The sequence below is a fragment of the Saccharopolyspora sp. NPDC002578 genome, assembly GCF_053592695.1.
Map to the genome: position 1 here is coordinate 6,711 of NZ_JBSFWJ010000003.1, position 57,671 is coordinate 64,381.

Here is a 57,671-nt window from a genome sequence, read left to right on the forward strand (position 1 = left end):
GTGACAGGAAGGTTCCCTTGCTCGCACCGGTGACAGGAAGGTTCCCTTGCTCGCACCGGTGACAGGAAGGTTCCCTTGCTCGCACCGGTGACAGGAGGGTTCCCTTGCTCGCGGAGTCGGTGGGTCAGTCGTAGAGGGCTTCGAGGGTGTGGGCGTACTTGTCGTGGATGACGCGGCGGCGCAACTTCAGCGCCGGGCTGAGCTCGCCGCCCTCGGCGCCCCACTGCCGGTCGAGCAGGCGGTGGGCGAGCACCTGGCCGGACTGGCCCAGCGCGGCGTTGGCCGATTCCACCGCGCGGTCCACTTCGGCCACGACGTCGGGATGCCGGGCCAGCTCTGCCAGGCCGGTCTCGGAGATCCCGTGCGCGCGGGCCCACTCGGGCGCGGCGTCCTCGTCGAGCACGAGCAGCGCGACGACGTGCGGTCGCCCTTCGCCGAAGGCCAGCGCGTGGCCGATCAGCGGATGCGCGCGCAAGGCGTGCTCCACGACGCTGGGCGCGACGCTCTCCCCGTGGGAGCTGACGATGAGCTCGCTCTTGCGGTCGGTGACGGTGAGGTAGCCGTCCTCGACGCTGCCGACGTCCCCGGTGCGCAGCCAGCCGTCGGCGTCGGTGGCCACCCGGATCAGGCCGTCCTCCTGCAGGTGCCCTGCGCAGACGAGGGGGCCGCGGACCAGCACTTCGCCGTCCTCGTCGGTGCGGATCTCGACGTCGGGCAGCGACTTGCCGACGGTGCCGAAGCGGACGGCGCCGGGCCGGTTGGTGGCTGCCCAGCCGCTCGTCTCCGTCGATCCCCAGGTCTCGAAGATGTGGAAGCCGAGCCCGGCGAACAGGTCGAGGACGTCGCGGCCGATCGGGGCGGCCCCGCTGGCGCCCCACGCGGTGCCGTCCAGCCCGAGTCCGCTGAGGACGTCCTGCTTCTCCGCAGCGTTGTGCGCGGCGGGGAGCGCGCGAGCGATCGCGGCGAGCTTCTCCCACATCCTCGGCACCCCGAAGAAGGTGTGCGGGCGCACCGCGGGCAGTTGCCGGATGGCCTGCGTGATGCCGTTGCAGAAGTGGACGTGGGTGACGTCGTGGATCGCGCTGTAGAGGTTGCCCGCGCGTTCGGAGATGTGCGCCATCGGCAGGTAGCAGAGGGTGCTGGTGTGCGGCGGAACGCAGGTGACCCGCTGCCGGGCGGAGGCGGCGGCGAGCACGTTGCGGTGGGTGAGCACGACGGCGCGCTGCACGCCGATCGCGTCGGGGGAGTAGAGCACCGTGGCCGCGGCGTCGGGGGTGACGTTCGCGGCGTGCCGGTCCACGATCGACGGATCGCGGCGCAGGTGGTGCGCGCCGCGGTCGCGCAAGGTCCGCCAGGTGAGGAAGCGGTCGTCCTCCTCGGGGATCGCGTCGTGGTCGACGACGATGACGTGGCTGAGCGAGTCCGGTTCGCGCAGCGCCGCCGACCAGCGCCGCACGTGGTGGGCGTTGCTCAGCACGGCGATGTGCGCGCGGCTGTGCTTGGTGACGTCGCGCACTTCCCCGGAGTTCAGCGCGGGGTGCACCGCGATCGGCACCGCTCCGAGGTGGGTGACGGCCACGTCGGCCAGCCACTGCTCGGCGCTGTTGGACATCATCAGCACCACGGTCTGGCCGGCTTGCAGGCCGAGGTCGGCGAACCCGGCTGCGAGGTCGTGCACGGCTTCGGCGGCTTCGTGCCAGGTCCAGGTGCGACCGTCGGCGGTCAGCGCCGGGTGGTCGCGGTGCTCGACGGCGTTGCGGCGGAACAGGTGCGGAATGGTCGCGGTCGGTGCCTGCACCGCAGTCTCCGCGGGTGTGCTCATGTGGCTCCTCCACTCACGAGGCGGCCACCTTCGTGACATGAGTCACGGTGACCTCGCCGATGAAACCGCACGAAGGGCCGACTTGGCCAGTAGGCGGACGGGTGCGGTGCGCTCGTCCCCGGTTCGCCCTGGGTTCGTGATCCGGCGGCCGCGTTCGGCTGTCAGGGGAGCCGCTTCGCTCGTTCGGGTCCTGCCGCACTCGCTTCGGGTGACGACGGCGTCGCGACGTCCGGAGATGCCGCGCGCCGCGCGCCCGTCACGTCCGGATGGATCTCACGACCGTGACAGGAAGGTTCCCTTCCTCGCACTGGTGACAGAAAGGTTCCCTTTCGCTTCGGCGCGTGAGCCGCCGCGGTCGACCGTGGCAGAAAGGGTTCCCGTGCTCACGCCGGTGACAGAAAGGTTCCCTTCCTCGCGGACGGAGGGGTCAGACGTGGTCGCGGATGACGTCGTTGACGGCGTTCTGGAATCCGTTGACGAGCACTTGGATGGTCAGCGGCCGGAGCTGGTCGGTGGCGACGCGGACGTGTTCCCGCTCGTCGTCGGGGCGGCCGCGTTCGACGTAGGGGCGCAGCACGTTGGCGGCGAACAGTTCGCGCAGCTCGACAGCGATCTGCGTGGTGTGCTGCTCGACGATCCCCTTGGCCTGCAACAGCATTTCGAGGGGCAGTCCCAGGTCGAGTATCTGCAGGCCGACGCCGAGCATCGCGGTGTTGGGCAGCCGCACCCTGGTGAGTTCGTCGTCGAGGCCGTGCAGGATGCCGAGGGCGACGAGCTGCTGGACCAGTTCGTCGTCGAGCTGGCGGCCGGCGCGCTGGCTGAGCTCGTGCCGGGTGAGGTCCTCGCTCTGGTCGCTGGTCCACGGCGCGAGCAGGGCGCGTTGCAGGGCGAGGTCTTCGGGGGTGGCGTCGTCGGGGATTCGCTCGAGGTGGCGCTCGATGGCGGAGAGGGTGAACCCGAGCGCTTGCAGTTCCCGGATGAGGTCGAGCCGCGCGAGGTGGTCGCCGCCGTAGAGGCCGAGCCGGCCGCGCAGCCGCGGCGGGGGGAGCAGGCCTCGGGACGCGTAGAAGCGAACGGTGCGCACGGTGACGCCGGCGCGGGCGGCCAATTCGTCGATGGTGAGCTCTTCGTCCGCGGTTCGGAGCATGGTCGAGGAGCTTACTCCTTGACCGCTGTGACACCAACGATGTAACACTAATTGCGTCGCGACACGGTGTCGTGCGTGGCGGGCAGCCGCCGGCGGAGAGGTGCAGGCGTGACGGCAGAAGGCAACGGCGGTCCGTTGGCGGGCGTGCGAGTGGTGGAGCTGGCGGGCATCGGGCCTGCTCCGTTCTGCGGCATGCTGCTGGCCGACCTGGGCGCGGACGTGGTGCGCGTGGGGCGGCCCGGTGGCGGGCCGAACCAGCACGACCTGCTGGACCGCGGCAAGCGCGCGGTGTCGGTGAACCTCAAGCACGAGCAGGGCCCGGCGGCGGTGCTGGCGCTGGTGGAGCAGGCCGACGTGCTGATCGAGGGTTTCCGCCCGGGCGTCGCCGAACGGCTCGGAGTGGGCCCGGAGCAGTGCTGGGAGGTCAACCCGAAGCTCGTGTTCGGCCGGATGACCGGCTGGGGCCAGGACGGGCCGCTGGCGTTGACCGCGGGACACGACGTCGGCTACATCGCGCTGAGCGGCATGCTGCACGCCATCGGCCGCAAGGGCGGACCCCCGCAGGTCCCGGCGAACCTGCTCGGCGACTTCGGCGGCGGTGCGATGTACCTGGCGGTCGGCGTGCTGGCGGCGGTGCTGCAGGCGCGCACCAGCGGGCAGGGCCAGGTCGTCGACGCGTCCATCGTGGACGGTGCGGCGCACCTGGGGTCGATGCTGTTCGGCTTCCACGCTGCGGGCGTGTGGAACACCGAGCGCGGCACGAACATGCTCGACACCGGCGCCCCGTACTACGACGTGTACGAGACCTCCGACGGCGAGTACATGGCGGTCGGCGCGCTGGAACCGCAGTTCTACGCGGAACTGCTCGCCCGCCTCGACCTGACCGAGCAGGCCCCGGACCGCGACGACCCGGCGAACTGGCCCGAGCTGCGCGAGCGGCTCGCGGAGGTCTTCGCCCGGCGCACCCGCGCGGAGTGGACGGAGGTGTTCGACGGATCGGACGCCTGCGTCGCACCGGTGCTGTCGATGACCGAAGCCCAGAACCACCCGCACATCCGCGCCCGCGGCACGTTGCCGAGCCCCGACGGCGTGCTGCAACCCGCTCCCGCGCCGCGCTTCTCCCACACCCCGAGTTCACCGCCGCGCCCGGTCGCCGTGCCGGACACCGCGGTGCTGGCGGACTGGCAGGTGTCCGGCGCCGCCGACCTGCTGGCCTCCGGAGCGATCCACGAGGCGTGAGCGAGTTCGGGCTCCGCCGCTGCCAAGACCACGACGACACGTTCTGCACGGGCTGTTGAAAGGAAGCGTGAACCTCAGATGCGCAGGGATCTGTTCGAGGCGGAGCACGAAGCGTTCCGCGAGGCCGCCAAGGCGTTCATCGCCAAGGAACTGCTGCCCCACCAGGAGGAGTGGGAAGCGGCGGGCGTGGTCAGTCGCGAAGCGTGGCTGGCCGCAGGCAAGCAGGGCCTGCTGGGCATGGCCGTCGACGAGGAGTACGGCGGTGGCGGCGTCGACGACTTCCGGTTCAACGTCGTGCTCGACGAAGAGCTGGTCAACGCCGGGATCAACGGATTCGGCTCGCCGGTGCACACCGACATCAACCTCCCGTACCTGACGCGGCTGGGCACCGAGGAGCAGAAGCAGCGGTGGCTGCCCGGTTTCTGCTCCGGCGAGACGATCACCGCGATCGCCATGACCGAGCCGGGCGCGGGCAGCGACCTGCAGGGCATGCGCACCACGGCGGTCCGCGACGGCGACCACTACGTCCTCAACGGGCAGAAGACGTTCATCTCCAACGGCATCAACGCCGACCTGGTGATCGTCGCGGCCCGCACCGACCCGGACGCGGGCGCCCAGGGCATCAGCCTACTGGTGGTGGAACGCGGCATGGAGGGCTTCGAGCGCGGCCGGAACCTGGACAAGATCGGCCAGAAGTCGCAGGACACCGCGGAGTTGTACTTCAACGACGTGCGGGTGCCCGCGACGAACCTGCTCGGCGAAGAGGGCCAGGGCTTCATCTACCTGATGCAGAACCTGCCGCAGGAGCGGCTGTCCATCGCCGTCGCCGCGATCGCCAGCGCCGAGAAGGTCCTGGAGATCACCAAGCAGTACTGCCGGGACCGCACCGCGTTCGGCCGCCCCATCGGCAAGTTCCAGAACACCCGCTTCGAGCTGGCGGAGATGGCCACCGAAGTGCAGATCGGCCGCGTGTTCACCGACCGTTGCGTCGCCGACCACGTTCGCGGTGAACTGAGCGTGGAGCACGCCGCCATGGCCAAGTGGTGGCTCACCGAGATGAACAAGCGCGTCGTGGACCGCTGCCTGCAGCTGCACGGCGGGTACGGCTACATGATGGAGTACCCGGTCGCGAAGGCCTTCCTGGACTCGCGGGTGCAGACGATCTACGGCGGCACCACCGAGATCATGAAGGAGATCGTGGGGCGCTCGCTGGGAATCTGAGAACCTGTCCGGGCGGGCATTGTTCGTCCGCGTCCTGCCAGCGGCGGAGCCGCTGAGCAGTGACCGGCTTGAGCAGGTCGACCACCGGAGAGGTGCGGCATGGACTGGATGGTCACTCCCGGCGCGGATCGTGCGCTGTCCGACGTGCTGCCCTCGACGCTCGCCGCCCTCGGCGTCGCGGGATTCACCGACACCCTCGGGATTCCGCGATGCCGGGCGGCGGCGGTGCTGCTCGTCGACGGGCTCGGCTGGTCCCTGCTGCACGAGCACGCCGCCGACGCCCCGTTCCTGGCCGCGCTGGCGACCCGCGAGCCGCTGCTGGCCGGGTTCCCCACCACGACGGCCACCAGCATCACCTCGCTCGGCACCGGCTTGGCAGCCGGGGCGCACGGCATCGTCGGCTACACCTTCGCCGAACCGTCCGGCGGCCTGCTGCACCCGCTGGCCTGGGCCACCCACGGCACCGCCCGCGACGCGCGCGGGAAGCGGCGCAGCCTGCTCGACGCGTGGCCGCCGGAGACCGCGCAGCCCGAGCCGACGATGCTGCAACGCGCCGCCGACGCGGGCGTCCAGGTGCGCTCGGTGGCTCCCGCCGAGTTCGGCGGCACCGGGCTGACCAGGGCCGCGCTGCGCGGCGGCGACTTCCGCGGGGTGCACGCGCTCGGCGACCTCGGCGCGGAAGTGCTCGCCGCGCTCGCCGAACCCGGCCCCGCGCTGTGCTACGCCTACCACGGCCACCTCGACCTCGTCGGGCACGGGCACGGGCCCGGCTCGCTGCCCTGGCGGATCCAGCTCGCGCAGGTCGACACGCTGGTGTCCTCGATCGCGCAGCGACTGCCCGGCGGCTCCCAGCTGCTCGTCGTCGCCGACCACGGCATGGTCGCCATCGACCCGGCGGGCACGGTCGACGCCGACACCGATCCCGCGTTGAGCGCCGGTGTCCGGCTGCTCGGCGGCGACGCCCGAGCCCGCCACGTCTACTCCGAACCCGGTGCGCGCGACGACGTGCTGCATGCGTGGCGCGGGGTGCTGGGGGAGCGCGGCGCGGTGGTGACCGGTGAGCAGGCCGTCGACGAAGGCTGGTTCGGCCCCGTCGTGGCCGACTCGGTGCGCCCGCGCATCGGCGACGTGCTGGCGGTGCTGCGCGATACGGCGGTGATCCGCTCCGCGGTGGAACCGGGGGAGTCCTCGCTGCGCGGGCACCACGGTTCGCTCACCGCGGCCGAGCAGTTCGTCCCCTTGCTCGTGGCGCAAGGGTGATCGCGGTGGCGTGACGGCGACGGAGGTCGACGATGACCGGCGAGGACGCGTTCGACACCCCGGACCGGGGCTACTTCGGCCCGGATGCGGTGAGCTGGCACCTGCACGGCGACCCGGCCATGTGGGCGGCCGGGATCTGCAGCCTGTACCTGCAGGCGCTGCACCCGCGCGCGGTCGCGGGCGTCGTGCAGAACTCCGATTTCCAGCGCGACCCGCTCGGCAGGCTGCGGCGCACCAGCGCGTTCGTCGGACTCGCCACCTACGGTGGCCGCGCCGAAGTGGACCGCGCCGCGGCGCGGGTGCGGCACGTGCATTCGATCCTCACCGCCACCGACCCCCGCGACGGCTCACCGATCCGGCTCGACGAGCCGGAACTGCTGCGGTGGGTGCACTGCGCCGAGGTCGCCTCGTTCGCGTCGGTGGTGCGGCGCGGCGGATTCCCGCTCACCGGTGCGCTGCTCGACCGGTACTTCGACGAGCAGCGCCGCGGCGCGGGGCTCGTCGGCCTCGACCCGGCGACCGTGCCCGGTTCCCGGTGGGAGATGGCGGCCTACTTCGCCCGGATGCGGCCGCTGCTCGCGCGGACCGAGGACGCCGAGCTGATCTACCGCTTCCTGCACCGGCCGTTCCCCGAGTGGTGGCGGTCCGGGGTGAACCTGGCCTACCGGCCTGTAGGGCACCTCGCCTACTCGCTGCTGCCCGGGTGGGCGCGGCGGATCTACGGCCGGCCCGCGTTCCCGCGCGCCGCGGTGACGGCGGGGCTGCGGGCCGCCAGAGCGACGGGTCTCGCGGTGCCGGGGGCGATCCGCTGGCGCTTCCCCGCCGATCACGTGCTGCGCGCCGTGGAACGCCTCGGCGAACCCGCGTACCCGTCGGCCCGCGCCGTCGCGGCGCTGGGAGCGGCGTAGGCGGGTTCAGCGCAGGAACGAGTCCCGGGAGAAGTCCTCGTCGTCCCAGTCCTGGCCGCGGCGGGTCGGCGGGGTGCTCGGCGCGTTCGGGGCGGGGCGGTTCGGCGCGGCGGGCGGGGTTTCCGCGCGCGGCGGTGCGGCGGGCGGTTCCGGGCGGGCCGCGGGCTGGTCGTCGAGACCGGCCGGGGGCTGGGCGCCGTGGGCGTTGTAGGCCTCGCGGAACTGCTCGGCGCGGTCGCCCAGCACCGGTTCCACGGTGGCGTTCATCGTCTCCGCGGCCTGCTGGGTGGCCTGCCGGATGGTCTGCATGATCGCTTGCTGCAGGGCGGTGTGGGACTGGCGCATCGCCTGCTGGCTCAGGCGCAGGTCGAGGACGGCTCCGGAGGGGGCGACGGCGACCGTGACCGCGCCGTCCTGGCTGCGCGCCTCACCGCGGATCGCGCCCATCTTGTCCTTGAGCTGTGCCGCGGCGGTCGCCTGCTCCTCGAAGCGGGCCAGCATCTCCTGGATGCGCTGCTGAGCACTGGACATGAAAAATCTCCCCAGATCCGAACGTTTTCAGGGAGCGTAGCCAGTGCGGTCCGATCACCGGGTGGGTTCCACCGATTCGGCCGTCGCGCGCGGTGTCGATCACAGTGGTGCGAGGCACAATAGGGGGAGCGGGAGGCCTTGTCGACCTCTTGTATCTATGCGCAGATCCGCCTAAAGTTCCCGATGTTCGGAATGGCAATTCCGCATAGCGAAATCCTCGATGCTGAGGAGGCGTGCCCATGTCCTCGACCGGCATCACCGCGGTCCCCGGCGCCGACCTCGACCGGTTGGTGCGGCGCATCCGCGACGTGCTCCCGGAGAACGCGGTGATCACCGACCCGCAACGGCGCCGCATTTACGAATGCGACGGCCTGGCCAGCTACCGGGTGGTGCCCGCCCTGGTCGTCCTGCCGGAGAACACCGAGCAGGTCCAGCACGTCGTCGCGGCCTGCGCCGAACAGCAGGTGCCCTTCGTCGCGCGCGGCTCCGGCACCGGCCTGTCCGGCGGGGCGCTGCCGCACTCCGAAGGCGTGCTCATCGTGACCTCGAAGATGCGCCGCATCCTGGAGGTCGACGTCGCCAACCAGCGCGCCGTCGTCGAACCCGGCGTGATCAACCTCGACGTCACCGGCGCCGCCGCCCCGCACGGCTACTACTTCGCGCCCGACCCGTCGAGCCAGCAGGTGTGCTCCGTCGGCGGCAACGTCGCCGAGAACTCCGGTGGCGCGCACTGCCTCAAGTACGGGTTCACCACCCACCACATCCTCGGACTGCAGGTCGTGACACCCGACGGCGAACTCGTCGAACTCGGCGGCACCGCGCGGGAAGCACCCGGCTACGACCTGCTCGGCGCGTTCATCGGCAGCGAAGGCACGCTCGGCGTCGTCACCCGGATCACCGTGCGGTTGCTGCGAAAACCGGAAGTCGTGCAGACCCTGCTCGCCGGATTCGCCTCCACCGACGACGCGGGCGCCGCCGTCTCCGCCATCATCAGCGCCGGCGTCACGCCCGCCGCCATCGAAATGATGGACGCGCTCGCCATCGAAGCCGCCGAACAAGCCGTCCACTGCGGATACCCCGACGGCGCGGGCGCCGTCCTCGTCGTCGAACTCGACGGCCCCGCCGCCGAAGTCGAGCACACCTTCGCCGAAGTGCGGCGGCACTGCGACGAGCACGGCGCCTTCGAGATCCGCGTCGCCGCCGACGACCACGAACGCGCCATGATCTGGAAGGGCCGCAAATCCGCGTTCGCCGCCGTCGGCCGCATCAGCCCCGACTACATCGTGCAGGACGGGGTGATCCCGCGGACCGCGCTGCCCGAAGTCCTCGGCCGCATCGCCCGGCTCTCCGCCGACTCCGGGGTCCGCGTCGCCAACGTCTTCCACGCCGGAGACGGCAACCTGCACCCCCTGGTGCTGTTCGACGACGCCGAGCGGGGCGCGGCGGAACGCGCCGAAGCGGTCTCGGGAGCGATCCTCGACCTGTGCATCGAACACGGCGGCTCCATCACCGGAGAACACGGCGTCGGCACCGACAAGGTCAAGTACATGGGCCGGATGTTCACCGACGACGACCTCGACACCATGCAACTCGTGCGGTGCGCGTTCGACCCCGCCGGGATCTGCAACCCCGGCAAGGTGTTCCCGACACCGCGGCTGTGCGGCGAAGTGCCCGGCCCGCGCCGCGGAGTGCACCCGCTCACCGAAGCAGGATTGGCGGACCAGTTCTGATGCCCGCGAACACCACCACCCCCGCCGCCCGCGCCGCGCTGGAATCCGCAGCGGGCACCGGCAAGATCCGCGACGCGACGGCCGCCGACGAGGTCGCCGGCGTCCGGCCCACGTGGGTCGCCGCGGCCGCGGGCACCGAAGACGTCTCGGCGATCCTGCGCGCCGCCGCCGAACACGAACTCACCGTCGTGCCGCGCGGATCCGGCAGCAAGCTCGACTGGGGCGCCGCGCCGCGCTCCGCGGACCTGCTGCTGGACCTGTCCACCGACAGCGGGATCGTCGAACACGCCGCCGGTGACCTGGTGCTCAGCGCCCGAGCCGGCACCCCGCTGGCCACCCTGCACGCCACCGCCGCCGAAGCCGGCCAGCAACTGCCCATCGACCCGCCGGCCCGCACCGCCACCGCGGGCGGCGTCGTGGCCACCGCGACCTCCGGCCCCGGCCGGTACTTCTTCGGCGGCGTGCGCGACCTGCTCATCGGCATCACCGTGGTGCGCGCCGACGGCACCGTCACGACCTCCGGCGGCAAAGTCGTCAAGAACGTCGCGGGCTACGACCTCGGCAAGCTCTACACCGGATCGTTCGGCACCCTCGGAGTGATCACCGAAGTGGTGTTCCGGCTGCACCCCCTCGCCGCCGAACACCGCTGGATCAGCAGCACCGTCGAAGGCGCCGCCGACGCGGCCGCCATCGTCGACACCTACCGGCACTGCCAGGCGATGCCCACCGCCATCGAACTCGACCGCCCGGAACCCGGCGGCGCCATCACCGTGAGCGCGCAGCTCGAAGGACGCCCCGACGCCACCCACGACCGCGCCGAAGCGCTCGCCCGCGACGTCGGCGGCACCGTCCACGACCGCACGCCCGACTGGTGGGGGCAGCACCCGTTCGGGCCCGCGGACAACGCGCTGCGGCTCGGCGCCGAACCCGCCGCGCTGACCGCGCTGCTCACCGCCACCGACCGCGCCGCCGCCGACACCGGCCTGTCGCCCGCGCTGCGCGGAGCCGCCGGGCTCGGCGTGCTCCACGCCGGACTGCCCGCCGACGCCGACCCCCGCGCCGTCGCCGACCTCGTCGCCGCACTGCGCGACCGGCTCGACTACGCCGTGCTGGAACGCGGAACCGCCGCCGTGCGCGACGCCCTCGACCCGTGGGGACCGCAACCCGCCGGGATCCGCAGCCTGACGAGGCGGATCAAAGACCACTTCGACCCCGGACACCGACTCGCCCCCGGCCGTTTCGCGGGAGGAATCTGATGAGCGACACCCCACCGCACGACCTGCTGCGCAGCGGCGCGTTCGACGCGCAGCACCCGCCGCAGCGCGAACTCATCGATGACTGCGTCCACTGCGGATTCTGCCTGCCCAGCTGCCCCACCTACGACCTGTGGGGCGAGGAGATGGACTCGCCGCGCGGGCGGATCTACCTCATGAAGGAAGGGCTCGAAGGCGAACCCATGACCGACACCATGGTCGGTCACATGGACGCCTGCCTCGGCTGCATGGCCTGCGTCAGCGCCTGCCCCTCCGGGGTGCGCTACGGCACCCTCATCAACGAGACCCGCGCCCAGATCGAACGCAACCACACCCGGAGCCGGTGGGAGAAGCTGCTGCGCACCGCGATCTTCACGGTGTTCCCCTACCCGCGCAGGCTCCGCGCGATGCGCGGCCCCCTCGCCCTCTACCAACGCCTCCGCCTCGGCGCACTGCTGCGGCGCACCGGCATCACCGCCGCGCTGCCGCCGCACCTGCGCACCATGGAATCGCTCGCGCCGCCGATCAACCGGGCCCCCCGGCTCGGCCACCGGGTGCCCGCGCGAGGAGCCCGCCGCGCCACCGTCGGCATGATCACCGGCTGCGTGCAGAGCGCCTTCTTTCCCGACGTCAACGCCGCCACCGCCCGCGTGCTCGCCGCCGAAGGCTGCGACGTCGTCATCCCGCCTGCGCAAGGATGCTGCGGAGCGCTCAGCGAACATTCCGGCCGCGAAGAGGAGGCCGTGGCGTTCGCACGGGCCCTGCTCGACACCTTCGACGAGTCCCGCGTGGACCACATCGTGATCAACTCGGCGGGCTGCGGATCCACCCTCAAGGAATACCCGCAGCTGCTGCGCGACGACCCGCACTACGCCGCCAAAGCCGAACGGTTCGCCGCCAAGGTGCGCGACATCGCCGAACTGCTCACCGAACTCGGCCCCACCGCCACCCGCCACCCCCTGCCCGCCGCCATCGCCTACCACGACGCCTGCCACCTCAGCCACGGCCAAGGCATCCGCTCCCAGCCGCGCGACCTGCTCCGCGGCATCCCCGGCCTCGAACTCCGCGAGATCAACCGCGGCGAACTGTGCTGCGGCTCGGCCGGGATCTACAACCTGCTGCAGCCCGAAGCCGCCCAGGAACTCGGCGACCGCAAAGCCGCCCACGTCCAGGACACCCGCGCCGACCTGCTCGTCACCGCCAACCCCGGCTGCTCCATGCAGATCCGCGCCGCGCTCGAACGACGCGGCGAAGCGCTCCCGATGGCCCACACCGTGCAAGTGCTCGACGCCTCGATCCGCGGCGAAGCAGTCGACACCCTCCTGCACACCTGACCGCGTGACAGGAAGGTTCCCTTCCTCGCCGAGTCCGATGAGCCCCGGCCGAGCGAGGGTCCCTCTTGCGCATCGGTGACAGAAAGGTTCCCTTGCTCGCACTGGTGACAGGAAGGTTCCCTTCCTCGCACCAGTGGGCGAACGCGTGGGCCCGCTCGACGGGCTTCTCCAAGCGGGCCGGCAGCGGTCGCGAGTCCAGTGGGGACGAAGCCGGTCAAGGCGCCGGGTGAACCCCTCCGCGGCGTCTGGTCAGCACTACCGGACGTGCCCACGCGCGGTTATCGTCGCCGTCTCGACACGTCGGGTCTCCGCCACAAAGGAGTGGTCGTGTACCAACAGATCCTGGCCCCGTTGTTCGGTTCGCTCGGCTGGAGCGCGGTAGCGGCGGCACTGCCGTTGCTCGTGCTGTTCGCCCTGCTGGGCCTCGTGCGCATGACGGCGTGGAAGGCCTCGCTCATCGCGCTGGCCGTCGCGCTCGCGATCGCGATGTTCGTCTACCCGATGCCCGTGGACCAGGCGCTGCTGTCGGCGACGCTCGGGGCGGCGTTCGGCTTCTTCCCGATCCTGTGGATCGTCATCAACGCCATCTGGATCTACCAGATGACCGTTACGACCGGGCATTTCGACGTGCTGCAACGCAGCTTCTCCAGGATCAGCGGCGACCGCCGGATCCAAGCCATGATCATCGCGTTCTGCTTCGGCGCGCTGCTCGAAGCCCTCGCCGGCTTCGGCACACCGGTCGCGATCACCACGGTGATGCTGCTGGCGCTCGGCATCAGCCCGATGACGTCGGCCGTCGTCGCGTTGGTCGCCAACACCGCGCCCGTCGCCTACGGAGCTCTCGCTTCGCCGCTGGTGACGCTGGCGAGCGTCACCGAGCTGCCGCTGGCCGACCTCGGCGCCATGACCGGGAGGCAGACCCCGCTGCTCGCGCTGTTCGTGCCGATGGTCCTCGTCGGCATCATCGACGGCGTGCGCGGCGTCCGGGAGACCCTGCCGGCGACCCTCACCTGTGGGATCACCTTCGCCGTCGCCCAGTTCGCGGCGTCCAACTACGTCTCCGTCCCGCTGACCGACATCATCGCCGCGCTCCTGGCGGCGGGAGCGACGGTGCTGCTGATGCGGGTGTGGACCCCGCGCGGCGCCGAACCGCCCACCTCCGAACCCGCGGGCAGCCGAGCGGAGGTGCTGCGCGCCTACGCGCCCTACCTGATCATCATCGCGGTGTTCGTCGTCGCCCAGCTGGGACCGATCGCCGACCTGCTCGACGCCGTCACGCTCAAGTTCAACTGGCCCGGACTCGACATCCGCGATGCCGGCGGCGAAGCGCTCTCGCTCACCGAGTTCAAGTTCAACTGGCTGTCCGGAGCGGGCTCGCTGCTGCTGATCGCGGGACTGCTCACCATCCCCGTGATCGGCATCAGCGCGCGCGCCGCCCTCGGCCGCTACGCCGCGACCTACCGGCAGCTCGCCTGGGCGATCGTGACGGTGATGACCGTGCTCGCCATCGCCTACGTCATGAACACCTCCGGACAGACCGCGACGCTCGGCACCTGGATGGCGGCCACCGGTGGGTTGTTCGCCTTCCTCTCGCCGATCCTCGGGTGGCTGGGCGTCGCCGTCACCGGCTCGGACACCTCGTCCAACTCGCTGTTCGGCGCGCTGCAGGTCACCGCGGCCGAACAGGCGGGGATCGATCCGATGCTGGCCGCCGCCGCCAACGGCTCGGGCGGGGTGCTCGGCAAGATGATCTCGCCGCAGAACCTGGCGATCGCCGCCGGAGCCGTCGGCATGGCCGGGCGCGAGGGCGACCTCTTCCGTCGAGTCCTCCCGTTCAGCCTCGGCTTCCTCCTGCTGATGTGCGCCCTCATCGCCCTGCAAGCGACCCCGGTCCTGTCCTGGATGACCGTGATGTGAGCAAGGGAACCTTTCTGTCACCGAGGAGAGGAAGGGAACCTTCCGGTCAAGGAGGCGCACGTTGCACGCCCTTCCGGCTGCGAGGAAGGGAACCTTTCTGCCACCGGTGGCAGGAAAGTTCCCTTCCTCGCACCGACGGGCATTGACTGTGACAGTGTTGGTGTCACACTCTGGGTGGAGTACTAGGCCGCAACGAGGAGGCACGTCGCCCATGTCCGAGGCGCTCGTCTACGACGCGATCCGCACCCCGCGCGGTCGCGGCAAGAAAACCGGATCGCTGCACGGGACCAAACCGATCAGCCTGGTCGTCGGGCTGGTCGACGAACTCCGCAGGCGCCATCCGGGGCTCGACCCCGACCTGATCGACGACCTCGTGCTCGGCGTCGTATCGCCGATGGGCGACCAGGGCGGCGACATCGCCAAGACCGCCGCGCTGGCATCCGGCCTGCCCGACACCGTCAGCGGCGTCCAGCTCAACCGGTTCTGCGCGTCCGGCCTCGAAGCCGTGAACGTCGCCGCGCAGAAGGTCCGCTCCGGCTGGGAGGACGCCGTCCTCGCCGGCGGTGTCGAATCCATGTCCCGCGTGCCGATGGGATCCGACGGCGGCGCCTGGGCGATGGACCCGGAGACGAACTTCGAGACGTCCTTCGTGCCGCAGGGCATCGGGGCCGACCTGATCGCCACCCTCGAAGGCTTCGACCGCGCCACCGTCGACACCTACGCCGCCGAGTCCCAGACCCGAGCCGCCAAGGCGTGGGCCGACGGACGCTTCTCCCGCAGCGTGGTGCCCGTCGTCGACCGAAACGGCCGCACCATCCTGGATCGCGACGAGCACATCCGCGCCAACACCACCGCGGACAGCCTCGGTGGGCTCAACCCGTCCTTCGCCGCCATCGGTGACATGGGCGGATTCGACTCCGTGGCGCTGCAGAAGTACCACTGGGTCGAGCAGATCGACCACGTGCACACCCCCGGCAACTCCTCCGGGATCGTCGACGGCGCCGCGCTCACCCTCATCGGCAGCGAGAGCCTCGGCGAACGCACCGGCCTGCGCCCGCGCGCCCGCATCGTGTCCACTGCGCTGAGCGGAGCCGACCCGACGATCATGCTGACGGGCCCCGGCCCGGCCGTGCGCAAGGCGCTGGCCAAGGCGGAGATGACCATCGATCAGATGGACCTGATCGAGATCAACGAGGCGTTCGCCGCCGTGCCGCTGCGGTTCATGAAGGAATTCGGCGTGCCGCACGACAAGGTCAACGTCAACGGCGGCGCCATCGCGATGGGGCATCCGCTCGGCGCGACGGGCGCCATGATCCTCGGCACCCTCATCGATGAGCTCGAACGCCGTGAGCAGCGCTACGGCGTCGCCACCCTCTGCGTCGGCGGCGGCATGGGCATCGCCACCGTCATCGAACGGCTCAGCTGACCCCACCCCGGATCGAAGCCGCACCGGCCGCTGCGCCGCGAGGAAGGGAACCATCCTGTCACCGGTGACAGAAAGGTTTCCTTGCTCGCACCACCGCCGCAGCTCGTGCCGGGCGCTCGTGAACCACGAAGGACATTTCCGCGATGAGCGATCAGAGCACCATTCGCTGGGACCAGGACGCCGACGGCATCGTCGTGCTGACCCTCGACGACCCCCAGCAGCAGGCGAACACGATGAACGACCGCTACGTGCGGTCGATGGAAGAGACGCTGCAGCGCCTCCAGGACGAACGCGACAAGATCACCGGCGTGGTGCTCACCTCGGCGAAGAGCACCTTCTTCGCCGGCGGCGACCTGCGTGACCTGGTGCGGGTGCGCCCGGAGAACGTCGAAGAGTTCGCCGAGGTCAGCGCCACGACCAAGCGGCAACTGCGCGCCTTGGAGACGCTCGGCGTGCCGGTCGTCGCCGCGCTCAACGGCACCGCGCTCGGCGGCGGGCTCGAAATCGCGCTGGCCTGCCACCACCGCATCGCGCTCAACGGCGCGAAGACCCGCTTCGGCCTGCCCGAAGTGACCCTGGGGCTGCTGCCCGGCGCGGGCGGCGTCGTCCGCACCGTCCGCATGCTCGGCATCGCCGACGCACTGCTCAAGGTCCTCACCCAGGGCCAGCGGCTGCGCCCGGAGAAGGCACGCGAGCTCGGCCTGATCGACGAGGTCGTGGAGGACGCCGACGCGCTGCTGAACCGCGCGAAGGAGTGGATCAAGGCCAACCCGGAGGCCGTGCAGCCCTGGGACCAGAAGGGCTACAAGATCCCCGGCGGCACCCCGTCGAACCCGAAGTTCGCCGCGAACCTGCCGGCGTTCCCGGCGAACCTGCGCAAGCAGCTCAAGGGCGCGCCGATGCCCGCGCCGAAGAACATCCTCGCCGCGGCGGTCGAAGGCGCCCAGGTCGACTTCGACACCGCGCTCGAGATCGAAGGCCGCTACTTCGTGGACCTGGCCAGCGGCCAGACGGCGAAGAACATGAGCAAGGCCTTCTTCTTCGACCTCCAGCACATCAACTCCGGCGGCAGCCGACCCGACGGCATCGAGCGGTGGAAGGCGAGCAAGGTCGCCGTGCTCGGTGGCGGCATGATGGGCGCGGGCATCGCCTACGTCTGCGCGAAGGCCGGCATGCAGGTGGTGCTCAAGGACATCTCCCTCGCCGCCGCCGAGAAGGGCAAGGCCTACTCGGAGAAGATCCTCGGCAAGGCCGTGGACAAGGGCCGCAGCACCGCGGCCGAGCGGGACGAGGTGCTCGCCCGCATCACCGCGACCGACCAGAACGACCAGCTCAGCGGCTGCGACCTGGTCATCGAAGCCGTCTTCGAGGACACCAGGCTCAAGCACCAGGTGTACAGCGAGATCGAGGACGTCATCGACGGCGACGCGCTGATCGCCTCGAACACCTCGACGCTGCCGATCACCTCGCTCGCCGAGGGCGTGCGGCGCCGCGAGGACTTCATCGGGCTGCACTTCTTCTCCCCGGTCGACAAGATGCCGCTCGTGGAGATCATCTGCGGCGAGCAGACCAACGAGCGCGCGCTGGCCAGGGCGTTCGACGTGGTGCAACAGATCAAGAAGACGCCGATCGTCGTCAACGACAGCCGCGGGTTCTTCACCAGCCGCGTCATCGGGACCTTCCTGCACGAGGGCGTGTCGATGCTCGGCGAGGGCATCCACCCCGCGACGATCGAGCAGGCGTCGAACCAGGCCGGGTTCCCCGCGCCGGTCCTGCAGCTGTTCGACGAGCTCACCCTGACCCTCCCGCGCAAGATCCGGGAGGAGACGAAGCGGGCCATCGAGGAAGCCGGTGGGACCTGGACCCCGCATCCCGCCGACGAGATCCTCGACCGCATGGTCGAGGAGTTCGAGCGGCCCGGACGCTCGGGCGGTGCCGGGTTCTACGAGTACACCGACGGTGTGCGCGGCGGGCTGTGGTCCGGACTGGTCGATCGGCTGGGAGCGGGCAGCGTCGACCCGACGAAGGTCGCGCTCGTCGACCTCACCGAGCGGTTGCTGTTCATCCAGGCCATCGAGACCGTGCGGTGCTTGGACGAAGGCGTGCTGCGGTCCGTTCCGGACGCCAACATCGGGTCGATCTTCGGCATCGGCTTCCCGGCGTGGAGCGGGGGAGTGGTGCAGTACATGAACGGCTACGCCGGTGGCCTCGCCGGTTTCGTCGAGCGGGCGAAGGAGCTCGCCGACAACTACGGGCAGCGCTTCACCCCGCCGGAATCCCTGGTGCGCCGCGCCGAGGCCGGCGAGCCGTTCGCACTCGGCGAGCCCGACGACGAAATCGTCAACTCCACCGCGGCATGACAGGAAGGTCGCTTTCCTGTCACCGGTGACAGAAAGGTTCCCTTCCTCGCACCGACCCGGGCATGAAGAAGGGGCGCTGGACCACGTGGTCCGGCGCCCCTTCTGGGCGGTGCGCTTATCGAGCCTCCGCTGGAGGGATCACCGCTGCGCGGGGATCTGCGGCAGCCCGGTGGCGACGTTGTGCACGATCTGACCGGGTACGGCGGTGAGCTCGTCCGCCTTGGTCATGTCGGCCACCTTGCCGGCGGCGGGCACGACATCGCCGACCTTCGGCAGGTTCCCGCCGCGCAGGTCGTGTTGGAGCACCGCTTCGGGCCGGGCGACGGGGCCCACGGTGTAGCCGTGCGCGGCGTCGAGGGCGAAGGAGGTGTCTCCGGCGGAGACGCCTTGGTGGTCGGGCTGGCGCGGCCCGATCTCGGCGTCGAGGAACTTGCCGTCGGGGGCGTGCCTGTCGACGATGCCGGTGTGCTGCGGGTTCGCCGCGACGCCGATGGTCGGCCGGGTCTTGGTGAGGTCTTCGACGTCCAGCCGCGCCTGGCCGATGTGCCTGGTGATGCGGGCGGGCTTGCCTTCGCTCAGCAGCGGTTCGCCGTCGCGCAGCTCGCCGGCGATGCCGTGCGTGGTGGTGACGATGTTCGCGCCGACCTGCTTGACCACGTTCGGAACGCCCGCGCGCAGCTGTGCGTCCAGGCAGGGGGCTTTGGTGCTGTTGAAACCAGGAGCGTCCTGCATGCGGCAGGCGTCCACCGGCACGGTGACGCCGATGTCGTCGGGCACCGAGGAAAGGTCAGGCTTGACGAGTTCGGGTCCTGGCGCTGCCGAGGCGGTGCCGGCCCCGACTGCGGCGAATCCCGCGGCCACGACGGCTGCTTGCAACGTGCGCGTGGTCCAGGGGCGCAAGATCAGTTCTCCTTGGTGTCGCGAGTGGGGCTCGGTTCCCGGCCCGGCGCCGGGGTGCGGTGCCGGGACGGGAACCTGGTGAGGCCGTCCGGTGCGGGTGTCGACGACCCGACGGGGTCGCGCGGAGCCACGTGCCACGCCAGACGATCAACGCGCTCCACATCGGCACTCCGAAGACCGCTCTTGATCCCTTGGGTGGAGATGCCCCTCGATCGAGTGGTATTCGGCCGCTCGTGCTGCGGGCGGCGGAGGAGGCGGGGCCTGTTCAGGCCTGCGGCATGAGGCTCGGGCTGATCAGGGCCATGAGGTGCTGGGTCGCGTGCTCGGCGGTGATCTCGGGCCGCTTCTCGCGCCACATCGCCAGCCGCTCGCACGCCCCGATGATCGATTCGGCGAACGCCTCCAGGCGGACCTGGTCCAGTTCGGGACGGCTGGCCTCGAGCAGCCGGGCGGTGAGCTCCGTCTGCTGCTCCCGGGTCGCTTCGAGTTCGGTGTTCACGGTCGCGACGGGGATGGCTGCCTCGTTGCGCAGCAGCGCCCAGGACTGGGCGTGGTCATCGCTGAAGCGGAAGAACGCGAGCAGGCAGTCGTGCAGCAGCTGGGCGGAGTCCCCGGCCGCGCCGGCCGCCGCCTCGGTGGTGGCGTCGAGCAGTTCCCGCCGTGCGCGTTCGACGCAGGCGACCAGGAGGCCTTCCTTCGAACCGAAGTACTCGTAGAGCATCGGCTTGGACAGGCCGACGCGGTGGGCGATGTCGTCCATCGAGGTGGCCTGGTAGCTGTTGGTTGCGAACACCTGCTCGGCGACGGCCAGTATCTGCTGTTCCCGCTCTGCCCTGGGGAGACGCTTGCGTCGCCCGTTCGTCGCGGAGTTCCCGGCGGCCTGCTCAACATTCACGATCCAACCCTACCGAGAATGGCCGCGACGAACCCTACCGGAGGTAACTTACTCATAGTAGGCTACTTTGAGGTAGGAAGGTGTGGTCCATCAGGGAGGGCTCGAATGGCACAGGCGCCACCGCAGCGGCACGACACGTCCGTCGTCATTGTGGGCACCGGATTCGCCGGACTCGGCACGGCGATCAAGCTCAAGGAAGCGGGCATCCACGATTTCGTCGTGCTGGAGAAGAGCGACGACCTCGGCGGCACCTGGCGCGACAACACCTATCCCGGATGCGCGTGCGACGTGCCGTCGCTGATGTACTCCTTCTCGTTCGAGCAGAACCCGGACTGGTCCCGGTTGTTCGCCGAGCAGCAGGAGATCTCCGACTACCTCCAGCGCTGCGCCGACAAGTACGGCATCCGCGAGCACATCCGCTACGGTGTCGAGTTCACCGGCGCGGACTACGACGAGGACACCCACACCTGGCGCGTGTCCACGGCCTCCGGCGACTCCTACGTCGGTCGCGCACTGGTCTCCGGCGTCGGTGCGCTGCACATTCCCAGCTACCCGGAGCTGAACGGGCTGGAGCGCTTCCAAGGCGAGGTCTTCCACTCGGCGAAGTGGAACCACGACTACGACCTGGAGGGCAAGCGGGTCGCCGTCGTCGGAACGGGCGCCAGCGCCATCCAGTTCGTGCCGAAGGTGGCGGCGCAGGCGTCCAGGCTGCACCTGTTCCAGCGGACGCCCCCATGGGTGCAGCCCAAGCCCGACCGGGAGATCCCGGAGAAGGTGCGGAAGTGGTTCCGCCGGGTCCCGTTCCTGCAGCGCGTCGCGCGCACCGCGGTCTACTGGACCCTCGAGTTCCGCTCGGTCGCGGTGCTGCGCAGCAAGGTGCTCGGCAAGATCTCCGAGCACCTCGCCAAGCGCTACATCCGCCGGGTCGTGCAGGACCCCGACACGCGCGAGGCCGTCGTGCCCAAGTACTCCATGGGGTGCAAGCGGATTCTGCTCTCCAGCGACTACTACCCGGCGCTCAACAGGCCGAACGTCGACCTCCGCACGAGCGGTGTCGCAGAGATCAAGGAGAATTCGGTCGTCACCGGCGACGGCGAGGAGTACCCGGTCGACGCCATCATCTTCGGCACCGGGTTCCACGTGACCGACGCCTTCGACCACCTCGACATCATCGGGCGGAACGGGCGGAAGTTGCGGGACACCTGGAAGGACGGGATGCACGCCCACCTGGGCATGACCGTGTCCGGTTTCCCCAATCTGTTCTTCCTGCTCGGCCCGAACACCGGCCTCGGGCACAACTCCGTCGTGTTCATGATCGAGTCGCAGATCAACTACGTGCTGAGCTGCCTGCGGCCGATTCACCGCGGTGAGGTCGATCAGATCGATGTGCGGCAATCCGTGCAGGACGAGTTCAACGGCAAGATCCAGCACCAGCTCTCCGACGCGGTGTGGTCCTCGGGCGGATGCCAGAGCTGGTACCTGGACGTCAACGGCGTCAACCGCACGGTCTGGCCCGGTTTCACCTGGAACTACTGGCTTCGGACGCGCAAGGCCGACCCGGCGGACTTCGAGATCAAAGCGGCGACCGGGCGCCATTGATGCTTCGCACGGGCGTTCGATATAGTTCCGGGCGTCGTTGTTGGAACAGCCCCGGCTGAGTTCACCGGTGTTGGGCCGGAGGGCGGGGCGCATCTTGAGCTAGGGGCTCCGATGCCACAGGCCCGCACGTTGTCGTCCGACGAGATCCGGGGACTCCGCGAAGAACTGTCCTCCGGCGGTACACCGACGCTGTGGTTCACCTCAGCAGCGGTCGGTGTGCCGGAGGGGCGGTCCGGCAAGGTCATCGCGCTGGACGAACCGGCCGAGGGCGACTTCATCCAGATCCGCCCGGCCGGATCCAAGGACGTCCTGTCCTTCTCGGCGGCGGAGGTCACGACGGTCAAGCCGCCGCGCAAGCGCAAGGAGCCGGAGCCGGTCGCCCCCGTCGCCGAAGCCCCCCAGGCGGCGGCGAAGGCACCGGAGCCGAAGCCTGCTGCCGCCCCCGCTCGCCCTCCGGAGCCCGCGCGTTCCGCGCCGAACGCCGGCGCCGAATCCGCTCCGAAACCGGCCGCGGCGGCGAACCGGCGCAAGCCGAAGCCGCCGGCGGGCGCCACCGTGATCTTGACGGCCGACCAGGCGGGCCAGTGGAACGTCGAGGTCAGCACCGGGAAGAAGCGGGTCCTGCGCCCCACGCCCGTGTCGACCTCGGCCGTGGCCCAGGCGGCCAAGTCGTTGCACGAAGAGGTCGCCGCCGCCGTCGAACCGCTGCTGGAGGCCGCGCGGGAACAGCAGCGCGAACGCGTCGAGCAGCTCGAGCAGCAGCTCGCCGACGCCCAGCGCATGCTCCACGAACTCACCGAGTGACCCCACTGGCACCGAGCGCACGCGAGACGTGACAGGAAGGTTCCCTTGCTCTCATCCGTGACAGAAAGGTTCCCTTCTTCGCAGTGGTGACAGAAAGGTTCCCTCCCTCGCGTCGGTGACAGGAAGGTTCCCTTGCTCGCAGTCATCGGCTCGTGCTGCGGCGGCGCCTCGAGTTCCGGGGCCGGGCCTGGTGGTGGCCGGACGTGCCGTCGATGGCGGTGCTGTGCGCTCACCAGCTCAAGGTCGCCGGGAGCAACGCCTAGAATCGAGGGCGTGACTCGGATGCTGACTCCACGCTGGTTGCTGCTGCACGCGGTGTTCATCGCCGCGGTGATCGCAACGGCCTTCCTGGCGTGGTGGCAGTGGGATCGTGCGCACGAAGCGGGCGGCAGCTTCCAGAACCTGGGTTACGCGCTGCAGTGGCCGCTGTTCGGGGTGTTCACGCTCTGCATGTGGGTGTGGTTGATCCGCATGGAGCTGCAGCAGCACGACCCGCCGCAGGCCGCGTCGGACACTTCGGAACCCGCGGAGCCGGCGGAACCGGAGGACGACGGCGCCGCGCGCCGCAGGCGTCCGCTCGTGCCGCCGCCCGCACCTCCCGTGGAGGTGGGCGAGGACCCGCAGCTGGCCGAGTACAACCGCTACCTCGCGGAACTCAACGACGCCGACCAGCGGGCGGGCTGACCGGGCCGGATCCGGCGTCAGTTGAAGGTGATGTCGCCGTTGATCTGCTCGCCTTGGATCAAGGTGCGCACGGTGCCGGAGTTCTGGTTGACCACCCGGTTCTGCGTCGCGGACAGCTCGTGGTGCACTTCCGCGCCCGCCTCGCGCAGCTCCGCGCCGAACTCCGGATCGTCCTGAGCGACCTGGTCCAGCCGTTCGGCCAACGCCTCGATCTGCGGTCGTCCCGCACCGCTCTCCGCGGCCTCGAGCGCGGCCAGCGTCGTCGGGTCGTCCCGGCGGCGCAGCAGGCCGCGCACCTTGTCCAGCGCGCCCTGCGCGGCGCTGCCCAGTGCGACGGCGATCTGACCGCCGAGCGCGGTGGCGAGGGAATCGAAGAACGGGTCGATCATTGGTTCCTCCGCACGGTTCGTTGTGACCAAGTGTAGGCGCTCGATCACGGAGTTCGCCGTGACTTCGGTCTATCCGCCGCGACCGTCGCCCGGGTGGCCGCGCGTCGCGGCGGAAGAATGCGACGGTTGCGCCGCACGGTCGATTTTCTGCGCGGTGCCAGGGCGAATGCCGTTTTCGGAAGGTCGGCCGGAGGTCGGCCTTGACAGGCCGGTGTGATATCAACGGAGGGACCGACGGAGCAGGTTCGGCGACCTCACGGCAGAGTTGCCGCGCCTTCCCGGAACGCTCGGAACCGCCGCCTTGGCGCATGCGCCGGGCCCGCGGCTAGCGGTCGAGACCAGGTCGTCAAAGACATGCGGTGATTGGGGCAGGCGTGCGCAGCGGCGTGCTGTTGAAGATGTTCGGGCTGTGCGTACTGGCCGGTGTGCTGGTGGCGTTCCTGATGATGCCGATGGCGACCGGCGCCGGGGCGGTGGTGAACCAGGCCACCGACGCGATGTCGAGCATGTCCAGTTCACTGGCCAAGCGGGACATGCCTCAGGTGTCGGTGGTGACCGACAAGGACGGCGAGCCGATCGCGCACTTCTTCGAGGACTACCGGGTCGAGACGAAGCCCGAGCAGATCTCCGGCTACATGAAGGCCGCGATCACCGCGGTGGAGGACAAGCGCTTCTGGAACCACGACGGCGTCGACTGGCAGGGCACGATGCGTGCGCTCGCGAAGAACGTCAGCACCGGTGGCACGGCGCAGGGCGCGTCGACGATCACGCAGCAGTACGTGAAGAACTACCTGGTGCACGTCGTCGCCCAGAACGAGGTCGACGCGGAGAAGGCCAAGGAGACGACGATCGCGCGGAAGCTGCGCGAAGCGAAGATCGCCGTTGAGCTCGAACGCACCATGACCAAGGAGGAGATCCTCACCGGCTACCTGAACGTGGTGCCGGTCGGGAACCAGACCTTCGGCGTGGGCGCCGGCGCGCAGACCTACTTCGGCACCACCCCGGACAAGCTGACGGTCTCCCAATCGGCGCTGCTCGCCGCGGTCGTCAACCAGCCCGGTTCGCTGAACCCGCGGTCCAACCCGGATGAGGCGCTGGAACGCCGCAACCTGGTGATCGACCTGATGACGGATCCGCACAACAGCCTCCGGATCAGCGAGGAAGACGCTCAGATCGCGAAGAACGAGCCGCTCGGGTTGACGCCGCAGCTGGGCCGCCCGCCGAACGGTTGCGTCGGCATCGGCGACGGCACCACCGACGGGTTCTTCTGCGAGTACGTGCGCCACTACCTGGAACGTTCCGGCATCGACGACGAGAAGCTGGAAACCGGCGGCTACACGATCCGCACCACGCTGGACCGCAAGTCCAGCGACGCGGCGAAGGAAGCCGCGAAGAAGCAGGTCCCCACGCAGACCGACGGCATCGCCAACGCCATGTCCGTCGTCGAACCGGGAACGGACAAGCACAAGGTTCGCGCGCTGGTCGCCAACCGCGACTTCGGCAACGACCCCAACGCGGGGCAGACGGCCTACGACATCGTCAGCCGGGTGCAGCCCTTCGGTGCGGGGTCGATCTACAAGGTCTTCACCGCCGCCGCCGCGCTCGAGCAGGGCATGACGATCCACGACAACGTCCCCGTGCCCGCGACCTACACCTCCAGCGTGTACAAGAACGGGACGAACCCGTACACGGTCGGCAACGCCGAGGGCGTCCAGCCAGGGGACCGCACCCTGCAGATGGCGCTCGCGACCTCGCCCAACACCGGCTTCGTCGCACTGCAGGAGAAGGTCGGCCTCAACGCCACCGTCGACATGGCCTCCAAGCTCGGTCTGCGCCAAGGCATGAACGGCGTGAACAGCAGCGGCTCCACCCTCGACGACGACGGTTCCAACGGGCCGTCCCAGGCCGAGGCGGTCAAGAAGAACAAGCGCGGTGCCTTCACCCTCGGCTACACGCCCACCAGCGTGCTGGAGCTGTCGAACGTGGCCGCCACCATCATGAGCGGCGGCACCTACTGCCCGCCGACTCCGCTGGAAGAGATCCGCGACCGCAACGGCAACGAGGTCCCGATCAAGGAAGCTCCGTGCGAGCAGGTCATCTCGCCGGAGGTCGCCGGTCAGCTCGCGCAAGGCATGAGCAAGGACGACACCGAAGGCACCTCCAAGGTCGCGGCGAGCGCGGCGGGCTGGACCCGGCCCATGATCGGCAAGACCGGAACCACGCAGGAGAGCAAGTCCGCGGCCTTCCTGGCGGCGACCCCGCAGATGGCCGGTGCGGTGCTGACCTACGCCGACGGCTCGCGTCCCCGCGGGATCTGCGACGGCGGTGGCGAGTCGCCGCCGTTCCTCTGCGGTGAAGGCAACATCTTCGGTGGCAAGGTGCCTGCCCGGACCTGGTTCGACGCCATGACGAGAATCCACGAAGGCCTTCCGGCCGCGCCGCTGCCGGGTGGCCCGCCCGCCCCGTAAGCGAGCTCGAACGCGAAGAAGGGCCGTCCGCTGAGCTGCGGACGGCCCCTCTTCGCGTTCAGCGGCGGCTGAGCCGGCGAACTCCGCGCGTCAATCCCGACGCCTCCCGAACCAGCACCACCGGGAGCTTGCCGAGCAGCACCAGCAGCAGAATCGCCAGCGCCAGCACGATCCATCCGGACCAGCCGAGCAGGCCCGACGTGACGTTGTCCACCGGGTGCCCCGCGGCGCTGAACAGAATGCCGAAACCGGCCGCGGCATTGACGAAACCGTGCCCGATCGCGGCGGGCCACACGCTGCCGGTCGCCAACCTCAACCACCCGAGCAGCGCGCTCAGCAGAGCGCAGAAGCACACCATCATGATGAACGCGACGACGATCGGGGCATTCGGGTAGTTGTATCCCAGGATGAGCAGCGGAGCGTGCCACAGGCCCCACAGGACGCCCGTCACCAGGAACGCGGCCGGCTGCCCCAACGGCAGCAAAGCGGTGGTCAGGTAACCGCGCCAGCCGACTTCCTCCCCGAACGCAGGGATGACGTTCAACCAGCCGAGCAGCATCACCTGCACGAGCTGCATCAGCGCCAACGACGACAGCGACGGCGCGCCCACCCCGCCCGCCTCAAGACCGAACTGCTCCGAAAGGCCGGAGAAACCGGTCCAGTCCGCGTGATAAACCCCGAGCAGCGCGCCGAGACCCAGCGCGACCAGCATCAGAACCGGTGGGCCGAACCACGCGATCAACGCCCGGCCCCACCACTTCCGGACGCCACCGGCATTGGTGACGCCGAGGTCGCGCACCGGCGCGTCCCGCGGGCTGATCCACTTCGTGACCGCGAACGCGGACGCCGCGGGCACGAACATCATCACCACCAGCAGCAGTGGCGCCCACGTCCACGTCAAACCGGCGCCCGTCAGCCACAACGGAATGCTCAGCACCCACGTACCCAGGTAGCTCAGCCCGACGAAGCTCACCACACCCCGAACATCAACTCGATCACCCACACCCCCATCCTGCCAACGCCCCCGCCCCTCCCGCCCACCCGGCGAGGAAGGGAACCTTCCTGTCACTGGTGACAGGAAGGTTCCCTTCCTCGCGGAAAAGGCGTGACAGCATGAGCCCATGACGACCTTGCTGCCTTCCACTGATCGCGCGCTGCTCAGACGGCTGGCCGTTGAGCAGAGCCAGAACCGCGTCCCCTCGCTGATAGCCGGGCTGGTCCGCGACGGGGAAACGCTCTGGACCGGCAGCAGAGGACTCGTGTCAGGTGAAGCCCCGACCTCGAACACCCAGTACCGAATCGGCTCGATCACCAAATCGTTCATCGCGGTCCTGGTGCTGCGGCTGCGCGACGAAGGCCTTCTCAACCTCGAAGACAGGTTGGACCAGCACGTCCCAGGTACCGCCATCGGAGACCGCAGCATCACCCGCCTGCTGACGCACACCAGCGGGATGAGCGCGGAACCGGCGGGCCAGTGGTGGGAACGCACCGAAGGCGGCCCGGTCGAAGAACTGATCGCCGGTGTCGACGAAGACGCCGTCCGCCCGAGCCCCCGGCACGGCTTCCACTACTCCAACACCGGATTCGGGGTTCTGGGGGAGCTCGTCGCCCGGCTGCGGGGACGCTCTTGGTACGAGTCGGTGCGGGAGGAGATCCTCCTGCCGCTGGGCATGAACCGGACCACCTTCGGCCCGGAAAGTCCTCACGCGCAAGGCTGGGCGGTCCACCCGTGGGCCGACGTGTTGTTGCCGGAGCCGGCGGAAGACGGCGGGGCCATGGCCCCTGCGGGACAGCTGTGGTCGACCTTGGACGACATGCTGCGGTGGGCGCGGTTCATCGCCGGTGAGACGGCCGAGGTGCTGCATCCGGACACGGTCGCGGAGATGCGGGCTGCCGGTGCGGTGGACGACGGAGACGTCTGGCGTGCCGGGTACGGACTCGGATTTCAGCTGATCAGGAACCAGGGGCGGCGGCTCGCCGGGCACACCGGCTCGATGCCCGGCTTCCTGGCGACCGTGATGGCCGATCCCGCGGATCGGACCGGTGTCATCTTCATGGCCAACACGACTGCGGGAGTGTCGTCGGCGCTCATCACGGACTTGCTCGGCCTGCTCGACGAGCACGAACCGCGGATTCCGGAGGCGTGGGCTCCGAGCACGCGGGTCGAGCCTGATCTGCTCGAACTCACCGGTCAGTGGTACTGGGGGCCGTCTCCTTACGTGCTGCGGATTCTTCCGGACGGCCTGCTGGATCTGGTGCCGTGGCAGGGGCGCGGCCGAGCATCTCGTTTCCGCCGGAACGAGGACGGCACCTGGACCGGCCTGGACGGCTACTACTCGGGCGAGCGACTCCACGTGGGCCGTTCCTCCGACGGAACCGCGACCCACCTGAACCTGAACACCTTCATCTTCACCCGAACCCCGTACGACCCGAACGCCCCCATCCCCGGCGGCGCAACCCCCTGGACCCCCACCCCCTGACCCCGTTGTTCGATGCGAGGAAGGGAACCTTTCTGCCACTGGTGACAGAAAGGTTCCCTTCCTCGCACCCAGTGGGCGATGGTTAGGTTAGGCTGCCCTCTGTTGGGTGGGTTGATCGCGCAGCCGTCGATCGGAGTCGTGCCTGTGAGTGGGAAGTCCGTCGTCGAGGTCACCTCGCCTGCCCGGCTGTTGGCGGAGTTCCCCGCCGGCGACGAGGTCGCAACCAGAGTCGCGGCATGGCGCCGGTCGATCGAAGGCGTCCTCGCCGGCCGAGACGACCGCGTCCTCGTGGTCGCGGGGCCGTGCTCGGTGCACGACGTGGCGGCGACGAGGCACTACGCGAACCACCTGCGCGAACTGGCCGCTGAACTCGATGACGAGCTCCTCATCGTCATGCGCGCCTATTTCGAGAAGCCGCGCACCACCGTCGGTTGGACGGGTCTGCTCGCCGACCCGGCGCTGGACGACACCTCGGACATCGAAACCGGGCTCCGTCTGTCTCGCCGGTTGCTGCTCGACCTGGTCGAACTCGATCTCCCTGTCGCCACGGAATGGGTCAGTCCCTTCGCGGCGGACTACCTCGGAGACCTCGTCAGCTACGGCGCCATCGGTGCTCGAACAGTGGAGAGCCAGGTCCACCGCCAGCTCGCCAGCGCACTGCCGATGCCGATCGGCATGAAGAACGGCACCAGCGGATCGCTCCAGGCCGCGGTCGACGCGGTGATCACCGCGAGGCACCCGCACCGCTTCCTCGCGTCCGGCCCCGACGGGGCGGTGAACTGGGTGCGCAGCTCGGGGAACGGAGCCGCGCACGTGATCCTGCGAGGCGGGAAGAGCGGACCCAACTACGGGATCACCTCGGTGCGGCGTGCGGCTGCCATGTTGCGGGCCGCTGGCTTACCGCCCGCGGTGGTCATCGACGCGAGCCACGGGAACAGCGGAAAGGACCACACCAAGCAGCCGAAGGTGGTCTCGGCAGTCGGAGCCCAGCTCGCCAGCGGGGTCGACGCCATCCGCGGCGTCATGATGGAAAGCTTCCTCGTCGGGGGACGCCAGGACATCGACGCGGCGGCTCCCGTCCACGGGCAGAGCATCACCGATGCCTGCCTGGGCTGGGAAGACACCGCCACCGTGCTGCGGGACCTGGCCGCATCGGTGCGGGCGTCCAGGCGTACGTGTGATTCAGCGAACTGGTTGCAGCTGGCATGAGGAGCAGCGTCGAAGGCGCGTGACGCTCATGCTGGGAGGCGTGCCCGAAGACCTGCGCATCACCTCCAAGCTGACCGTCCCGGCAGCTGAATTATTCGAACGGTTTTCGCGTTCCTCGGGGCCTGGCGGGCAGCACGTCAACACAACGGACTCCCGGGTGGAGCTCGTCTTCGACCTGGCGAACTCGAAGATCCCCGAACCGACGCGGGACCGTGCGCTCAGCCGCTTGGAGTCTCGCCTGGTCAACGGCGTCCTCACCGTCGTCGCCTCTGAACACCGCAGCCAGCTGCTCAACCGGACCGCGGCACGGGAACGGTTGGCGGCGTTGCTGGCCGAAGCGATCGCCCCTGAACCGCCACCTCGGCGCCGGACGAAACCGACCGCCGGTTCGCGGCGGCGCCGCCTGGACGGTAAGAAACGCCGTGGCCAGGTGAAACAGTGGCGACGGCGCGGAGATCCGGGCGACGGCTGAGGCGAACGTGTCGCCCGTCCGGTTAGCCTCGATCGCGGGAACGACCAGAGAGGACCGGACTCATGCGGACGGCTTGGGTGATGCCTGGTGGATCAACGTTCGGGGCCGTCCAGGCCGGACTCGCCACCGCGCTGTTCGAAGCTGGTGTCGAACCTGATCTGCTGATCGGCACGTCAGCGGGTTCGTTGAACGCCGCTTGGCTCGCTCGCGACCCGTCCCGCCGAGGGGCGAGCGAGCTGCGGGAACTGTGGCGCACGATGCGTCGTTCCGACATCTTCCCCATCCAGCCGAGCCGCATCATCGCCGGGAAGCTCGGAATCACGAACCACCTGATGGCGAGCAGCGGGCTCGCGCGCTGGGTGCACCGCACGCTTCCGTACCGGACGTTCGAGCAAGCGGAGATTCCGCTCACCGTGACCGCTACGGACGTCGATACGGGCGCGGCGGTGTACTTCGATCAGGGGCCGCTGCTTCCGGCGCTCGTCGCGTCCTGCTCCATCCCTGGCCTGTTCCCGCCACTCAAGGTGAACGATCGTTGGCTCGTGGACGGGGGAGCCGCAGCGTTCATGCCGATCAGCAAAGCCGTGGAGCTCGGGGCGGAGCGGGTTTTCGTACTGCCATGCGGAGGCGATGAGCCGTTCAGCTGGCAGCAACCCCGCAGGCGCGGCGTCGGCTCCGTTGCGACGGTGCCGGCGCCGCTCACGCCTCCTCGAACGGTCAGCGGGGTCAACGGCGCGGCACTCGGTGCTGCGATGCTCGCGTCGGCACGGCTCGATTTGCAGCTGAACTCGACCCGTTGCGATCTTTACGTTCTCCCGGCGCCGTCCACGGCTGGACTGTCCCAGTACTCGTTCTCGCACTCTGCCGCGCTCATCGACGCCTCGTGGCGCATCGCCGAAGCCTGGTACCCCCGAGCCCGCCCGCTCGCCGCAGGTCCAGTCGACAGCAGCGGCAACCCAGAACAAACCCAACCACCCCTCGCCACCTACAGCTGAAGGCGCGAAGCAAGGGAACCTTCCTGTCACCTGTGACAGAAAGGTTCCCTTGCTCGAGAGCCCAGTGGAGATGGGTGACGGCTGAATCTGGACATGCGAATGCCCGGAGGTCGGCGATGGCCGTTCCTCCGGTGCCGTGCGGGCGTGCTAGTTGAGCAGGTGGGCCTTCACTTCATCGGTCGGTGGGGATGGTTCGAGTCTCAACTTCGGGGCGCGTTCTGAGGGCCGCTGCTTGGTATGCCCGGCGAATGTTCTCGACGACTTCCTCGGGGTTGTTCGTCAAATCGGTGGGGAGGATTTGAACCACCGCGATGCCATGAGTCGCGTAGCGGGTGTTGCGTTTTGTGGTCGCCGCATAGTCGGATTTGGAGAAGTGGTAGGCGAAGGAATCGATTTCGACGGCTAGCGCTACATCGTCGAACCATGCGTCCGGAATCCCGATGTAGTGGCCGTGGGCGCTGAACAGGGAGACGTTCCATGACGGTTGGGGGAGGTCGGATGATTTGATCAGCTTGAATGCGTGTAGCTCGGCAGGTGAGCGGAGGTCGGCTGTCATGGCGTGCAAGATGTCCCTGGGAAGTCCGGTCCCGCGCCTGCTTCCTCGGTCCATCTCCTGCTTCAGCGCGCGAGGTGAGCATTGGGGAGCTCGCTGGATCGCTTCGATCAGCAGTGACTCCGTCGATTCCCGAGGTTGCCATGTGCGTGCCGCGTCCATCACGGCTCGTGTCGCCGGTGCCAACGGGATCTCGTTCTTGACGACCGGGTGCGGCAGTCGGGTAGTGCGTTCGAACTTGATCTGATCGCTTCCTTGAATCTTCTTGCCGTGCGGGATCAGGACGTGAACTGGGGCGTTTTCATCGGGGGCCGTCAAGCCGTGGATTCGCGCCCCGTGCATTCCGGTGATCATGGCTGTGGGGCCGGCCCGCAACAGTGCGGCCGTGATCAGATCATGAGTGGTGGGCGGTCCTGGGGCGACTAGAACGATGCCTGGCAGCAGTCGGGTCCACGGTCCATCTGCTCGAGCGCGGCGGTAGCTGGTCGACTGTGAGACGCCGAGTTTCTCCAGTTCGCGGACGTGGAACACGCGACGCGGGGAGTTCTGGACGATGCTTCGATTGATTACGGTCGATGACATGCAATCACTATCGGTCACAGCTGGTTTTCGCCAGTGCACAACATTCGTCGGTGTGTCGGCCGCGCCGTGGCGCACGTGTGGCGAAGCGAGCAAGGGAACCTTTCTGTCACTGATGACAGGAAGGTTCCCTTGCTCTCAAGGCCGCGGGAGGTCGGTGCAGTGGGTGTTGGGGGGTGGGAGGGATTTGGTTAGGAGGTAGTGGGCTGCTGCGGTGTCGAGGCAGGTGCTGCGTTGGCTGGCGAAGGCTCCGTGGGAGCGGCTGCCGTCGAGGGTGATCAGCCGGGAGCGGGGGAGTCGGGCCTGCATCCGGCGGGCGCCGTCGAGGGGGGTGGTGGGGTCGTGTTCGGCCTGGGTGAGCAGGACGGGCGGCATGCGGGGATGTCCGAGCCGGGTGGTTTCGCGCGGCTCGGGCCAGAAGGCGCAGGTGTCGGCTTCCACGCCGGTGAGCACGGGCTGCGGGTCGGCGGCGCGCAGGGCGCGGACCGCGCTTAGGACGTCGTGGACGGCCGGGCGCGGGCTGTCGGCGCATTTGACGGTGCGCAGCGCCGCTTCGTAGTTGTGGTCGTCGGGCTCGGTGGGGCGCAGCGCGGTGTTGTCGCCGGTGTGCACGTATCGGCTGAGGGCGTGGGCGAACGGTTCCCACCGCTCGGTGCGCGACAGGGCGCGGTAGACGACCCGGTCGAATTCGTCCGGCCCGAATTTACCGGTGGGGAGCTTGCTGCGCGCGTCCAGGTAGTGCTCGCGAACGGTGTTCCGGTCGTTGCCGAGTCCGATTACGGGGCGTGCGGCGATCCAGTCGAACAGGGCGTCGCGCTGGTCGAGCATGGCGAAGCCTTGGCGGACGTCGAAGTCGTGCCAGGCGTCGGGGCTGACGACGCTGTCGAGCACCATGCGTCCGGTGCGCTGGGGAAATTCGGCGGCGTAGGCGGCGCCGAGGTAGGTGCCGTAGGACACGCCCACGTAGTTCAACCGCGGCTCGCCGAGCGCTTGCCTGATCCGGTCCATGTCGCGTGCGGTGTTCGTGGTGTTGATGTGCGGTAGTGCCGGTCCGATGGCGCGGGCGCAGTCGTCGGCGAGCCGGTGCAGCCCGTCCAGGTAGGCGCTTTCCTGTTCGGCTCCGGTGGGGACGGGGTCGGGGCGGGGGTGGTCGAACAGCCCGCCTGCGGGACCGCAGTCGACGGGTGCGCTGCGGCCGACGCCGCGCGGGTCGAATCCGATGATGTCGTAGCTCTGCCGCACTTCGGCGGGCATTTTGGCCCGTTTGCTCTCGGCGTAGTCGAGTCCGGTGCCGCCGGGTCCGCCGGGATTGACCAGGAGCGCTCCGCGATGTTGGGCGGCCGTCCCGGAAGCGCGGATGCGGGACACGGCGACATCGATCGCCGGGCCGTTTTCCTGCGCGTAGTCCAGCGGAACCCGTAAATGTCCACATTGGACTTCAGGGTTGTCGGTCACGTCGGTCGGGCACGGTCCGAAGTGGATTTCTCCGGTCGGTTCGGCGGTGGCGGCGGGAAGGGGCAGGAGGGTCGCGAGCAGAGGTGCGAGCAGGGTGGCGCGACTTCGTCGCAAAGTGAACACGCTGAGTTACTCCAGTGTTACCTGAATGGGGTTTGCCAACTGTATTGAACATGATTATCGTTACCGTCCGCTAGTGGGCAACGGTGCGGAGGAGTCGGAGTGGGTCACCTGCTGATGGTGGAAAGCTGGGTCGGGGCGATGAGCACGTTGCTGCCCCGAGGAATCCGGGACGGGGGCCACCGGTTCAGCTTCCTCACCCGGGACGTGCAGCACTACTTGCGCGCGTGGAACCGTCCTGGCTCCCATCCCCTGCTCGGCGCGGAGAACGTGCTCCACGCCGAGACCAACGACGTGGCCTCGCTGGTCGAACACGTGGCGAAGCTCCAGCCGGCGCTGGGATTCGACGGCGTGCTCACCTCGTGCGACTACTACCTCGGCGCCACCGCGCATCTCGCTCAGCGCCTCGGCCTGCCCGGATCTCCGCCGGAAGCGGTGGCGCGCGCCTGCAACAAGGACCAAACCCGATTAGCCCTGCGCGAGGCGGGGGTGCCGGGGCCGGCGTTCGCGCTCGCCGACGGCGCCTCCGGGCTGCGCGAAGCGGCCCTTGCCCTCGGATTCCCGTTGGTGATCAAGCCGGTCGACCTGTGCGCGGGAATGTTCGTGCGCAAGGTGTCGAACGAGGCGGAACTCAGCGAAGCGGTGCGCGAGCTGGAGGGCTTCCCCGTCAACGCCCGCGGGCAGCGGCGCAGCGGCACCGTGCTGCTCGAAGAGCTGCTGACCGGACCCGAAGTGAGCGTGGAAGCCGTGACCGCGCACGGTCGAACGACCGTCGTCGGTGTGACGGACAAGAGCGTCGCGGGCGAATCGTGCTTCGTCGAAACGGGGCACATGTTCCCCGCCGCTCTCGACGCGGACACGGAGCGGGCCGTCACCTCGGTCGCTGTCGCCGCCATCGCGGCGCTCGGCCTGGACAACACCGTCACGCACACCGAGCTCAAGTTGACCCCGACTGGCCCCCGCATCGTCGAGGTCAACCCGCGCCCGGCGGGCAACCAGATCACCGAGCTCATCCGCAGGGTGACCGGGATCGACCTGCCCGCGGTGCACGCGCAGCTCGCGCTGGGCGAATCCCCGCGGTTGGCGGCCGAACCGACCGGTGCGGGCAGCGCGGCGATCTCCTTCCTGCTCCCGCCGCGGACCGGGCCGATCGATCGGATCGACGGCGCGGAGGGGATTCACGGGATCGACGGTGTCGTCGACAGCGCTTTCAAAGCGGCAGGGCACGTGGCGGGCCCGGCGAACAGCAACAACAACTACCTCGGCCACGTCATGACGACCGATCCGGCGCCCGGCGCGGCGCGAGCTCGTGCCGAAGCGGCGATCGGCTCCGTGGAGGTCGTCTACGCGGCGGGCCTGGTCGGCGCATGAAGGACGCCTTCCTGTCATGGGACAGGTTCACCGCGGCCGTCGGAGCGGGGATGGCGGGCGACGAGGTCGACGAAGCGGAGGTGAGCGTCGGCTTCCTCACCCAGCAGGGCGTGCGGCACTCCGGCCGCGGGAGTTCCTACCGCAACCACGTGCTGAGCCTGCGGGTAGAGGACGCCGTCGGATCGTGCGCCGTGGAGCCGGGAGCGCTCACCGACGAGCTGGTCGTCGACTGCGTCGGCGCTCCGGTCGGCCGGTTGCTGCGGCACCCGGAGCCCGCGGTGCGCATCGCGGCCGCGGACGCGTACTTGATGTGGCGGCGCCCGCACCACGAGCACGCGGAGGAGGTCCGGCTCCACCGCGGCAGTTCTCTGCAGAAGTCGTTGCAGCGGGCCGAAGCCGTGGTCGAACTGGTGCCGGACGGCGCTCGCCGGGTCCTGGTGATCGGGGTGGTGAACTCGCTGCTGCACCAGCTCCGCCGCCGCGATATCGACTACGTCGCCTGCGATTTCAAAGGCGGCGTGACCGAGTGGGGCGAACCGATCGTGCGGGACGCCATGGCCGAGGTCGGCGGCTGCGATGCCGTGCTGGCCTCCGGGATGGTCGCGGGCGGAGAGACCTTCGAACCGCTGCTGGCGCACGTGCGCGCCACCGGAACACCGCTGGTCATGTTCGCGCAGACCGCGAGCGCGGCGCTGCCGTGGTTCCTCGGCTCCGGTGTCACCGCGATCTCCGCCGAGCCCTACCCGTTCTTCTGGCTCGACGGCGGCGCCAGCTCGATCTACCGCTACTCCGCTCCGCGGAATCCGGAGCCAGGGAAGGACATTCGTTGATCGACCTCAGCACCAGCCCGGCCCGAGCGGCCAACCCGGACCTGCTGTCGCTGATGCGGGACACACCGGTCACCCGGATCAGCACGCCGCTGCCGGATCACCAGCCGGGGTTCTGGGCGAAGCTCGAATGCCTCGGCGCCGGCGGGATGAAAGCGCGCGCCGCGATCGCGATGCTGCGCGGAGCCCGCTCTCGCGGTGAACTCCGGCCCGGGGCGCCCGTCGTGGAGTCCACCAGCGGCACCCTCGGGATCGGGCTCGCCTTCGCTGGGCAAGCGCTCGGGCATCCCGTCGTCCTCGTCGTCGACCGGGAGCTGGAGCGAAGCATGCGGTCGCTGCTGCGCGCGCACGGCGTCCGGACCGAGGTCGTCGACCGCCCGCATCCCGCGGGAGGCTGGCAGCAGGCCCGGCTGGATCGGGTGCAGCAGCTGTGCGCGGAACTGCCCGACGCCTACTGGCCGGACCAGTACAACAACCCGGACAACCCGGCCGGGTACGTGAAGTTGGCGGAAGAACTCGTCGCCCAGCTCGGTTCGGCCGACACCCTGGTCTGCAGCGTCGGCTCGGGCGGGCACAGCGCGGGCATCATCCGCACGTTGCGGCGGCACTGGCCACGGCTGCGCCTGATCGGGGTCGACACCGTCGGCTCGACGATCTTCGGGCAGCCCGCGCGACGCCGCCTCATGCGGGGGCTCGGCAGCAGCATCTTCCCGCGCAACGTCGCCTACGCCGAGTTCGACGAGGTGCACTGGGTGGGTCCGGCCGAAGCCGTCGACGCCTGCCGCAGGCTCGCCGCGCACTCCTTCGTCAGCGGAGGGTGGAGCACCGGCGCGGTCGCCTTGGTGGCGGGCTGGGAAGCCCGGCGCGAATCCGGTTCGCAAGTCGTCACCGTGTTCCCCGACGGCCCGCACCGCTACCTCGACTCGATCTTCGACGACGACTTCTGCCACGAACACGGCCTGCTCGGCGGACGACCGGCGACCCGGCCGGTGGAGATCGCCGACGCCGCGGCCGTCGAAGTGCACGGCTGGGCGCGGTGCGGTGCCGTGCACGACCCCGCGCGGTCCGCGGAGGTGCCCGCGTGAAGCTCACCTGGCACACCGGCACGCTGCGGTTGCGGGAGCCGTTCCGCATCTCCCGCTCCGTCATGCACGAACGGGACGCCGTGTGGATCGACGTGTCGCACGACGGGCACATCGGACACGGCGAAGCCGTCACCAGCGTGTACTACGACCTCGACGTGCCGCGGATCGTCACTCAGCTCGAAGCGCTGCGACCGGTCATCGACAGCAGCGACGACCCCGGTGCACTCCTCGTCGAGGCGCGGCGGTGGGCCGTGCTCGACCCCGGGCTGCGGTGTGCCGTGGAAGCCGCGGTGCACGACCTGGCGGCGAAGTGCCGCGGCATCGCCGTGCGAGAACTGGTCGGCGCGCCGGAATTCGAGACCGCGCGCACGGCGTGCACCATCGGCATCGTCGACGTGGCTCAAGCGGTGCGAACCGCCACCGACCTCGTCGACAAGGGATTCGGCGTTCTCAAGGTCAAGCTCGGGGACGGTACCGACGACGCGGCCAGGGTGGCGGCGATCCGCGCGGCCGCACCCGACGCCCGGCTGCTGCTCGACCCCAACGGGGCGTGGGAGCCCGGACAGGCGCTGCGCATCCTCGAAACCCTGGAACCGCACGGGATTTCCGCCGTCGAACAACCCATTCGCCCCGGCACGCCCGCAGACCTCGGGTGGGTCGCGCAACGCAGCCCCATCCCCGTGATCGCGGACGAAGACGCGCACACGATCGACGACGTCCGCGAACTCGGCTCCTCCGTGCACGGGGTGAACGTGAAACTGGCCAAGTGCGGTGGGATCCAGGCCGCCGTCGAGATCATCGAAACGGCCCGCTCCGCCGGTGTCGACGTGATGCTCGGATGCCTCGTCGCGAGCTCGCTCGGCATCGCCCCCGCCGTGCACCTCGCAGGATTCGCCCGCTGGACCGACCTCGACGGGCACCTGCTGCTCGCCGACGACCCCTGGGACGGGATCGGAGGGATCGACGGAACACTGCGGCTCAGCGGACGTCCCGGGCTGGGAGTGCGACCGAGGTCGGCGACATGACGACGTGGCGACTCGTCCGGAGCTTCCCGGTCGCGGTGCAGGTGCTGCTGGTCAACCAGCTCGGCGTCAACATCGGCTTCTACCTGCTCATCCCGTACCTCGCCGGCTACCTGGGGCACGACCTGGGCATGTCCGCCGCCCTGGTCGGAGTGGTGCTCGGGGTGCGCAACCTGAGCCAGCAAGGCCTGTTCCTCATCGGCGGCACCGCGGCCGATCGCCTCGGTGCTCGCGGGGTGATCATCGCGGGATGCGCGCTGCGCACCGTCGGGTTCGGGCTGTTCGCGCTCGGCACCTCGCTGCCGATCCTGCTGGCCGCCTCGATCCTCAGCGGGCTCGCCGGGGCGCTGTTCAACCCCGCCGTGCGCTCCTACCTCGCGCAGGAAACCGGGGAGCGGCGAGCGGAGGCGTTCGCGTTGTTCACCGTGTTCGCGAACACCGGTGCGCTGATCGGGCCGCTGCTCGGCAGTGCGCTCGTCGTCATCGGCTTCGCCACCTCCGCGCTCGTCGCCGCGCTGATCTTCGCGCTGCTCACCGCCGCCCAGATCGCGGTGCTGCCGCCCAGAGCAGTACCGCCGGCGCGCAACACGGTCCTGCGGGACTGGCGCGGCGTGCTCGCCAACAAGAGGTTCCTCGTGTTCACGCTCGCACTGACCGGGATGTTCGCCCTGCAGAACCAGCTCTACCTGGTCCTGCCGATGGAAGCGGCCCGGCTCACCGGATCCAGCGGCACCGTCGCCGCCGTGTTCATCGTCTCCACGGTGACCGGACTGCTGCTCCAAGTCCGCATCACCAGGGGCTGCCAGCGGAAGTGGTCCCGGGGCGGTGCCATCGCGGCGGGCATGGGCCTGATGGGGCTGGCCTTCCTCGCCACGGTGCTCGGCGGGATCGCCATCCCCGATGCGCCCGCCGCGCTCGGCCTGCCCGAACAGCTGCTCCGGCTCAGCCCGGTGCTGGTGGCGACGCTCGTGCTCACCCTCGGGCTGCTGATGGCGCAGCCGTTCGTCAACGACCTCATCCCCTCCTTCGGGCCGAACGCCCTCTCCGGCACCTACTTCGGGGTCTTCTACCTGGCCGCCGGTGTCACCGCGGCAGCGGGCAACGCGGTGATCGGCCGGGTGAGCGACCTCGCCGCGCACCCGTGGGCGCCGTCGGCGCTGTGCCTCGGCCTCGGCCTCGCCTCGGCCGCCGCGGTGTTCGTGCTGCACCGCAACGGACTCGTAGGTCCGGAACCGACTTCGCAACCAGGAGCCTCCGCGTGCACAACGATGCCAACTTCCTGACCGACAACCCCGAGCTCTACGAGGAGCAATTCCCCGACCCGGAACACCTCGCCGCGCGATTCGTCCTCGACCTGATCGGCCGGTACGGCGGCGGGGAGGACATCCTCGACGTCGGCTGCGGCAGCGGTCGCGATGCCGCGCACTGGTCGCGCAACGGGTATTCCGTGACCGGAATCGACACGTCGCCGCGGATGATCGAGCACGCGCAACGGCAATGCCCCGACGGAACCTTCGCGCTCGCCGACATGCGCACCTTTCGGCTCGATACCGCATTCGATGCCGTCACGTGCCTCGACAGCGCATTCCTGTACTGCCACACGAATTCCGATCTCGACGACTTCCTCGACCGGTGTCGCGCACACCTGCGACCTGGTGGGCTGCTCATCGCCGAAATGCGCAACGGGGCTTTCTTCCTCGGCAACTCCGAGCTGCTCGACGGAATCCGGGAACGGTCCGTGCAGTGGAAAGGGGCGGCGTACCGGTCCCGGACCCGGCTGTGGATCGACCACGCCGAGCAATTGCTGCGACGGGAACGGGTATGGGACTGGCCGGGTTGCGGCCGAGAACTCACCCAAAGATCCGCCTGGCGCCTGCTCTTCCCACAAGAACTCCGCCGAATCCTCGCCCAAGCGGGTTTTGACGTGCTCGCCATGTTCGACCACCCCGGCCCGCGCACCGACCCGACCTGGCACCCCAGCGCGGACCTCAGCACCGGCCTCTCCGGCGACCGCCTCCACCTCATCGCCCAGCGCACCACCTGAGTTCGTGGTGCGAGGAAGGGAACCTTCCTGTCACCCGTGACAGGAAGGTTCCCTTCCTCGCGGTGTCGCGGCGTGAGGTAGATCCCCTTTCGGGGGTTGTTGAAAAGTATTATCGTTTTCTTTTGGTGTGGCTGGTCGGGTGGCCGGCGGTGAAGGCATCGGAACCGGAATGGAGGGCTGCGCATGGAGTCCGAGAGGTCGGCCGTGTACTCGTCTGATCGGAGCCCGGTGACGAGGCGGGGGTTCCTGGGGCTCACTGCTGCGGCCGCGCTGGCGGCGGGGGTGTCGGGATGTGCGACGGGTAACTCCGGCTCGAGTGCCGGGGCGCCGCGGCCCGGGGGCCGGTTGCGCGCGGTGTTCCCGGGCGGCGGCGCCGATGAGGTGCTGGACCCGCACACCACGGATCTGTACGCCGAGGTCGCCAGGGCGAAGGCGTTGTTCGACAAGCTCGCGGACTACGGATCCGACATGTCGCCGCAGCCGCGGCTGGCCGAACGGTGGGAATCGAGCGCGGACCTGCTGACCTGGCGGGTCCCGCTCCGGCAGGCCGCGTTCCACGATGGAAAGCCGTTGCGCGCCGACGACGTGTTATCTAGCTACGCGCGCATCCTGCGACCCGACAGCACTCGCCGCGCCAAGGCCAGCCTCTCGGTGATCGATCTCGCCAACAGCCGCGCGATCGACGATCGCACCGTCGAGTTCCGGCTGAAGCGCCCCTATGCGGAGTTCCCCAACGCGCTCGCCACCCTGGGCGCCTACATCGTTCCGGAGGGCGCGCAGCACTTCGACCGGCCCATCGGCTCAGGTCCGTTCCGGTTCACCTCGTTCGAGCCGGGTCGCAGTTTCCTCGCGGCGCGGAACCCGGACTACTGGGACGGCGCACCACACCTCGACGAGCTGGAAATCCTGGTCAGCAATGACGAATCCGCCAGGGTCAACGCGCTGCTCGGCGACCAGGCGGACTACGCGCACGACTTGACCGCCACCACCGCCCGCAGCCACGAGGAAGCCGGTCAGATCCAGATCCACCGGCTGCCGTTGAGCAACTTCCACGCGTTGGCGATGAAGGTGGACCGCCCGCCGTTCGACCGGCGCGAGGTGCGACAGGCGTTCTTCCACCTGATCGACCGCGAGGAACTCGTCCGCTCGGTGCTGCAGGGATCCGGTGAGGTCGCCAACGACCTCTTCGGCAAGAACTACCAGTACTACAACGACGCGTTGCCGCAGCGGCGGCAGGATCTGGACCAGGCCAGGGCGCTGTTGCGGCAGGCGGGCGCGGAGAACCTGACGGTCGAACTGCTCACCTCCGAAGCGTCGCCCGGTTTGCGCGAAGCCGCGCTGGCCATCGCGGACCAGGCCAAGCAGGCAGGTGTGACCGTCAAGGTGACCTTGGGGAACAAGGACACCTACTGGTCGGACATCGCCGATCGGGGGTCCGTGGTGAGCTACCGATCCGGAGCGATGCCGATCGAGTCGCACATCTCGCAGCGGTTGCTGTCCGGTTCGACGACCAACAACACCAAATGGCAGCGCCGCGAGTTCGACGAGCTCTACCACCAGGCGCAGGCCACACCGGACGAACGTGCTCGCACCGAGCTCTACATGGAGATGCAGCGCGAACTGTTCGAAGAAGGCGGCTTCCTGTGGTGGGGCGTGTCGGACTGGATCGTGGCGTCGGCGAACAGGGTGGGCGGCATCGATGACCGCGCGCCGGCGAACACCTTGGACTGGGCACGGTTCGACAAGGTGTGGATGGGGTGAACCTTCCGCGCTACGTCTTTCGACGAGCACTGCTGGGCGTCGTTCAGGTCTTCCTCGCCATGGTGCTGGTGTTCCTCCTGACCGAGGCGTTGCCGGGGGATGCGGCGGTCACCGCCGCCGGGGACAACCCGGATCCGGCGATCATCGAGCTGATGCGTGAGCAGCTCGGGCTGAACGCGCCGTGGTGGCACCGTCTCGGTGAATGGATGTTCAGGGCGGTCCAAGGCGACTTCGGCCGGTCGCTGGTGGGGCCTCGCTCCGTCGTGGACATCATCGGTTCGTCCGTCGGCCCCACGCTTCTGCTGGCGATGCTGACGTTGGCCCTGGTCGTGCCGGTGTCGCTGGGCCTCGGAATCCTCGCCGCGAACAGGGAAGGTCGCCTCGTCGATCGCGTCATCACCTCCACGACCCTCGGCCTGTACTCGGTTCCCGAGTTCGCGATGGGAATTCTGCTGGTCACGGTGTTCGCCGTGCAGCTCGGCTGGTTCCCGCCGACGGCGGTCGGAGGGAGCGCCCTGCTGAGCCGTCCGGAGGTGCTGGTGCTGCCGGTGCTGGTGCTGTTGCTCCGTCCTATCTGCTCCCTGAGCAGGCTGATCCGCGCAGGGATGATCGAAGCGCTGCACTCGGGCTTCGTGCAGCAGGCGCGGCGTTGCGGGCTGCCACCCCTGCGCGTCCAGCTCGCCCACGCCTTGCCCAACGCCGCCGTTCCCGCCGTGCAACAACTCGCGCGGACCACCGACTGGCTGATCGGCGGCGTCATCGTCGTGGAAGCGATCTTCGTGATCCCAGGGCTGGGCACGACGCTGATCGAGGCGGTCTCCGCACGTGATCTCCCGGTGGTGCAGGGCTTGTCCCTGGTGCTGGCGAGCGTGACCGTGCTGGTGAACCTCGCCGCCGACATCGTTGCTCGCCTTCTGGCGCCGGCCGCGGAGGTTGACGGATGAGGCGCTTCGTGATCCCAGCGGCGTTGATCGCCCTGCCGATCGTGCTCGCGGCGGTCGGTCCGGTCTTCGCGTCCGCCAACTCGGACAAGGACATCGCGTTCAGCAGCGGGCCCGGGCACCTGTTCGGCACCGACTTCGTCGGCCGGGACGTGTGGAACGAGGTGCTCCTGGGCGGCCGCTCGGTGGTGCTGATCGCCGTGGCTGCGACCTTGTGCACGTACCTCGTAGCGGTACCGATCGGGGTGGCGGTGGGGATGAGCCGGTCCAGGTTCCTGGGCGAAGCGGTGATGCGACCGTTGGACATCGTCCTGGCGGTGCCGTCGATGCTCCTGTTGCTGCTGCTGGCTTCCACGGCACCGAACGTCATGTGGGCGTTGGTCGTGATCGTCACGGTGATCAACCTTCCGGATGTCATCAGGATCGCGCGTGCCTCGGCGCTCGCGATCTCAGCGAGACCCGCGGTCGAGGCGATGCGACTCCAAGGGGAGAGCCACGTCCGCATCGGCCTCGGCTATGTCGTGCGGGCGATGGTGCGAACATTGGCCGCGGATTTGGGGACCAGGTTCACCGGCGCCGTCTACCTCGTCGCGTCGGCGAGCTTCCTCGGTGTCGGGGTGTCCCCGCAGACCAGCGATTGGGCGGCGATGGTGGATCGCAACCGCACCGGCTTGTTCCTCCAGCCCTGGGCGGTCGTGCTGCCCGCACTGCTGATCGTGGCATTGTCGGTGGGGGTCAACCTGGCATTCGACCAGCTGTTGCGCAGGAACCGGCGAGAGGTGCGCGCGTGAACGTCGTCGATGTCGGCGAGCTGACGGTCTCGCTGGACACCCGGCCCGTGGTCGCCGGAGTGTCGTTCGCCATGGCGGCCGGCGAGGTCACCGCGTTGGTGGGGGAGTCCGGTAGTGGCAAGACCACCACCGGACTCGCGCTGCTCGGTGAACGCCCGCCCGGTGCCGACGTCGACGGCGATGTAGTCGTGGCCGGCGATCGCGTAGCTGCGGACCGGCCACCTGCGCCCGGGCGGATCGGATACATCCCGCAGCACCCTTCGGCGGCGCTCAACCCGGTCCGCCGTGTCGGCTCGGTGCTGCGCGAGATCGCGCGCCGACACATCGGCACGGTTCCGCGCGCGCAGCGCAAGGAACTGGTGCGCACCAAGGTCTCGACAGCGCTGCGCCGAGCTCAGCTGCCGGATGGGGACACCCTGCTCAACCGCTACCCGCACCAGCTCTCCGGTGGGCAGCAGCAGCGCATCCTCCTCGCTCAAGCGCTGGTGTGCGACCCGGTCGTGGTGATCGCTGACGAGCCCACGACCGGGCAGGACGCTCTTACGCGCGGGCAGATCGTGGAGGAACTGCGGAGCCTGGCCGAGCTGGGGATCGCCGTGCTGCTGCTGACCCATGACCTCGACGTGGTGCGGCAGCTGGCGCACCACGTGTTGGTCATGCGAGCCGGGGCGGTGGTCGAATCCGGCCCCGCCACCGAGGTTCTGAGCTCGCCGACGCACGCCTACACGAGGCTGCTGGTCGAGTCGCAGCCCGACAGCCGGGCGCCGCTCGGTACGAGCGAGGCCGACCCGCCACCCGCGGTGGTCTCCGCGCGTGAACTGATCGCCGGCCACCGTGAACGGGGAAGGTTCACCGAGACGCTGCACTCGGTGTCGCTCGAAATTCCAGCGGGCGAGCGCATCGCGGTTGTGGGCCGTTCCGGCAGCGGTAAGACGACGCTGGCCCGGTGCCTCGCCGGGCTGCACCCGCCCCGGCGCGGGGCAGTGCTGCTCGACGGAACGCCGCTCGCCGCTCGATTGCGCGGGCGCACCCGAGCACAACTGGCCGACATCCAATACGTCTTCCAGGACGCCCGCGCATCGTTCAACGAGTTCGCGCCCGTCATCGACCAGGTCGCCAGAACCGCCGAACGGCTTCGCGGCGTTGATCGACGAGAGGCTCGCAGTCAGGCCGACGGGTGGTTCCGGCGCATCGGACTCGGCCCGGAGATCACGGCACGGCTGCCCGAGTCGTTGTCCGGTGGCGAGCTGCAACGAGCTGCGCTCGTTCGGGCGCTGCTGGCTGAACCACGGGTCCTGATCTGCGATGAGATCACGTCCGGACTGGACACGGTCACTCAAGCCGAACTGCTCGGCGTGCTGAAGGAGCTCCAGACCGCTGCGCAGTGCGCGTTGGTGGTGATCACGCACGACCTGGGCGTGGTGGCCGACCTGGCCGAGCAGGTCGTGATCGTCGATGAGGGCCACATCGTCGAACGGGGACCGGCCTCGGAAGTGCTGCGTGCTCCACAGCATTCGATGACGTGCGCGCTGATCGAGGCGGCGACGAGCCGAATCGCTCGAACCTGAGCGTGCGGCGGAGATTCCCGGACGACCCGGCGGCGTGCGGTGCGCGGAGGTGAACATGCCTCCATGGTTCGCCGTCGAACGTGCGTTCGTCATCACTGAAGAGGGTGGAGCTCGCGTCGCCCGATCTTGCCGTCTAGGTCACCCGGCGTAGTCGATGTCGGAGAGGGCGGCCGGATTCGAGCGAAGCGCTCCCGCTCGGCCCGGGATCGCGATCTCGAAATGGACGCTGGGGCTGTAGCGAGGGTCCTGGCGGGCGTCGTAGATCTCCGTCGCCGCGCTCTGCCAGAACGGTGCGGCGCCCTCGATCGCGGGGTTCGTGTGCAGGTAGATCGCCGAGTACTCCGGTGTCTCCGACACGAAGTCGCAGGCCATCGACACCAGTGCGCTCGCCAGGCCGTGGCGGCGGTGCTCCCGGTCCACGTAGACGCGGAACAACTGGGCCGTCCGGCCATCCCCGTAGCGGGCCGCCAGCCACTCCGGGTGCGGTGGGCAGCGGGGGCCGCCGGAGCGGATGGCCGTCGTCGCCGCGACCTGCTCGTCCCGCACCGCCACGAATAGCGCGTGGCGGGGGTTGTTCAGGTACGCGCCTTCGATGTCCACGACATCCGAGTGCCAGCGGGCGTGGTAGCCGTGGCCGAACTCCTTGTAGAAGGTGTCGAGCATGACCCGCCGGGCGCCTTCGACGTCGTCGATGCGGGCTCGCCGCACGACGTACTCGCCGATTCGATGCTCTTCCTGATGATCCATGTGCTCTCCATCGGGCTCTCGCGCCTGAGTCGCCGAGGAACGCGACTTCCGGTGCGCCGAGCCCACAATACAATGACTCTCGTTTTCAATAAGTCGCCGGTCGGGGACGGCGTGGTGGTGCGAGGAAGGGAACCTTCCTGTCACCCGTGACAGGAAGGTTCCCTTCCTCGCCGTGGGCTGCGGGGGCTCGTGGGTGGGCGCAGGCTGCAGGAATGGTGTGTCTGGTTACCGGGGCGAGTGGTTACGTCGGTGGGCGGTTGGTGCCGCAGTTGCTGGCGGACGGTCGGCAGGTCAGGTGCCTGGTGCGGGATCCGGAGAAGCTGCGGGACGTGCCGTGGCGAGATCGGGTGGACGTGGTTCGCGGGGACCTGTTGCGGGAGGAGGACGTGGCCGCGGCGTGCGAGGGGGTCGAGGTCGTCTACTACCTGGTCCATTCGATGGCCGAGTCCGGTTTCGCCGTTCGGGACCGGAAAGCGGCGCTGATCATGGGGCAGGTGGCCCGGGAGGCGTCGGTTCAGCGCATCGTGTACCTCGGAGGCGTGCATCCGCCGGTGGAGGAGCTGTCGGAGCACATGGCCTCGCGGGCTGAGGTCGGCGAGATCCTCTTGCGAAGCGGTGTTCCGACGGTCGTGCTGCAGGCCGCGGTGATCATCGGTTCCGGGTCGGCCAGCTTCGAGATGCTGCGGCACCTGACCGAGCGGCTTCCAGTGATGGTGACCCCGCGTTGGGTGCACAACCGGGTGCAGCCGATCGCGGTGCGGGACGTGGTGCACTACCTGGTCGCGGCGTCGCGCGTACCGCGATCGATCAACCGCTCCTTCGACGTGGGCGGCCCGGACGTCCTGACCTACGGCGAGATGATGCGCCGCTACGCGGTCGTCGCCGGTCTGCCGCCGAGGCGGATGTTGCCGGTCGGTGTGCTCACTCCCTGGCTGAGCGCCCAGTGGATCAACGTCGTGACTCCGGTGCCGAAGAAGGTGGGGGCGCCGCTGATCGAGTCCCTCATCCACGAGGCGGTCTGCTCGGAGAGCGACATCGACGAGGTGGTGCCCCGGCCGGCGGGGGGTGTGACCGGCTACGACAGATCCGTCGAGCTGGCCTTGAGCAAGATCCGGAACGCGGAGACCGAGACCCGATGGTCGGACGCGGCCCCGGCGGACGCTCCTTCCGAACCGCTGCCGTCGGACCCGGCTTGGTCGGGCGGCACCGTCTACGCGGATGTGCGGGAGAAGTGGAGTCCGGTCGCCCCGGATCGCTTGTGGCGCGTCGTCGAGGGCGTCGGCGGCGAGCACGGGTGGTACTCCCCGTGGCTGCTGTGGGCGGTGCGGGGAGCTCTCGACAAGATCTCCGGCGGGGTTGGATTGCGGCGGGGGCGTCGCCATGCGCAGCGCCTGCGCGTGGGAGAGGCGCTCGACTGGTGGCGCGTGGAAGCGCTCGACGAGGGACGGCTCCTACGGCTCCGGGCGGAAATGCGGTTGCCGGGGCGCGCGTGGCTCGAGTTCGTCGTCGCGCCGGGTGAGGCGGGCGGATCGCACTACCGCCAGCGCGCGGTGTTCGTTCCGCGCGGATTGGCGGGGCACGTCTACTGGTGGTGCCTCGTCCCGTTCCACGGATTGATCTTCGGGGGAATGGCGCGGAACGTCCTCCGCGCTGCTTCAGAAGGAGAGTGACGCTTGCGGGGCGCTGACCGGTCAGAGGCGTTCGCTGCGATCGTGGCCTGAGGCGACTTGTGCGCTGTTCGACCGGGGAAGCGCGGTATGTGGTCTTCAGGGAGAGAGCGAATCGACATCCCTTGAAAACCAAGTTGGACAAGAACGCTGATCAGCGCCTTGTCCATTCTCGTTATTTCGGGTGCCCTCGGCTGGACTCGAACCTGCGACATCAGTGCAGTCGGCACAAGCCTCGTCGTCGCAGCACCGGCTCTGGTCGCGCTAGTTGTCACCGGGCCTTGGCACACTCGGCGAACCAGGCCACGTTCATCCACACCACCACCACACAAGGAGCGGGCGACCATGGAATTCGACGGCACCACAATTCTGCTCACCGGTGGGACCAGCGGCATCGGCTTCGCCACCGCTGAACGCCTACTGGCCGAGGGTGCTGAGCTCACCATCACGGGACGAGACCGCGAACGCGGCCACGAAGCGACATCGGCTCTTGCGCGACAGACGGGCCGTAAGGCGTCCTTCGTTGCGGCCGACATGAGCGACATGACCTCCGTGCGCGATCTCGCCCGCCAGGTCGAGCCTGTTGACGTCCTCATCCACAACGCGGGAATCTTCCCGTTCTCCCCTACCGTCGATCAGGACCCGTCACTGTTCGGGGCGATGATGGATACGAACGTGCGCGGCCCTTTCTTCCTTACCGCGGCCCTCGCGCCTGCGATGTTGGCGCGTGGCCACGGCAACATCGTCCTCGTCACCAGCACCGCTGGGATGACCGGACAAGCCGGCAATGCCGCGTACGCGGCCACAAAGGGTGCCCTCTCGGCGCTGACGCGGAGCTGGGCGGTCGAGTTCGGCTCACGGGGCGTCCGCGTCAACGCCGTCGCGCCGGGCGCGACTCAGACGGCGTCGCTGCTCGACGAGGTAGGAGAGAGCACCCTCGCGGACTCGGGGGCCGCCAACCCGATCGGACGAGTCGGGCAGGCGGGCGAGATTGCCGAGGCGATCCTGTTTCTGGCCTCGCCGCGCTCGAGCTACATGACCGGGTCCACGGTCGTCGTCGACGGTGGACACACGGCCGCATAAGCAGGGCACCATCTCGCGGGCGAGCAGCTGGGAGACCAGACCCCGGTGTGAACCGACGCGCCCGGGTGCTCGGGCGCGTCGGGCCGCCCCGGCGGTTCGCGGACTCACCTCACCCCGTGGCTTGCGTCGGCCGGCCGGGGACGAGGTGCCCGTCCGGGTCGGCGTCCCAGCCCGCTCGAGCTCCGCGCAGTCCCCTAGACGTTGTCAGGCGATCAGCGCTGATTCCGTGATCTTCTTTGACCCGAACGAAGATTCGGACCCTGCACGGGCAAGACGTGATCGCCTGCAAGCAGGTGGAGGACTTCTTCGGATACCGGGCCCAGTAGGGCCGTGCACGCGCATTGCACGTAACCATCGGCTGAGATCGGCAGACACGTACCGGAAGTGGCTGACGCACAAAACCGCCCCTAGTCGAATTCTTGCTGGCCAGGGGCGGTTTTGTGCGTCTATTCGATGTGCCCTCGGCAGGACTCGAACCTGCGACACCTGCCTCCGGAGGGCAGTGCTCTATCCGCTGAGCTACGAGGGCTTTCTGTTGTTGACGTGATTCAGCCTAGCGCACGCGCAGGTGCGCACCGGAAGGGGGTGACGGTTCGCGCGGTGATCGGCGCGTCCAGCAAGTGGACGCATGGTTGCATTCATGCGCATCTCGCTATATATCATGGTGTCGTGCGGATGGGAGGCTCGTGATGGGGCATGGCCACGGCCACGGGACGGCAGCAGGACCAGCCAGCGCCTCCGGGCGCTACTCGCGGCGCCTGGCGATGGCGTTCGGCGTGCTGCTGGCGTTCTTCGTCCTCGAAGCGACCGTCGGGTACCTCACCTCATCGCTGGCGCTGCTGTCGGACGCGGGGCACATGCTCACCGACGTCCTCGGCGTCGGGATGGCGCTCGCCGCGATCACCGCGGCGGGCCGTCCCGCTTCGGCCAAGCGGACTTTCGGCTGGTACCGCATCGAAGTGCTCGCCGCGCTCGCCAACGCCGTGCTGTTGTTCGGCGTCGCCGGGTACATTCTGATCGAAGCCATCGGCCGCTTCCAGCAGCCGCCCGAAGTGGCCGGGTTGCCGATGATGCTCACCGCCGCGGCCGGGCTCGCGGCGAACGTGGTGGCGTTCCTGCTGCTGCGGGAAGGCGCGGAGGAGAGCCTCAACCTGCGCGGTGCGTACCTGGAGGTGCTGGCCGACACCATCGGATCGGTCGGTGTGCTGATCGGGGGAGCGCTCGCCTGGGCCTTCGGGTGGTACCTGGTCGACCCGATCGTCGCCGTCGCCGTGGGCCTGTTCGTGCTGCCCCGCACCTGGAAGCTGGCGCGGCAGGCCCTGCGGATCCTGGTGCAGCAGGCGCCGGAAGGCGTCGACGTGCACGCCATGCGCGATGACCTCGCCGCACTGCCCGCCGTGAACGAAGTGCACGACCTGCACGTGTGGACGTTGACCTCCGGCATGGAAGTCGCGTCGGCGCACCTCACCACTCCGGCCGAAGCCGACCACGGCGACGTGCTCGTGTCCGCGCAGCGGTTGCTGGCCGAGCGCTACCGCATCGAGCACGCCACCTTGCAGGTCGAGCCCGCCGAGTGCGCCCGCCGATGCCAGGGGCTGACCTGGTGACAGAAAGGTTCCCTTGCTCGCACCGGTGACAGAAAGGTTCCCTTGCTCGCACCGGGGCGCGAAAAAACCGGCCCGCACCTGTGGGGTGCGGGCCGGTTTTTGACGGGTGGGCGACGGTCAGTCGTCGTCCTTGCCGCCGGGGGTGTTCTTGGCGACCTGCATCAGGAACTCGATGTTGGTGCGCGACTTGCGCAACCGGTCCTGCAGGAGTTCCAGCGACTGCTGGGCGTCGAGCGCGGCGAGCACCCGGCGCAGCTTGTGGGTCACGGCGAGCTCGTCGGGCGAGAGCAGGATCTCGTCCTTGCGGGTGCTGGAGGCGTCGACGTCGACGGCGGGGAACAACCGCTTGTCGGCGAGCTTGCGGTCCAGCTTGAGCTCGGCGTTGCCGGTGCCCTTGAACTCCTCGAAGATCACCGTGTCCATCGTGGACCCGGTTTCCACCAGCGCCGTGGCGAAGATGGTCAGCGAGCCACCGTTCTCGATGTTGCGAGCCGCGCCGAGGAAGCGCTTCGGCGGGTACAGCGCCGTCGAGTCGACACCACCGGAGAGGATCCGGCCGGACGCCGGGGCCGCCAGGTTGTAGGCGCGGCCGAGGCGGGTGATCGAGTCGAGCAGCACGACCACGTCGTGTCCCATCTCGACGAGGCGCTTGGCCCGCTCGATGGACAGCTCGGCCACCGTGGTGTGGTCCGACGGCGGACGGTCGAAGGTGGAGGCGATGACCTCGCCCTTGACCGAGCGCTGCATGTCGGTGACCTCTTCGGGGCGCTCGTCGGCGAGCACCACCATGAGGTGGCATTCCGGGTTGTTCGTGGTGATCGCGTTGGCGATCGCCTGCAGCACCATCGTCTTACCGGCCTTCGGCGGCGAGACGATCAGCGCGCGCTGACCCTTGCCGACGGGCATGACGAGGTCGATGATCCGCCCGGTGAGGTTCTGCGGTTCGGTCTCCAGCCGCAGCCGCTCGTTCGGGTACAGCGGAGTCATCTTGTGGAACTCCGACCGCCCCTTCGCGGCGTCCGGCTCGAGGCCGTTGATGGCGTCGACGCGGACCAGCGGGTTGAACTTCTGCCGCTGCTGCTCGTTGTCGCGGGGCTGGCGGATGACGCCCTTGATCGCGTCGCCGCGGCGCAGGCCGTACTTGCGGACCAGCGACAGCGAGACGTACACGTCGTTCGGCCCGGCGAGGTAGCCGGACGTGCGGACGAACGCGTAGTTCTCCAGCACGTCGAGGATGCCGGCGACGGGCAGCAGGACGTCGTCCTCGCGCACCTCCGGCTCGTTGCCGCCGCCTTCGGCGCGGCCCCGGTTGCGCCGGCGGTCCCGGAACCGGCGTCCGCGCCTGCGGCCGCCGTCCTCATCGGAGTCGTCCTGCGGGCGGTTGTCCTGCTTGTCCTGCTGCTGCCGGGAGTTCTGCCGGTCGTTGCGGTCTTGGCCGCCCCGGTTGTCCTGGCGCTCCCGGTTGTCCTGGCCGCCGCGGTCGTTGCGGTCCTGCCGGTCGCCCCGGTCCTGCCGGTCTCCCCGGTTGTCCTGCCGGTCGCCCCGGTCCTGGCCGCGCTCGCCGTCCTGGTCCTGGTTGCCGCCGCGGTTGTTGGAGCGACGGCGCCGATTGCCGCCGCGGCGTCCTTCGTCCTCGCCGCCCTGCTCGGCGCCTTGCTGCCGACGGGAACGTCCGCGGGTCGGCGCGGAGCCGTTCGTGCCGGAATCCGGGGTCGCGGCCGCCTCCTGCTGCTGGGGCGCGGAATCGGACTCGTCGAGCGAGGGCTGGTGGGCCTTGCCGCGGCTCGGCGCGCTTTCCTGCGCCGCATCGCTTTCCTGCGCGGGCTGCTTGGCCGGGCGGGAACGGGCCGGCGCGCCGCCTTGCCGTTCCTTGATCGCCGCGATCAGGTCGCCTTTGCGCAGACCGCTGGTGTCGATCCCCAGTTCCCCGGCAAGTTGTCGCAGCTCGGCGAGAACCATGCCGGACAGTCCTCCGCGGCGACGCGGGGCGCCATTGGTCTCGGCGCCCGCGGCCGGCTGCTCAGACTCCTGCTGGCCAGCCTGGGAGACGCCGTTGGTCGTCTCGCTGCTCAACAGTTCGGTGTTGCTCACGAATGTCCTTCCTGACCGGACCGCGCCTCCTACGCGACCCAGCGGATTGCCCGCCCGCTCTTGTCAACGGACGGCCTTTTTGTGCTACCAGCCTGATGCCGGTCGAGTTCAACACGCACGCGCGGCTCGATCGACGTCGGCGACCAGGCGGAACCAGCAGCACCGGGCGGTGGGAGGTACCCGGGTCATGTGCTCGTCCGAATGCCGTTACGCGGTGCGGTTTTCACGCTTCTGCGTGTCAGAACCACGGTGCACGTGCGACGCATCCACTCCGATCCACACTCGCCGATGCACGCCTTGCTGCCGCCTCACTCAGGTGTTGTCGTTCATGGGGAGCGCTGTGATTTCCGGTCCGGCCCGATATACCGCTGCGCAGAATCGGGACGACAGGCACCGGGGTGCGCCGAACCGGCGTCGATCGCTCCAGGAGCGTGACCGTCACGGTCAGGCCCCCACGCTGCGTCGGCCGGGACTCACAGGTCGGAAGCCCCGCGCGAACCCCATTGAGTTGACAACTCCTGCCTCTGTCACCGCGACCGGATACTCGCCGATCCTGATCTTCACCCACGTGGAGCGGAGCCCAATTCACTAGCGAGAGATGTGCCCCGGAGAACGATGCCCCGGTTACGGCACCGGCGCCCTGCGCGCGGTGACTGATTGACCTTGAGGGTAGACGCCCCACCACCGAGGTGCAACAACCTCCAGCAGCGCGGCATGCTCTCATTTGATCACAGTGTCTTCAAACACCGGCCGCGCCACAGCACTCACCGAGTCGAAACACCTGCCGAACAGCACTGACGTTCTGCCGACATGTCCTTTGTACCACCACACCGGCGGGAATGGTCGGGCCGGGCGGTCATTCCGGCGAAGTGGGCTCCGATATCACCTGAACGCCATGCCGATCCACCGGAAGGCGCAGCGCGGTGAATCCGGTGATGTCGACGGTGTCGGGGAGCTCGCCGCCCGCGGGCAGCGCGAGCACCGTCGGCCCGGCACCGGAGACCGCCGCGGGCACGCCGGCCGCGCGCAGCCGCCGCACCAGCTCGACCGTTCCCGGCCAGGCCGATTCCCGGTAGTCCTGGTGCAGCCGGTCCGCCGTGGCGGCCAGCAGCAGCGAAGGATCGCTGGTCAGGGCGTGCACGGCGAGGGCGGCGCGGCCCGCGGCGAACGCCGCGTCGGCGTGCGGGACCTGCTCGGGCAGCAGGCCGCGAGTGGTGTGCGTGGTGGACTCGGAGGCGGTGACGAGCGCGATCGGGTGCAGGTCGGGGTGCGCGGGCAGGGACGCGGCCCGGAACCGGTCGGTGTCGCGCCAGGCGATGACCACGCCGCCCAGCAGGCTCGCCGCGACGTTGTCGCCGTGGCCCTCGCACTCGGCCGCCAGGTGCAGCGCCTGTTCGAGGTTCTTGTTCTCCCGCAGCGGGAAACCGGCGAGCTCGTGGGCCGCGGCGATGCCCGCGACGATGGCCGCCGCGGAGGAGCCCAGGCCGCGCGAGTGCGGAATGGTGTTGTGGCAGCGCAACCGGACGGCCGGGGCCGGGACGCCGAGCTCCGCCCACGTGCGGTGCAGGATGCGCACGATGAGGTGCTCGTGGTCGGTGGGCACGGAACCCGCGCCTTCGCCCTCGGCCACCACCTGCGCGCTGCCCGCCGGGCCGTCGGTGACCGCGACGTGCACCGTGTCGTACAGCGCGAGCGCCATGCCGAGCGCGTCGAAACCGGAACCGAGGTTGGCGGTGGAGGCGGGCACCACGACCCGCACTCCGCCGCCCGCTCGCAGGCTCACACCAGTTCCAGCGCGGTGGCCACGGCACGCGGGTCCACCGGCAGCGGCTCGACCTCGACCATGCCGGACAGGGCCGTGTCGGGGTCCTTGAGCCCGTGCCCGGTCACCGTGCAGACGACCTTCGACCCGCGCGGCAGCCGCCCGTCCTCGGCGGTGGCCAGCAGACCGGCCACGCTGGAGGCGGAGGCGGGTTCGACGAACACGCCCTCCCGGGACGAAAGCAGCCGGTAGGCGTGCAGGATCTCCTCGTCGGTGACCGCGGAGAACAACCCGTTCGAGGCGCTCTTCGCGGCCTCCGCGTGCTGCCAGGACGCGGGGCTGCCGACCCGGATCGCGGTGGCGATCGTCTCCGGGTTCGTCACGGGCGCGCCGTGCACGAGCGGCGCGGCACCGGCCGCCTGGAAGCCGAACATGCGCGGAGTGGCCGCGATGACGTCGTCCGCGGAGTACTCCGCGTAGCCCTTCCAGTAGGCGGTGATGTTGCCCGCGTTGCCCACCGGCAGGCAGTGCACGTCCGGCGCGGAGCCGAGCACGTCGCAGATCTCGAAGGCCGCGGTCTTCTGGCCTTCCAGCCGCACCGGGTTCACCGAGTTGACCAAGGTCACCGGGTGTTCGGCGGAGGTCTTGCGGGCCAGCTCCAGGCAGTCGTCGAAATTGCCCTGCACCTGCAGGATCTTCGCGCCGTGCGCGACGGCCTGCGCCAGCTTGCCCATCGCGATCTTGCCCTGCGGCACCAGCACGGCCGAGGTGAGCCCGGCGCGCGAGGCGTAGGCCGCCGCGGAGGCGGAGGTGTTGCCGGTGGAGGCGCAGATGACGGCCTTGCTGCCCGCGGCGAGCGCGTGCGTCATGGCCACCGTCATGCCGCGGTCCTTGAACGAGCCGGTCGGGTTCGCGCCCTCGACCTTCAGGTACACCTCGCACCCGGTGAGCTCGGAGAGGTGGTGCGCGGCGACCAGCGGCGTGTTGCCCTCCTGCAGGGTCACCACGCGGGCGCCCTCGGGGATCTCCACGCGGTCCCGGTACGCCTCGATGAGGCCGGGCCAGCCCGCCCTCGCCCCGGTGGGCGCGCTCTGGATGTTCGAAGTCACGACGATTCACCTTCCACGCGCATCACGCTGACGACCTCCCGCACCGACGCCAGCTGCGCGATCTTGTCCACGGTGGACTTGAGCGCGGCGTCCGTCGCGGTGTGGGTGACCACGACCAGGCTGGCCTCTTCGCCGCGGCCCGCCTGGCGCACCACCGAAATGCTCACATCGTTGTCGTTGAACGTGGCCGCCACTTGGGAGAGCACGCCCGGTTTGTCGTCCACATCGAGGCTGATGTGGTAGCGGGTCGGGGTGGCCCCCATCGGTTGCACCGGCAGCTTCGCGTGCGCGGACTCGCGGGGGCCCTTGCCCGCCACGACCAGGTTCCGCGCGACCGCCACCAGGTCGCCCAGCACGGCGCTCGCGCTCGGCGCGCCGCCCGCGCCCTGGCCGTAGAACATCAGGCTCCCGGCGGCTTCGGCCTCCACGAACACCGCGTTGAACGCGCCGCCCACGCTGGCCAGCGGGTGGTCGCGGGGGATCATCGCGGGGTGCACCCGCGCCGAGACCGACTCGGTGCCGTCCTCGGCGACGACGCGCTCGCAGATCGCGAGCAGCTTCACCGTGCGGTCCAGCGACTTCGCCGCCGCGATGTCGCCGGGGCGCACCGCCGAAATACCCTCGCGGTAGACGTCGGTGGCCGCGACCCGGGTGTGGAACGCGAGCGCGGCCAGGATGGTGGCCTTCGCCGCCGCGTCGAACCCGTCCACGTCGGCGGTCGGGTCCGCTTCCGCGTAACCGAGCCGACCGGCCTCGTCGAGCGTCTCCGAGTAGCCGGCGCCGGTCGAGTCCATCGCGGAGAGGATGTAGTTCGTCGTGCCGTTGACGATGCCCATCACCCGGTTGATGCGGTCCCCGGCGAGCGATTCGCGCAGCGGGCGCAGCAACGGGATGGCACCGGCGACGGCGGCCTCGAAGTAGATGTCCACTCCGGCCTCGTCGGCCGCCGAGTACAGCTCGGAGCCGTGCTCGGCCAGCAGCGCTTTGTTGCCCGTCACCACGGACTTGCCGCCGCGCAGCGCGCGCAGCAGCAGCGACCGGGCGGGCTCGATGCCGCCGATGAGCTCCACGACCACGTCCACGTCGCCGTCGACCAGCGCCGCGGCGTCCGTGGTGAGCAGGTGCTCGGGAACGTTCGGATGCTTGTGGGGGCGCCGCACGGCGACCCCGGTGACCTGCACGGGAGCCCCGGTCCGCGCCGCGAACTCCTCGGGGCGGCCCTGAAGCAGGCGCAGTACCTCGGTGCCGACCGTGCCGCAGCCCAGCAGCGCGACGCGGATCGGCTCACGGTCCTCGATCACTCACACCTCCAGCCGGAGCAGGTCGTCCTCGGTCTCCCTGCGCAGCAGCAGTCGCGTCCGCCCGTCCCGCACGGCTACCACCGGCGGTTTGGGCAGACGGTTGTAGTTGCTCGCCATGACATAGCAGTAGGCACCGGTCGCGGCGACGGCCAGCAGGTCGCCCGGAGCAATGTCCTCCGGCAACCAGCAGTCTCGCACCACAACGTCACCGGACTCACAATGCTTGCCCACGATGCGGGACAGCACCGGGTCCGCTTCAGCGGATCGGGAGACGAGCCTGCAGTCGTACACCGCGTCGTAGAGCGAGGTGCGGATGTTGTCGCTCATGCCGCCGTCGACGCTGACGTAGCGCCGCGACACACCGCCGTCGAGCTCGACGTCCTTGATCGTGCCCACTTCGTAGACGGTCACCGTGCCCGGACCGGCGATGGCGCGACCCGGTTCGACGGCGACCTTCGGCGGTTCGAAACCGGCGAGGTCGCATTCCTTGCGGACCACGTCGTGCAGCCGGGTGGCCAGCTCGTCGACCGGCAGCGGATCGTCGTCCGCGGTGTAGGCGATGCCGAGACCGCCGCCGAGGTCGACCGTCGTCAGCTTCTCCAGCGCCGCCGCGCCGTGCTCGGCGCGCAGGTCGGCCAGCAGCGCCACCACGCGGTGCGCGGACAGCCCGAAACCGTCGTCGTCGAAGATCTGCGACCCGATGTGGCTGTGCAGGCCCACCAGGTCGAGCGCCTCCGCCTTGATCACGCGGCGGGCGGCTTCGGCGGCCTGCCCGGACGCCAGCGAGAAGCCGAACTTCTGGTCCTCGTGCGCGGTCGCGATGAACTCGTGCGTGTGGGCCTCGACCCCTACGGTCACCCGGATCATCACCGGCTGCGTCACGCCGCGTTCGCGGGCGAGGTGGTCGAGGCGAGCGATCTCGTGGAACGAGTCCAGCACGATCGAACCGACACCGGCGTCGACCGCGGTGGCCAGCTCGTCGACGGACTTGTTGTTGCCGTGGAACGTGATGCGCTCCGGCGGGAACTCGGCGCGCAGCGCGACGCGCAGCTCACCGCCGCTGCACACGTCGAGGCTCAGGCCCTCCTCGGCGACCCAGCGGGCCACTTCGGTGCACAGGAACGCCTTCGACGCGTAGTGCACC

Annotated in this window: 46 protein-coding genes and 1 tRNA gene (1 of these 47 only partly in view); 31 read left to right on the plus strand and 16 right to left on the minus strand. The window is 69.5% G+C overall.

Features of this window, described 5'->3' with window-relative positions; translation table 11 throughout:
• Positions 1 to 124: 124 nt before the first annotated feature.
• Positions 125 to 1,822 carry an AMP-dependent synthetase/ligase gene (locus ACWD38_RS02615; protein ID WP_450123197.1) on the minus strand — a complete coding sequence of 566 codons (1,698 nt, stop codon included), beginning with the start codon at positions 1,820 to 1,822 and terminating at the stop codon, positions 125 to 127.
• A gap of 427 nt (positions 1,823 to 2,249) precedes the next feature.
• Entirely contained in the window at positions 2,250 to 2,969 is a 720-nt protein-coding gene (locus tag ACWD38_RS02620) for a MerR family transcriptional regulator (RefSeq protein ID WP_184482183.1), read from the minus strand.
• 108 nt (positions 2,970 to 3,077) lie between these two features.
• Between ACWD38_RS02620 and ACWD38_RS02625 the strand changes: the two genes are divergently transcribed.
• The 4 genes from ACWD38_RS02625 to ACWD38_RS02640 all read left to right on the plus strand — a co-directional run bounded on the left by ACWD38_RS02625 (position 3,078) and on the right by ACWD38_RS02640 (position 7,597).
• On the plus strand, positions 3,078 to 4,208 hold the full coding sequence (locus ACWD38_RS02625) for a CaiB/BaiF CoA transferase family protein (RefSeq protein WP_343071567.1): 1,131 nt from the start codon (positions 3,078 to 3,080) through the stop codon (positions 4,206 to 4,208).
• 78 nt (positions 4,209 to 4,286) lie between these two features.
• Complete coding sequence (locus ACWD38_RS02630) at positions 4,287 to 5,429, plus strand: acyl-CoA dehydrogenase family protein (RefSeq protein ID WP_450123198.1); 1,143 nt, start codon at positions 4,287 to 4,289, stop codon at positions 5,427 to 5,429.
• A gap of 99 nt (positions 5,430 to 5,528) precedes the next feature.
• On the plus strand, positions 5,529 to 6,689 hold the full coding sequence (locus ACWD38_RS02635) for an alkaline phosphatase family protein (RefSeq protein WP_450123199.1): 1,161 nt from the start codon (positions 5,529 to 5,531) through the stop codon (positions 6,687 to 6,689).
• A gap of 32 nt (positions 6,690 to 6,721) precedes the next feature.
• Positions 6,722 to 7,597 carry an oxygenase MpaB family protein gene (locus ACWD38_RS02640; protein WP_450123200.1) on the plus strand — a complete coding sequence of 292 codons (876 nt, stop codon included), beginning with the start codon at positions 6,722 to 6,724 and terminating at the stop codon, positions 7,595 to 7,597.
• 6 nt (positions 7,598 to 7,603) lie between these two features.
• On the opposite strand, the gene ACWD38_RS02645 is transcribed toward ACWD38_RS02640, so the two are convergent.
• Positions 7,604 to 8,128 carry a YbaB/EbfC family nucleoid-associated protein gene (locus ACWD38_RS02645; protein ID WP_184482174.1) on the minus strand — a complete coding sequence of 175 codons (525 nt, stop codon included), beginning with the start codon at positions 8,126 to 8,128 and terminating at the stop codon, positions 7,604 to 7,606.
• 239 nt (positions 8,129 to 8,367) lie between these two features.
• Between ACWD38_RS02645 and ACWD38_RS02650 the strand changes: the two genes are divergently transcribed.
• The 6 genes from ACWD38_RS02650 to ACWD38_RS02675 all read left to right on the plus strand — a co-directional run bounded on the left by ACWD38_RS02650 (position 8,368) and on the right by ACWD38_RS02675 (position 18,148).
• The gene (locus tag ACWD38_RS02650) at positions 8,368 to 9,858 is read left to right on the plus strand and encodes an FAD-linked oxidase C-terminal domain-containing protein (RefSeq protein WP_450123201.1); all 1,491 of its coding nucleotides are present in this window, start codon (positions 8,368 to 8,370) and stop codon (positions 9,856 to 9,858) included.
• Positions 9,858 to 11,114 carry an FAD-binding oxidoreductase gene (locus ACWD38_RS02655; protein ID WP_450123202.1) on the plus strand — a complete coding sequence of 419 codons (1,257 nt, stop codon included), beginning with the start codon at positions 9,858 to 9,860 and terminating at the stop codon, positions 11,112 to 11,114. The genes ACWD38_RS02650 and ACWD38_RS02655 overlap by 1 nt, the downstream gene beginning before the upstream one ends.
• Entirely contained in the window at positions 11,114 to 12,445 is a 1,332-nt protein-coding gene (gene glcF, locus ACWD38_RS02660; RefSeq protein WP_450123203.1) for a glycolate oxidase subunit GlcF, read from the plus strand. The genes ACWD38_RS02655 and glcF overlap by 1 nt, the downstream gene beginning before the upstream one ends.
• 327 nt (positions 12,446 to 12,772) lie before the next feature.
• Complete coding sequence (locus tag ACWD38_RS02665) at positions 12,773 to 14,362, plus strand: lactate permease LctP family transporter (protein WP_184482166.1); 1,590 nt, start codon at positions 12,773 to 12,775, stop codon at positions 14,360 to 14,362.
• A 211-nt stretch (positions 14,363 to 14,573) separates the two neighbouring features.
• A complete protein-coding gene (locus ACWD38_RS02670) occupies positions 14,574 to 15,788 on the plus strand; it encodes an acetyl-CoA C-acetyltransferase (RefSeq protein ID WP_184482164.1) in 1,215 nt (404 codons plus the stop codon).
• A 143-nt stretch (positions 15,789 to 15,931) separates the two neighbouring features.
• Positions 15,932 to 18,148, plus strand: a complete 2,217-nt coding sequence (locus ACWD38_RS02675) for a 3-hydroxyacyl-CoA dehydrogenase NAD-binding domain-containing protein (RefSeq protein ID WP_450123204.1) — start codon at positions 15,932 to 15,934, stop codon at positions 18,146 to 18,148.
• A 138-nt stretch (positions 18,149 to 18,286) separates the two neighbouring features.
• Here ACWD38_RS02675 and ACWD38_RS02680 read toward each other — a convergent pair whose 3' ends face one another.
• Positions 18,287 to 18,925 (minus strand): hypothetical protein, encoded by a 639-nt coding sequence (locus ACWD38_RS02680; RefSeq protein WP_184482160.1) that lies wholly within the window; start codon positions 18,923 to 18,925, stop codon positions 18,287 to 18,289.
• A 388-nt stretch (positions 18,926 to 19,313) separates the two neighbouring features.
• On the minus strand, positions 19,314 to 19,943 hold the full coding sequence (locus tag ACWD38_RS02685; RefSeq protein ID WP_184482158.1) for a TetR family transcriptional regulator: 630 nt from the start codon (positions 19,941 to 19,943) through the stop codon (positions 19,314 to 19,316).
• A 105-nt stretch (positions 19,944 to 20,048) separates the two neighbouring features.
• On the opposite strand from ACWD38_RS02685, the gene ACWD38_RS02690 reads away from it, so the two are divergent.
• The 3 genes from ACWD38_RS02690 (at position 20,049) to ACWD38_RS02700 (ending at position 23,030) form a co-directional block, all read left to right on the plus strand.
• A complete protein-coding gene (locus tag ACWD38_RS02690) occupies positions 20,049 to 21,542 on the plus strand; it encodes a flavin-containing monooxygenase (RefSeq protein WP_184482156.1) in 1,494 nt (497 codons plus the stop codon).
• 111 nt (positions 21,543 to 21,653) lie between these two features.
• On the plus strand, positions 21,654 to 22,346 hold the full coding sequence (locus ACWD38_RS02695) for a DUF6319 family protein (RefSeq protein ID WP_184482154.1): 693 nt from the start codon (positions 21,654 to 21,656) through the stop codon (positions 22,344 to 22,346).
• Between the two features lie 282 nt (positions 22,347 to 22,628).
• Positions 22,629 to 23,030, plus strand: a complete 402-nt coding sequence (locus ACWD38_RS02700) for a hypothetical protein (protein WP_184485711.1) — start codon at positions 22,629 to 22,631, stop codon at positions 23,028 to 23,030.
• Between the two features lie 17 nt (positions 23,031 to 23,047).
• On the opposite strand, the gene ACWD38_RS02705 is transcribed toward ACWD38_RS02700, so the two are convergent.
• Complete coding sequence (locus ACWD38_RS02705; RefSeq protein ID WP_184482152.1) at positions 23,048 to 23,419, minus strand: hypothetical protein; 372 nt, start codon at positions 23,417 to 23,419, stop codon at positions 23,048 to 23,050.
• A gap of 398 nt (positions 23,420 to 23,817) precedes the next feature.
• Here ACWD38_RS02705 and ACWD38_RS02710 point away from each other — a divergent pair, with 398 nt between their 5' ends.
• Positions 23,818 to 25,887, plus strand: a complete 2,070-nt coding sequence (locus ACWD38_RS02710) for a transglycosylase domain-containing protein (protein ID WP_221316765.1) — start codon at positions 23,818 to 23,820, stop codon at positions 25,885 to 25,887.
• A gap of 58 nt (positions 25,888 to 25,945) precedes the next feature.
• On the opposite strand, the gene ACWD38_RS02715 is transcribed toward ACWD38_RS02710, so the two are convergent.
• Positions 25,946 to 27,031: a CPBP family intramembrane glutamic endopeptidase gene (locus tag ACWD38_RS02715; protein ID WP_450123205.1), complete on the minus strand. Its 1,086-nt coding sequence runs from the start codon at positions 27,029 to 27,031 to the stop codon at positions 25,946 to 25,948.
• On the opposite strand from ACWD38_RS02715, the gene ACWD38_RS02720 reads away from it, so the two are divergent.
• The 4 genes from ACWD38_RS02720 (at position 27,009) to ACWD38_RS02735 (ending at position 31,043) form a co-directional block, all read left to right on the plus strand.
• Complete coding sequence (locus ACWD38_RS02720; RefSeq protein ID WP_184482150.1) at positions 27,009 to 28,367, plus strand: serine hydrolase domain-containing protein; 1,359 nt, start codon at positions 27,009 to 27,011, stop codon at positions 28,365 to 28,367. The two genes, ACWD38_RS02715 and ACWD38_RS02720, sit on opposite strands and share 23 nt — an antisense overlap.
• Before the next feature lie 144 nt (positions 28,368 to 28,511).
• The gene (locus ACWD38_RS02725) at positions 28,512 to 29,576 is read left to right on the plus strand and encodes a 3-deoxy-7-phosphoheptulonate synthase (protein WP_450123206.1); all 1,065 of its coding nucleotides are present in this window, start codon (positions 28,512 to 28,514) and stop codon (positions 29,574 to 29,576) included.
• Between the two features lie 28 nt (positions 29,577 to 29,604).
• Entirely contained in the window at positions 29,605 to 30,048 is a 444-nt protein-coding gene (gene arfB, locus ACWD38_RS02730) for an alternative ribosome rescue aminoacyl-tRNA hydrolase ArfB (RefSeq protein ID WP_221316764.1), read from the plus strand.
• A gap of 62 nt (positions 30,049 to 30,110) precedes the next feature.
• Positions 30,111 to 31,043, plus strand: coding sequence for a patatin-like phospholipase family protein (locus ACWD38_RS02735; protein WP_184482146.1), 933 nt, complete (start codon positions 30,111 to 30,113; stop codon positions 31,041 to 31,043).
• Between the two features lie 172 nt (positions 31,044 to 31,215).
• On the opposite strand, the gene ACWD38_RS02740 is transcribed toward ACWD38_RS02735, so the two are convergent.
• Together ACWD38_RS02740 and ACWD38_RS02745 are read right to left on the minus strand one after the other, a co-directional pair.
• Entirely contained in the window at positions 31,216 to 32,178 is a 963-nt protein-coding gene (locus tag ACWD38_RS02740) for a hypothetical protein (RefSeq protein ID WP_184482144.1), read from the minus strand.
• Between the two features lie 135 nt (positions 32,179 to 32,313).
• Complete coding sequence (locus ACWD38_RS02745) at positions 32,314 to 33,630, minus strand: alpha/beta fold hydrolase (RefSeq protein ID WP_450123207.1); 1,317 nt, start codon at positions 33,628 to 33,630, stop codon at positions 32,314 to 32,316.
• Positions 33,631 to 33,852: 222 nt separating this feature from the next.
• On the opposite strand from ACWD38_RS02745, the gene ACWD38_RS02750 reads away from it, so the two are divergent.
• The 10 genes from ACWD38_RS02750 (at position 33,853) to ACWD38_RS02795 (ending at position 45,160) form a co-directional block, all read left to right on the plus strand.
• Entirely contained in the window at positions 33,853 to 35,121 is a 1,269-nt protein-coding gene (locus ACWD38_RS02750) for an ATP-grasp domain-containing protein (RefSeq protein WP_184482142.1), read from the plus strand.
• Entirely contained in the window at positions 35,118 to 35,951 is an 834-nt protein-coding gene (locus ACWD38_RS02755) for a hypothetical protein (protein WP_246457082.1), read from the plus strand. Before ACWD38_RS02750 ends, ACWD38_RS02755 begins: the two co-directional genes overlap by 4 nt.
• Before the next feature lie 53 nt (positions 35,952 to 36,004).
• The gene (locus tag ACWD38_RS02760; RefSeq protein ID WP_221316761.1) at positions 36,005 to 37,033 is read left to right on the plus strand and encodes a PLP-dependent cysteine synthase family protein; all 1,029 of its coding nucleotides are present in this window, start codon (positions 36,005 to 36,007) and stop codon (positions 37,031 to 37,033) included.
• The gene (locus ACWD38_RS02765) at positions 37,030 to 38,058 is read left to right on the plus strand and encodes a dipeptide epimerase (RefSeq protein WP_450123208.1); all 1,029 of its coding nucleotides are present in this window, start codon (positions 37,030 to 37,032) and stop codon (positions 38,056 to 38,058) included. The genes ACWD38_RS02760 and ACWD38_RS02765 overlap by 4 nt, the downstream gene beginning before the upstream one ends.
• Positions 38,055 to 39,338, plus strand: a complete 1,284-nt coding sequence (locus tag ACWD38_RS02770) for an MFS transporter (RefSeq protein ID WP_184482139.1) — start codon at positions 38,055 to 38,057, stop codon at positions 39,336 to 39,338. The genes ACWD38_RS02765 and ACWD38_RS02770 overlap by 4 nt, the downstream gene beginning before the upstream one ends.
• Complete coding sequence (locus ACWD38_RS02775; protein ID WP_450123209.1) at positions 39,314 to 40,099, plus strand: class I SAM-dependent methyltransferase; 786 nt, start codon at positions 39,314 to 39,316, stop codon at positions 40,097 to 40,099. Before ACWD38_RS02770 ends, ACWD38_RS02775 begins: the two co-directional genes overlap by 25 nt.
• Positions 40,100 to 40,282: 183 nt before the next feature.
• The gene (locus ACWD38_RS02780) at positions 40,283 to 41,860 is read left to right on the plus strand and encodes an ABC transporter substrate-binding protein (RefSeq protein ID WP_450123210.1); all 1,578 of its coding nucleotides are present in this window, start codon (positions 40,283 to 40,285) and stop codon (positions 41,858 to 41,860) included.
• Positions 41,857 to 42,804 (plus strand): ABC transporter permease, encoded by a 948-nt coding sequence (locus ACWD38_RS02785; protein WP_450123211.1) that lies wholly within the window; start codon positions 41,857 to 41,859, stop codon positions 42,802 to 42,804. The genes ACWD38_RS02780 and ACWD38_RS02785 overlap by 4 nt, the downstream gene beginning before the upstream one ends.
• Positions 42,801 to 43,592 (plus strand): ABC transporter permease, encoded by a 792-nt coding sequence (locus ACWD38_RS02790; protein WP_450123212.1) that lies wholly within the window; start codon positions 42,801 to 42,803, stop codon positions 43,590 to 43,592. The genes ACWD38_RS02785 and ACWD38_RS02790 overlap by 4 nt, the downstream gene beginning before the upstream one ends.
• On the plus strand, positions 43,589 to 45,160 hold the full coding sequence (locus ACWD38_RS02795) for an ABC transporter ATP-binding protein (RefSeq protein ID WP_343071561.1): 1,572 nt from the start codon (positions 43,589 to 43,591) through the stop codon (positions 45,158 to 45,160). The genes ACWD38_RS02790 and ACWD38_RS02795 overlap by 4 nt, the downstream gene beginning before the upstream one ends.
• A 138-nt stretch (positions 45,161 to 45,298) precedes the next feature.
• Here the strand turns inward: ACWD38_RS02795 and ACWD38_RS02800 are convergent, their stop codons facing one another.
• Complete coding sequence (locus ACWD38_RS02800; RefSeq protein ID WP_450123213.1) at positions 45,299 to 45,907, minus strand: GNAT family N-acetyltransferase; 609 nt, start codon at positions 45,905 to 45,907, stop codon at positions 45,299 to 45,301.
• A 212-nt stretch (positions 45,908 to 46,119) separates the two neighbouring features.
• On the opposite strand from ACWD38_RS02800, the gene ACWD38_RS02805 reads away from it, so the two are divergent.
• Both ACWD38_RS02805 and ACWD38_RS02810 read left to right on the plus strand, forming a co-directional pair.
• Positions 46,120 to 47,577 carry an SDR family oxidoreductase gene (locus ACWD38_RS02805; RefSeq protein ID WP_184482131.1) on the plus strand — a complete coding sequence of 486 codons (1,458 nt, stop codon included), beginning with the start codon at positions 46,120 to 46,122 and terminating at the stop codon, positions 47,575 to 47,577.
• A 342-nt stretch (positions 47,578 to 47,919) separates the two neighbouring features.
• The gene (locus ACWD38_RS02810) at positions 47,920 to 48,657 is read left to right on the plus strand and encodes an SDR family NAD(P)-dependent oxidoreductase (RefSeq protein ID WP_184482129.1); all 738 of its coding nucleotides are present in this window, start codon (positions 47,920 to 47,922) and stop codon (positions 48,655 to 48,657) included.
• Positions 48,658 to 49,113: 456 nt separating this feature from the next.
• On the opposite strand, the gene ACWD38_RS02815 is transcribed toward ACWD38_RS02810, so the two are convergent.
• A tRNA-Arg gene (locus ACWD38_RS02815) sits at positions 49,114 to 49,186 on the minus strand.
• Positions 49,187 to 49,346: 160 nt separating this feature from the next.
• Between ACWD38_RS02815 and ACWD38_RS02820 the strand changes: the two genes are divergently transcribed.
• Positions 49,347 to 50,264: a cation diffusion facilitator family transporter gene (locus tag ACWD38_RS02820; protein WP_184482091.1), complete on the plus strand. Its 918-nt coding sequence runs from the start codon at positions 49,347 to 49,349 to the stop codon at positions 50,262 to 50,264.
• Positions 50,265 to 50,381: 117 nt separating this feature from the next.
• Here ACWD38_RS02820 and rho read toward each other — a convergent pair whose 3' ends face one another.
• From rho to lysA, 5 genes are all read right to left on the minus strand, one after another.
• The gene (gene rho, locus ACWD38_RS02825) at positions 50,382 to 52,355 is read right to left on the minus strand and encodes a transcription termination factor Rho (RefSeq protein WP_184482089.1); all 1,974 of its coding nucleotides are present in this window, start codon (positions 52,353 to 52,355) and stop codon (positions 50,382 to 50,384) included.
• An 856-nt stretch (positions 52,356 to 53,211) separates the two neighbouring features.
• A complete protein-coding gene (gene thrB, locus ACWD38_RS02830; RefSeq protein ID WP_450123254.1) occupies positions 53,212 to 54,132 on the minus strand; it encodes a homoserine kinase in 921 nt (306 codons plus the stop codon).
• Positions 54,133 to 54,134: 2 nt separating this feature from the next.
• Entirely contained in the window at positions 54,135 to 55,226 is a 1,092-nt protein-coding gene (thrC, locus tag ACWD38_RS02835) for a threonine synthase (RefSeq protein WP_184482087.1), read from the minus strand.
• A complete protein-coding gene (locus ACWD38_RS02840) occupies positions 55,223 to 56,527 on the minus strand; it encodes a homoserine dehydrogenase (protein ID WP_184482085.1) in 1,305 nt (434 codons plus the stop codon). The genes thrC and ACWD38_RS02840 overlap by 4 nt, the downstream gene beginning before the upstream one ends.
• Positions 56,528 to 57,671: the 3' portion of a diaminopimelate decarboxylase gene (gene lysA / locus ACWD38_RS02845; protein ID WP_450123214.1), read on the minus strand. Its footprint extends 275 nt past the window's final position; the window shows 1,144 of its 1,419 coding nt (coding positions 276–1,419); its start codon lies beyond the right edge, outside the window; it ends in the stop codon at positions 56,528 to 56,530.

Coding starts and splice junctions, on each gene's coding strand:
- ACWD38_RS02615 (WP_450123197.1), bottom strand. CDS start 1,822: ATGAGCACACCCGCGGAGACTGCGGTGCAGGCACCGACCGCGACCATT.
- ACWD38_RS02620 (WP_184482183.1), bottom strand. CDS start 2,969: ATGCTCCGAACCGCGGACGAAGAGCTCACCATCGACGAATTGGCCGCC.
- ACWD38_RS02630 (WP_450123198.1), top strand. CDS start 4,287: ATGCGCAGGGATCTGTTCGAGGCGGAGCACGAAGCGTTCCGCGAGGCC.
- ACWD38_RS02635 (WP_450123199.1), top strand. CDS start 5,529: ATGGACTGGATGGTCACTCCCGGCGCGGATCGTGCGCTGTCCGACGTG.
- ACWD38_RS02640 (WP_450123200.1), top strand. CDS start 6,722: ATGACCGGCGAGGACGCGTTCGACACCCCGGACCGGGGCTACTTCGGC.
- ACWD38_RS02645 (WP_184482174.1), bottom strand. CDS start 8,128: ATGTCCAGTGCTCAGCAGCGCATCCAGGAGATGCTGGCCCGCTTCGAG.
- ACWD38_RS02650 (WP_450123201.1), top strand. CDS start 8,368: ATGTCCTCGACCGGCATCACCGCGGTCCCCGGCGCCGACCTCGACCGG.
- ACWD38_RS02655 (WP_450123202.1), top strand. CDS start 9,858: ATGCCCGCGAACACCACCACCCCCGCCGCCCGCGCCGCGCTGGAATCC.
- glcF (WP_450123203.1), top strand. CDS start 11,114: ATGAGCGACACCCCACCGCACGACCTGCTGCGCAGCGGCGCGTTCGAC.
- ACWD38_RS02670 (WP_184482164.1), top strand. CDS start 14,574: ATGTCCGAGGCGCTCGTCTACGACGCGATCCGCACCCCGCGCGGTCGC.
- ACWD38_RS02675 (WP_450123204.1), top strand. CDS start 15,932: ATGAGCGATCAGAGCACCATTCGCTGGGACCAGGACGCCGACGGCATC.
- ACWD38_RS02690 (WP_184482156.1), top strand. CDS start 20,049: ATGGCACAGGCGCCACCGCAGCGGCACGACACGTCCGTCGTCATTGTG.
- ACWD38_RS02695 (WP_184482154.1), top strand. CDS start 21,654: ATGCCACAGGCCCGCACGTTGTCGTCCGACGAGATCCGGGGACTCCGC.
- ACWD38_RS02700 (WP_184485711.1), top strand. CDS start 22,629: ATGCTGACTCCACGCTGGTTGCTGCTGCACGCGGTGTTCATCGCCGCG.
- ACWD38_RS02705 (WP_184482152.1), bottom strand. CDS start 23,419: ATGATCGACCCGTTCTTCGATTCCCTCGCCACCGCGCTCGGCGGTCAG.
- ACWD38_RS02710 (WP_221316765.1), top strand. CDS start 23,818: ATGTTCGGGCTGTGCGTACTGGCCGGTGTGCTGGTGGCGTTCCTGATG.
- ACWD38_RS02720 (WP_184482150.1), top strand. CDS start 27,009: ATGACGACCTTGCTGCCTTCCACTGATCGCGCGCTGCTCAGACGGCTG.
- arfB (WP_221316764.1), top strand. CDS start 29,605: ATGCTGGGAGGCGTGCCCGAAGACCTGCGCATCACCTCCAAGCTGACC.
- ACWD38_RS02735 (WP_184482146.1), top strand. CDS start 30,111: ATGCGGACGGCTTGGGTGATGCCTGGTGGATCAACGTTCGGGGCCGTC.
- ACWD38_RS02740 (WP_184482144.1), bottom strand. CDS start 32,178: ATGTCATCGACCGTAATCAATCGAAGCATCGTCCAGAACTCCCCGCGT.
- ACWD38_RS02755 (WP_246457082.1), top strand. CDS start 35,118: ATGAAGGACGCCTTCCTGTCATGGGACAGGTTCACCGCGGCCGTCGGA.
- ACWD38_RS02760 (WP_221316761.1), top strand. CDS start 36,005: ATGCGGGACACACCGGTCACCCGGATCAGCACGCCGCTGCCGGATCAC.
- ACWD38_RS02770 (WP_184482139.1), top strand. CDS start 38,055: ATGACGACGTGGCGACTCGTCCGGAGCTTCCCGGTCGCGGTGCAGGTG.
- ACWD38_RS02780 (WP_450123210.1), top strand. CDS start 40,283: ATGGAGTCCGAGAGGTCGGCCGTGTACTCGTCTGATCGGAGCCCGGTG.
- ACWD38_RS02790 (WP_450123212.1), top strand. CDS start 42,801: ATGAGGCGCTTCGTGATCCCAGCGGCGTTGATCGCCCTGCCGATCGTG.
- ACWD38_RS02800 (WP_450123213.1), bottom strand. CDS start 45,907: ATGGATCATCAGGAAGAGCATCGAATCGGCGAGTACGTCGTGCGGCGA.
- ACWD38_RS02805 (WP_184482131.1), top strand. CDS start 46,120: ATGGTGTGTCTGGTTACCGGGGCGAGTGGTTACGTCGGTGGGCGGTTG.
- ACWD38_RS02810 (WP_184482129.1), top strand. CDS start 47,920: ATGGAATTCGACGGCACCACAATTCTGCTCACCGGTGGGACCAGCGGC.
- ACWD38_RS02820 (WP_184482091.1), top strand. CDS start 49,347: ATGGGGCATGGCCACGGCCACGGGACGGCAGCAGGACCAGCCAGCGCC.